This is a genomic window from Streptomyces sp. NPDC023541 (assembly GCF_055559995.1).
Map to the genome: position 1 here is coordinate 624158 of NZ_JBVHJO010000002.1, position 56589 is coordinate 680746.

At 71.8% G+C, this 56589-nt stretch carries 53 protein-coding genes and 1 riboswitch (2 of these 54 only partly in view); of the genes, 35 read left to right on the forward strand and 18 right to left on the reverse strand.

What is annotated here, in order from left to right; translation table 11 throughout:
• On the forward strand, nt 1-394 hold the 3' portion of the coding sequence (locus ACZ3X1_RS06875) for a spherulation-specific family 4 protein (protein WP_362631247.1). 320 nt of this gene lie to the left of the window's left edge; 394 of the gene's 714 nt are visible here — the last part of the coding sequence; the start codon falls outside the window, past its left edge; the stop codon is at nt 392-394.
• Nucleotides 391-1218 (forward strand): endo alpha-1,4 polygalactosaminidase, encoded by an 828-nt coding sequence (locus tag ACZ3X1_RS06880; RefSeq protein ID WP_467277352.1) that lies wholly within the window; start codon nt 391-393, stop codon nt 1216-1218. The genes ACZ3X1_RS06875 and ACZ3X1_RS06880 overlap by 4 nt, the downstream gene beginning before the upstream one ends.
• 225 nt (nt 1219-1443) lie before the next feature.
• On the opposite strand, the gene ACZ3X1_RS06885 is transcribed toward ACZ3X1_RS06880, so the two are convergent.
• From ACZ3X1_RS06885 to ACZ3X1_RS06905, 5 genes are all read right to left on the reverse strand, one after another.
• Nucleotides 1444-2610, reverse strand: a complete 1167-nt coding sequence (locus ACZ3X1_RS06885) for a sensor histidine kinase (protein ID WP_356815269.1) — start codon at nt 2608-2610, stop codon at nt 1444-1446.
• A 73-nt stretch (nt 2611-2683) separates the two neighbouring features.
• Complete coding sequence (locus ACZ3X1_RS06890) at nt 2684-3328, reverse strand: hypothetical protein (RefSeq protein WP_390075176.1); 645 nt, start codon at nt 3326-3328, stop codon at nt 2684-2686.
• A gap of 53 nt (nt 3329-3381) precedes the next feature.
• On the reverse strand, nt 3382-5247 hold the full coding sequence (locus ACZ3X1_RS06895; RefSeq protein ID WP_467277355.1) for a phosphatidylglycerol lysyltransferase domain-containing protein: 1866 nt from the start codon (nt 5245-5247) through the stop codon (nt 3382-3384).
• A gap of 82 nt (nt 5248-5329) precedes the next feature.
• Nucleotides 5330-6385: a nicotinate-nucleotide--dimethylbenzimidazole phosphoribosyltransferase gene (gene cobT / locus ACZ3X1_RS06900; protein WP_467277612.1), complete on the reverse strand. Its 1056-nt coding sequence runs from the start codon at nt 6383-6385 to the stop codon at nt 5330-5332.
• A 112-nt stretch (nt 6386-6497) separates the two neighbouring features.
• On the reverse strand, nt 6498-7703 hold the full coding sequence (locus ACZ3X1_RS06905) for a bifunctional adenosylcobinamide kinase/adenosylcobinamide-phosphate guanylyltransferase (protein ID WP_356815257.1): 1206 nt from the start codon (nt 7701-7703) through the stop codon (nt 6498-6500).
• Between the two features lie 104 nt (nt 7704-7807).
• On the opposite strand from ACZ3X1_RS06905, the gene ACZ3X1_RS06910 reads away from it, so the two are divergent.
• On the forward strand, nt 7808-8020 hold the full coding sequence (locus ACZ3X1_RS06910; RefSeq protein ID WP_030654877.1) for a hypothetical protein: 213 nt from the start codon (nt 7808-7810) through the stop codon (nt 8018-8020).
• A gap of 73 nt (nt 8021-8093) precedes the next feature.
• Here the strand turns inward: ACZ3X1_RS06910 and ACZ3X1_RS06915 are convergent, their stop codons facing one another.
• Nucleotides 8094-8846, reverse strand: coding sequence for a class I SAM-dependent methyltransferase (locus tag ACZ3X1_RS06915; protein WP_356815266.1), 753 nt, complete (start codon nt 8844-8846; stop codon nt 8094-8096).
• A gap of 56 nt (nt 8847-8902) precedes the next feature.
• Nucleotides 8903-9502 (reverse strand): DUF3043 domain-containing protein, encoded by a 600-nt coding sequence (locus tag ACZ3X1_RS06920; protein WP_356815255.1) that lies wholly within the window; start codon nt 9500-9502, stop codon nt 8903-8905.
• A 280-nt stretch (nt 9503-9782) separates the two neighbouring features.
• Between ACZ3X1_RS06920 and ACZ3X1_RS06925 the strand changes: the two genes are divergently transcribed.
• Complete coding sequence (locus ACZ3X1_RS06925) at nt 9783-10577, forward strand: PspA/IM30 family protein (protein ID WP_356815254.1); 795 nt, start codon at nt 9783-9785, stop codon at nt 10575-10577.
• Nucleotides 10578-10590: 13 nt separating this feature from the next.
• Nucleotides 10591-10869 carry a PspA-associated protein PspAA gene (gene pspAA, locus ACZ3X1_RS06930; protein WP_356815253.1) on the forward strand — a complete coding sequence of 93 codons (279 nt, stop codon included), beginning with the start codon at nt 10591-10593 and terminating at the stop codon, nt 10867-10869.
• Between the two features lie 128 nt (nt 10870-10997).
• Here the strand turns inward: pspAA and ACZ3X1_RS06935 are convergent, their stop codons facing one another.
• Nucleotides 10998-11795: a hypothetical protein gene (locus ACZ3X1_RS06935; protein WP_356815252.1), complete on the reverse strand. Its 798-nt coding sequence runs from the start codon at nt 11793-11795 to the stop codon at nt 10998-11000.
• A 70-nt stretch (nt 11796-11865) separates the two neighbouring features.
• On the opposite strand from ACZ3X1_RS06935, the gene cobS reads away from it, so the two are divergent.
• The 3 genes from cobS (at nt 11866) to ACZ3X1_RS06950 (ending at nt 16768) form a co-directional block, all read left to right on the forward strand.
• Nucleotides 11866-12687 (forward strand): adenosylcobinamide-GDP ribazoletransferase, encoded by an 822-nt coding sequence (gene cobS / locus ACZ3X1_RS06940; protein WP_467277360.1) that lies wholly within the window; start codon nt 11866-11868, stop codon nt 12685-12687.
• A 50-nt stretch (nt 12688-12737) separates the two neighbouring features.
• Nucleotides 12738-13484 (forward strand): response regulator transcription factor, encoded by a 747-nt coding sequence (locus ACZ3X1_RS06945; RefSeq protein WP_362631234.1) that lies wholly within the window; start codon nt 12738-12740, stop codon nt 13482-13484.
• Nucleotides 13485-13621: 137 nt separating this feature from the next.
• Nucleotides 13622-16768, forward strand: a complete 3147-nt coding sequence (locus ACZ3X1_RS06950; protein ID WP_362631232.1) for an efflux RND transporter permease subunit — start codon at nt 13622-13624, stop codon at nt 16766-16768.
• Nucleotides 16769-16902: 134 nt separating this feature from the next.
• On the opposite strand, the gene nadA is transcribed toward ACZ3X1_RS06950, so the two are convergent.
• Nucleotides 16903-18090: a quinolinate synthase NadA gene (gene nadA / locus ACZ3X1_RS06955; protein ID WP_362631230.1), complete on the reverse strand. Its 1188-nt coding sequence runs from the start codon at nt 18088-18090 to the stop codon at nt 16903-16905.
• Nucleotides 18091-18385: 295 nt separating this feature from the next.
• On the opposite strand from nadA, the gene ACZ3X1_RS06960 reads away from it, so the two are divergent.
• Nucleotides 18386-18742 carry a HesB/IscA family protein gene (locus tag ACZ3X1_RS06960; RefSeq protein ID WP_030029080.1) on the forward strand — a complete coding sequence of 119 codons (357 nt, stop codon included), beginning with the start codon at nt 18386-18388 and terminating at the stop codon, nt 18740-18742.
• Nucleotides 18743-18861: 119 nt separating this feature from the next.
• Here the strand turns inward: ACZ3X1_RS06960 and ACZ3X1_RS06965 are convergent, their stop codons facing one another.
• A complete protein-coding gene (locus ACZ3X1_RS06965) occupies nt 18862-20304 on the reverse strand; it encodes a hypothetical protein (RefSeq protein WP_467277368.1) in 1443 nt (480 codons plus the stop codon).
• Nucleotides 20305-20394: 90 nt separating this feature from the next.
• Nucleotides 20395-20634, reverse strand: a complete 240-nt coding sequence (locus tag ACZ3X1_RS06970) for a hypothetical protein (RefSeq protein WP_467277370.1) — start codon at nt 20632-20634, stop codon at nt 20395-20397.
• Between the two features lie 131 nt (nt 20635-20765).
• Between ACZ3X1_RS06970 and ACZ3X1_RS06975 the strand changes: the two genes are divergently transcribed.
• Nucleotides 20766-21740 carry a carbohydrate kinase family protein gene (locus tag ACZ3X1_RS06975; RefSeq protein ID WP_362631226.1) on the forward strand — a complete coding sequence of 325 codons (975 nt, stop codon included), beginning with the start codon at nt 20766-20768 and terminating at the stop codon, nt 21738-21740.
• Between the two features lie 155 nt (nt 21741-21895).
• Here the strand turns inward: ACZ3X1_RS06975 and ACZ3X1_RS06980 are convergent, their stop codons facing one another.
• Nucleotides 21896-23275, reverse strand: a complete 1380-nt coding sequence (locus ACZ3X1_RS06980) for an aminotransferase class V-fold PLP-dependent enzyme (RefSeq protein WP_467277373.1) — start codon at nt 23273-23275, stop codon at nt 21896-21898.
• A gap of 282 nt (nt 23276-23557) precedes the next feature.
• Here ACZ3X1_RS06980 and ctaC point away from each other — a divergent pair, with 282 nt between their 5' ends.
• From ctaC to ACZ3X1_RS07000, 4 genes are all read left to right on the forward strand, one after another.
• Nucleotides 23558-24532 carry an aa3-type cytochrome oxidase subunit II gene (ctaC, locus tag ACZ3X1_RS06985; protein ID WP_356812991.1) on the forward strand — a complete coding sequence of 325 codons (975 nt, stop codon included), beginning with the start codon at nt 23558-23560 and terminating at the stop codon, nt 24530-24532.
• Nucleotides 24529-26265, forward strand: coding sequence for an aa3-type cytochrome oxidase subunit I (gene ctaD, locus ACZ3X1_RS06990; RefSeq protein WP_356812990.1), 1737 nt, complete (start codon nt 24529-24531; stop codon nt 26263-26265). Before ctaC ends, ctaD begins: the two co-directional genes overlap by 4 nt.
• On the forward strand, nt 26262-26660 hold the full coding sequence (locus tag ACZ3X1_RS06995; RefSeq protein WP_356812989.1) for a cytochrome c oxidase subunit 4: 399 nt from the start codon (nt 26262-26264) through the stop codon (nt 26658-26660). The genes ctaD and ACZ3X1_RS06995 overlap by 4 nt, the downstream gene beginning before the upstream one ends.
• Before the next feature lie 129 nt (nt 26661-26789).
• Nucleotides 26790-28034, forward strand: coding sequence for a L,D-transpeptidase (locus ACZ3X1_RS07000; RefSeq protein ID WP_356812988.1), 1245 nt, complete (start codon nt 26790-26792; stop codon nt 28032-28034).
• Nucleotides 28035-28088: 54 nt separating this feature from the next.
• Here the strand turns inward: ACZ3X1_RS07000 and ACZ3X1_RS07005 are convergent, their stop codons facing one another.
• The gene (locus tag ACZ3X1_RS07005; RefSeq protein ID WP_362631218.1) at nt 28089-28493 is read right to left on the reverse strand and encodes a DNA-binding transcriptional response regulator; all 405 of its coding nucleotides are present in this window, start codon (nt 28491-28493) and stop codon (nt 28089-28091) included.
• A 199-nt stretch (nt 28494-28692) separates the two neighbouring features.
• Here ACZ3X1_RS07005 and ctaE point away from each other — a divergent pair, with 199 nt between their 5' ends.
• The 6 genes from ctaE to ACZ3X1_RS07035 all read left to right on the forward strand — a co-directional run bounded on the left by ctaE (nt 28693) and on the right by ACZ3X1_RS07035 (nt 35996).
• The gene (gene ctaE, locus ACZ3X1_RS07010; RefSeq protein WP_030036314.1) at nt 28693-29313 is read left to right on the forward strand and encodes an aa3-type cytochrome oxidase subunit III; all 621 of its coding nucleotides are present in this window, start codon (nt 28693-28695) and stop codon (nt 29311-29313) included.
• Between the two features lie 76 nt (nt 29314-29389).
• Complete coding sequence (qcrC, locus tag ACZ3X1_RS07015) at nt 29390-30199, forward strand: cytochrome bc1 complex diheme cytochrome c subunit (RefSeq protein ID WP_030036316.1); 810 nt, start codon at nt 29390-29392, stop codon at nt 30197-30199.
• On the forward strand, nt 30196-31254 hold the full coding sequence (gene qcrA, locus ACZ3X1_RS07020) for a cytochrome bc1 complex Rieske iron-sulfur subunit (RefSeq protein WP_390074920.1): 1059 nt from the start codon (nt 30196-30198) through the stop codon (nt 31252-31254). The genes qcrC and qcrA overlap by 4 nt, the downstream gene beginning before the upstream one ends.
• Complete coding sequence (qcrB, locus tag ACZ3X1_RS07025; RefSeq protein WP_356812985.1) at nt 31251-32879, forward strand: cytochrome bc1 complex cytochrome b subunit; 1629 nt, start codon at nt 31251-31253, stop codon at nt 32877-32879. The genes qcrA and qcrB overlap by 4 nt, the downstream gene beginning before the upstream one ends.
• Before the next feature lie 164 nt (nt 32880-33043).
• On the forward strand, nt 33044-34108 hold the full coding sequence (gene trpD, locus ACZ3X1_RS07030) for an anthranilate phosphoribosyltransferase (RefSeq protein ID WP_356812984.1): 1065 nt from the start codon (nt 33044-33046) through the stop codon (nt 34106-34108).
• Between the two features lie 86 nt (nt 34109-34194).
• Nucleotides 34195-34311: riboswitch (SAM riboswitch) on the forward strand.
• Nucleotides 34312-34532: 221 nt separating this feature from the next.
• Nucleotides 34533-35996, forward strand: coding sequence for an aminotransferase class V-fold PLP-dependent enzyme (locus tag ACZ3X1_RS07035; protein ID WP_362631215.1), 1464 nt, complete (start codon nt 34533-34535; stop codon nt 35994-35996).
• 915 nt (nt 35997-36911) lie between these two features.
• Here the strand turns inward: ACZ3X1_RS07035 and ACZ3X1_RS07040 are convergent.
• Together ACZ3X1_RS07040 and ACZ3X1_RS07045 are read right to left on the reverse strand one after the other, a co-directional pair.
• Nucleotides 36912-37193 (reverse strand): Lrp/AsnC family transcriptional regulator, encoded by a 282-nt coding sequence (locus ACZ3X1_RS07040; RefSeq protein WP_030036325.1) that lies wholly within the window; start codon nt 37191-37193, stop codon nt 36912-36914.
• Complete coding sequence (locus tag ACZ3X1_RS07045; RefSeq protein WP_467277387.1) at nt 37190-37912, reverse strand: rhomboid family intramembrane serine protease; 723 nt, start codon at nt 37910-37912, stop codon at nt 37190-37192. The genes ACZ3X1_RS07040 and ACZ3X1_RS07045 overlap by 4 nt, the downstream gene beginning before the upstream one ends.
• A 135-nt stretch (nt 37913-38047) precedes the next feature.
• Here ACZ3X1_RS07045 and ACZ3X1_RS07050 point away from each other — a divergent pair, with 135 nt between their 5' ends.
• The 7 genes from ACZ3X1_RS07050 (at nt 38048) to ACZ3X1_RS07080 (ending at nt 46431) form a co-directional block, all read left to right on the forward strand.
• Entirely contained in the window at nt 38048-38287 is a 240-nt protein-coding gene (locus ACZ3X1_RS07050; RefSeq protein ID WP_008738811.1) for a hypothetical protein, read from the forward strand.
• Nucleotides 38288-38330: 43 nt separating this feature from the next.
• Nucleotides 38331-39695, forward strand: coding sequence for an NYN domain-containing protein (locus tag ACZ3X1_RS07055; protein WP_356813091.1), 1365 nt, complete (start codon nt 38331-38333; stop codon nt 39693-39695).
• A 253-nt stretch (nt 39696-39948) separates the two neighbouring features.
• Nucleotides 39949-40977: a C40 family peptidase gene (locus ACZ3X1_RS07060; protein WP_356813049.1), complete on the forward strand. Its 1029-nt coding sequence runs from the start codon at nt 39949-39951 to the stop codon at nt 40975-40977.
• A 221-nt stretch (nt 40978-41198) separates the two neighbouring features.
• The gene (locus ACZ3X1_RS07065; protein ID WP_390074922.1) at nt 41199-42263 is read left to right on the forward strand and encodes a C40 family peptidase; all 1065 of its coding nucleotides are present in this window, start codon (nt 41199-41201) and stop codon (nt 42261-42263) included.
• A 64-nt stretch (nt 42264-42327) separates the two neighbouring features.
• Complete coding sequence (locus ACZ3X1_RS07070; protein WP_356813051.1) at nt 42328-43458, forward strand: hypothetical protein; 1131 nt, start codon at nt 42328-42330, stop codon at nt 43456-43458.
• Nucleotides 43459-43478: 20 nt separating this feature from the next.
• Nucleotides 43479-44621, forward strand: a complete 1143-nt coding sequence (locus ACZ3X1_RS07075) for a glycosyltransferase family 4 protein (RefSeq protein WP_356813052.1) — start codon at nt 43479-43481, stop codon at nt 44619-44621.
• A gap of 196 nt (nt 44622-44817) precedes the next feature.
• Nucleotides 44818-46431, forward strand: a complete 1614-nt coding sequence (locus ACZ3X1_RS07080; RefSeq protein WP_467277400.1) for a GMC oxidoreductase — start codon at nt 44818-44820, stop codon at nt 46429-46431.
• A gap of 36 nt (nt 46432-46467) precedes the next feature.
• On the opposite strand, the gene ACZ3X1_RS07085 is transcribed toward ACZ3X1_RS07080, so the two are convergent.
• Complete coding sequence (locus ACZ3X1_RS07085; RefSeq protein WP_356813054.1) at nt 46468-48264, reverse strand: AMP-dependent synthetase/ligase; 1797 nt, start codon at nt 48262-48264, stop codon at nt 46468-46470.
• Between the two features lie 243 nt (nt 48265-48507).
• On the opposite strand from ACZ3X1_RS07085, the gene ACZ3X1_RS07090 reads away from it, so the two are divergent.
• From ACZ3X1_RS07090 to ACZ3X1_RS07115, 6 genes are all read left to right on the forward strand, one after another.
• A complete protein-coding gene (locus ACZ3X1_RS07090) occupies nt 48508-49323 on the forward strand; it encodes a metallophosphoesterase family protein (protein ID WP_356813055.1) in 816 nt (271 codons plus the stop codon).
• Nucleotides 49324-49458: 135 nt separating this feature from the next.
• Nucleotides 49459-49899 (forward strand): SRPBCC family protein, encoded by a 441-nt coding sequence (locus ACZ3X1_RS07095; RefSeq protein ID WP_356813057.1) that lies wholly within the window; start codon nt 49459-49461, stop codon nt 49897-49899.
• 103 nt (nt 49900-50002) lie between these two features.
• Nucleotides 50003-51160, forward strand: coding sequence for an ArsA family ATPase (locus ACZ3X1_RS07100; protein WP_467277410.1), 1158 nt, complete (start codon nt 50003-50005; stop codon nt 51158-51160).
• A gap of 75 nt (nt 51161-51235) precedes the next feature.
• On the forward strand, nt 51236-51697 hold the full coding sequence (locus tag ACZ3X1_RS07105) for a DUF5304 domain-containing protein (RefSeq protein WP_467277412.1): 462 nt from the start codon (nt 51236-51238) through the stop codon (nt 51695-51697).
• 61 nt (nt 51698-51758) lie between these two features.
• Nucleotides 51759-52700 carry an ROK family glucokinase gene (locus ACZ3X1_RS07110; RefSeq protein ID WP_356813061.1) on the forward strand — a complete coding sequence of 314 codons (942 nt, stop codon included), beginning with the start codon at nt 51759-51761 and terminating at the stop codon, nt 52698-52700.
• 73 nt (nt 52701-52773) lie between these two features.
• Complete coding sequence (locus ACZ3X1_RS07115; protein WP_467277616.1) at nt 52774-53535, forward strand: endonuclease/exonuclease/phosphatase family protein; 762 nt, start codon at nt 52774-52776, stop codon at nt 53533-53535.
• 205 nt (nt 53536-53740) lie between these two features.
• Here ACZ3X1_RS07115 and ACZ3X1_RS07120 read toward each other — a convergent pair whose 3' ends face one another.
• On the reverse strand, nt 53741-54310 hold the full coding sequence (locus tag ACZ3X1_RS07120) for a hypothetical protein (RefSeq protein ID WP_356813062.1): 570 nt from the start codon (nt 54308-54310) through the stop codon (nt 53741-53743).
• Nucleotides 54303-55082 (reverse strand): alpha/beta hydrolase, encoded by a 780-nt coding sequence (locus ACZ3X1_RS07125; RefSeq protein WP_356813063.1) that lies wholly within the window; start codon nt 55080-55082, stop codon nt 54303-54305. Before ACZ3X1_RS07125 ends, ACZ3X1_RS07120 begins: the two co-directional genes overlap by 8 nt.
• A 170-nt stretch (nt 55083-55252) precedes the next feature.
• On the opposite strand from ACZ3X1_RS07125, the gene ACZ3X1_RS07130 reads away from it, so the two are divergent.
• Nucleotides 55253-56005 (forward strand): lysophospholipid acyltransferase family protein, encoded by a 753-nt coding sequence (locus ACZ3X1_RS07130; protein WP_356813093.1) that lies wholly within the window; start codon nt 55253-55255, stop codon nt 56003-56005.
• A gap of 35 nt (nt 56006-56040) precedes the next feature.
• Nucleotides 56041-56589, forward strand: the beginning of a protein-coding gene (gene macS, locus ACZ3X1_RS07135) for a MacS family sensor histidine kinase (protein WP_467277419.1). The gene runs 669 nt beyond the window's last position; the window shows 549 of its 1218 coding nt (coding positions 1-549); the start codon lies at nt 56041-56043; its stop codon lies off the right edge, out of view.

The following is a 56589-nucleotide window of genomic DNA, read 5'->3' on the forward strand; positions in this document are numbered from 1 at the left end:
CGGGGCCTTCCTCGACCAGGCCTCCGCCGACCCCGAACTCCTCCCGCACTACCGGCGGCTCACGGTCGCCGCCCGGGCCGCGGGCGCACACACCCTCGTCCTCAACCACGGGGCCCACCCGCATCCCGGCTACGTCGAACTCGCCGACCTGCTCGTCACCTTCGAGGGGCCCTGGGACGCCTACCGGGAGGCCGCGGCACCACCGCCCTGGACGGCCGACCACCCGGCCCAGCGGTTCTGCCACCTCGTCTACGCCGTCCCGCCCGGCGAGCTCGCCGCCCGGCTCGCAGGGGAACTGGCCGCGGAGCGGGGTGCGGGCGTGCACTGCGCCGTCCCCGGCAGCGGACCGCACCCGTGGGGTACCCTCCCGTACGCCCTGGAGGCGGCGGGATGAGGGCACCGCGGCTGCTACGGCTCCTGCTGGTCCTGCCCCTCCTGCTGCTCGCCGCCTGCACGGCCGGACCGGACGACGAGGGCGACGACGAACCGCACCGCTGGCCGGAACTCGCCCCCGGACAGCGCTGGCAGCCCCCGCCCGGCACCGGCTGGCAGTGGCAGCTCACCGGAAAGCTCGACACCTCGGTCAAGGCGCCCGTCTACGACGTCGACGGTTTCAACACCACCAAGGAGCAGGTGGCGGCCCTGAAGAAGGCCGGTCGCAAGACCATCTGCTACCTCTCCACCGGGGCCTGGGAGGACTTCCGGCCGGATGCAGAAGCGTTCCCGCGGGACCTGCTCGGCAAGGGCAACGGCTGGGAGGGCGAGCGCTGGCTGGACATCCGCCGGGTGGCGGAACTGGAACCGCTGATGGCCAAGCGGTTCGACATGTGCCGGGAGAAGGGCTTCGACGCCGTCGAGCCGGACAACATGGACGGCTACCAGAACACGTCCGGCTTCCCCCTCACCCCCGACGACCAGCTGCGCTACAACCGGCTGATCGCGAAGCTCGCCCACGACCGGGGCATGTCGGTCGGCCTGAAGAACGACCTCGACCAGATCCCGCAGCTCGTCGGGGACTTCGACTTCGCAGTCAACGAGCAGTGCGCGCAGTACGACGAGTGCGACCGGCTGACGCCCTTCGTCGAAGCGGGCAAGGCCGTCTTCCACGCGGAGTACGAACTGTCGACGTCGCGCTTCTGCAAGCGCTCGCGCGAACTGAAACTGAGCTCCTTGCGGAAGAAGTACGACCTCGACGCGTGGCGCAAAACCTGCCCCTAGCCCTGCGGGCCCGCTCGACCGACCCGGCCCGGACCCGCGCCTCGAACGCCGGCGAGGCTGGGTTTGCCCGGCACAAACCGGGTCGGGCCGTAAGGCTGAAAAGTGCCCGGCGCGGACAGGACGGGCCGGCGAAGCCGGAGAGCCGCCGGCGCAGCCGGGGTGAGGGGGCCGGGCGGAGCCCGGGAAGCGGAAGGAGGGGCGGGGCGGGGAGAGGCCGGTCGGCGGTCAGGCCCACGGCAACACGGCGTGGACGCGGTAGCCGCCGCCGAAGCGGGGGCCCGTGGAGCAGGTGCCGCCCAGGGCCGTGGCCCGTTCCCGCATGCCGAGGAGGCCGTGGCCTCCCCCCGGCTCGGTGTCGGCGGGCTCGGTGCCCCCGTCGTCCAGCACGGTCACCTCCACCGACGGGCCCACCCGGACCACGCTCACCTCCGCCCGCGCATCGGGCCCCGCGTGCTTGCGGACGTTGGTCAGCGCCTCCTGGATCACCCGGTACGCCGCCAGGTCCACCGCGGCCGGCAGCGGCCCCGTCCCGCAGTCCAGCTGGACGATCACCTCCACCGGCAGCCCGGCGTGCCGGAAGGTGTCCACCAGTTCGTCGAGGACGCCCAGCCCCGGCGCCGGCTCGGTCGGCGCCTCCGGGTCGCCGGACTGCCTCAGCAGGCCGACGGTCGCCCGCAGCTCGTTGAGCGCCGACCGGCTGGCGTCCCGCACGTGGGCCAGCGCCTCCTTGGCCTGGTCCGGCCGCTTGTCCATGACGTGCGCGGCCACCCCGGCCTGCACGTTGACGAGCGCGATGTGGTGGGCCACCACGTCGTGGAGGTCCCGGGCGATCCGCAGCCGCTCCTCCGCGACCCGCCGGCGGGCCTCCTCGTCGCGGGTCCGTTCGGCCCGTTCGGCCCGTTCCCGGATGGCGTCGACGAAGGCCCGCCGGCTGCGCACGGCGTCTCCGGCGGCCGCGGCCATGCCCGTCCAGGCGAAGATCCCGAGGTTCTCCTGCGCGTACCAGGGCAGCGGCCCGGCGAGCATCGCCACCCCGGTCAGGCCCGCCATGGTGAGCAGGCCGATCCGCCAGGTCGTGGGCCGGTCGGTGAGGGCAGCCACCGTGTACAGGGCGATCACCGTGCACATGGCGACGGGCGCCCGCGGCTCCCCGGTGGTCAGCTCCAGCAGCGAGAGCCCGCAGGTCACCGCCAGGACGGCCCGCGGATGCCGGCGCCGGAAGACCAGCGCGGCCGAGCCGAGGAGCATCAGGAGCAGGGAGGAGGGCTCGGGGGTGCGCGTGCCGAAGGTGGGCCCGTGGGGGCCGTGCGGATCGGCGAAGGAGCCGACGACCATGGCGACGAGCGCGCCGAACGCCAGCACGGCGTCGGTGGCCAGCGGATGGGCCCGCATCCACTGCCGGGTGGGGGCGAACCGCCCGAGGTCTGTCGTCACCCCGATACGGTACGGCCTGCCGGGACGGGCATCAGGGCGGAGGGCCCTGCCCCAGCGGGACGCGGGAGCGCACCGGACTCCACCGCGCCCGGACCACGCACACGGCCATGACGGCGGCGATGGCCGCCAGGTGCTCCTTGCCCGCGAGGTTGTTCTTGATCAACACCTCGCCGATCATGACGAGGATCACCAGGGCGCCGGTCAGGTACGCCCGGTAGCGCCAGCAGACGTAGATGGCGAGGCCGACCACCGCCGCCGAGGGCCCGGTGTCGTTGACGATGCGGTCGGACACCGGCAGGCCGAAGGGGTGCTCCGGCCCCAGCGCGAGGCCGATCCGCGCGTACGTGGTCCCGGCGAGGGTGGCGACGTAGCCGATCACCAGCGTGCGCCACCAGCCGATGCAGATCTCCGCGATGCCGAACACCAGCAGCATCTGCGCGAGCGCCCCCCACACCGGCAGGTCGAGGGCCGGGACGAACAGCGACAGGGGAGTGCGCAGGAGGGCCAGCCAGAACGGGTCGGCGGCCTTGACCGACCCGAGGTTCTGCACCGGCTGGAACCCCCACGAGGTGTTCTGGACGATCTGGAAGACCGATGTCAGGCAGACTGCGCCCAGGGTCATCGGGATCGCCCGCCACTTGTCGTGGACGAGCGCGTTCCGGACGGTCCAGAACATGGGGCCCCACTCGCGGCGGGCGAACCGCCGCAGTGAGGTGGTGTTCCGCGCTGTCAACGGCGGGTCTCCAGGTGTCTGCGGTGCAGCCACTTCGGAAGGCCGGGGGCCTCCAGGAAGCCCTCGGCCCGTCCGGCCGCGACACCGATCCGCAGCAGGTCCGAACTCTTCTCGAAGAGCATGAACCGCGGTTCCCAGATCGGCCGGTATTTGGCGTTGGCCCGGTAGAGGGACTCGATCTGCCACCAGCGGGAGAAGAAGCTCAGCAGCGAGCGCCACATCCGCAGCACCGGACCCGCTCCGAGCCTGGACCCGCGCTCGAAGACCGACCGGAACATCGCGAAGTTGAGGGAGACCTGGGTGATCCCGATCTCCTTGGAGCGTTCGAGGAGTTCGATGACCATGAACTCCATCAGGCCGTTCTCGGAGTCCCGGTCACGGCGCATCAGGTCCAGCGACAGGCCCTTGGGCCCCCACGGCACGAAGGACAGCACGGCACGCAGATCGCCGTTGCCGTCGGTGCACTCCAGCATCACGCACTGGCCGTCGGCGGGGTCGCCCAGCCGGCCCAGTGCCATGGAGAAGCCGCGTTCGGTCGCGCCGTCGCGCCAGTCGTCGGCGCGGCGCACCAGCTCGGCCATCTCCTCGGCCGGGATGTCGGCGTGGCGGCGGATGCGGACCGTGTACCCGGCCCGCTTGACACGGTTGTACGCCTGCCGGACGGTCCGCATGGCGCGGCCCTCCAGGGTGAACTCGGCGGTCTCGACGATCGCCTCGTCGCCGAGTTCGAGGGCGTCCAGGCCGTGCCGGGCGTAGATCTGCCCGGCCTCCTCGCTCGCCCCCATCACAGCCGGCACCCAGCCGTGCTCGCGGGCCTCGGCCAGCCACGGGTCGATGGCGCCGGGCCAGGCCTCCGGGTCGCCGATCGGGTCGCCGGAGGCGAGGGAGACCCCGCCGACGACGCGGTAGGTCACGGCGGCCTTGCCGGTGGGGGACCAGATGACGGACTTCTCGCGGCGCAGCGCGAAGTAGCCGAGCGAGTCGCGGTCGCCCTGCCGGGCCAGCAGCGCCCGCAGCCGCTCCTCGTCCTCCTCGCTGATCGGGTCGACGGCGCGGCGCGAGCGGAACGCGGCGAACAGCACGGCGAGCAGCAGCAGCATCGACATGACGTTGATGGAGACGTCCACCCAGCCGGGCGGGGTGATCGCCGCGGAGGCCCGGTCGTCGGGGGCCAGGGTGATCAGCCGCATCACGCCGTACTTCCAGCGCTCCGGGAAGGAGACGCCGGCGCTGTCCGGGGAGGTGTTGGCGGCGCCCACGAGCAGGGCCGCGACGAGCGAGGTGACGAGCAGCCCGACGGCGGCGACGGCGGCGGCGAACGCCGGGTTGGAGCGGTCGCCCTTGGCGTAGAACTCGCGGCGGCCCAGCAGCAGGGCGCCCGTGAAGGCCGCGGTCAGGGCCAGGGAGACCCAGTTCTGCGGGTGCTCGCGGATCTCCTCGTACGCGAAGAGCGCGTAGGCCAGCAGGAGTGCGAGCAGGCCGCTCAGGACGAGGTTCAAAATCCAGGAGGCCCGCTTGCGGCGGCCGAGGGTGACCGCCAGCAGCAGCGTGAACAGGCCGGAAGCGAAGCCCGCGGTGAGCATGTACGGGGTGTAGAAGTCCTCGATGTTGTGGCGCCGCAGGTCCTGCCCGAGCGAAACCCACACCGCGCTGAGGAAGTTGATGAAGGTGACGACGCGCAGGTACCAGACCGCGAACGCGGCTCCGCGCTGTGAGCGGGCGCTCCCCCGACCGGTCTCCCGGCCGCCCCCCGCCGCCTTGCCGGCGGGGTCTGCGCCGGTTTCTTTCCTGCCGGATGACGGACCGGTCGCCGGTGCGGCGGTGCGGTCGGTCTCTGCGCTGGTCAAACGGACCTCTCCCATAAAAAGCGATCATATGGGGCGTCGCTGTCCGTGATGGTGCGGTCGGGGTCCACGCCTGGTCAGGGCCGCGGCCCCCGGCGGCTCATTCCGTCGGCTCCTCCGCCGCCCGTTCAGGGAGCTCCGCCGCGAGTGCGGCGGCCGCCTGGACGAGGGGGAGAGCCAGCAATGCCCCGGTGCCTTCACCCACTGTGACGCCGTGATCGAGCACGGGGTTGAGCGCCATTCGGTCAAGTGCCTTCGCCTGACCCGGCTCGCCGCTCGCCTGACCCGCCAGCCACCAGTCAGGAGCCCGGAACGCGGCCCGCTGCGCGACCAGTCCGCACGCGGCCGAAACAACACCGTCGAGGATGACGGGCGTACGGCGCACGGCACACTGGAGCAGGAATCCGGTGATCGCCGCCACGTCCGCGCCGCCGACGGCGGCCAGCAGCGCGACCTGGTCGCCCAGGACCGGACGGGCCCGGCGCAGCGCGTCGCGGATCGCCGCGCACTTGCGCATCCAGGCCAGGTCGTCGATGGGCTGCCCGCCGCGGCCCGTGACCACCGACGAGTCCGTTCCGCACAGGGCGGCGACGAGGGTCGCGGCGACGGTCGTGCCGCCGACGCTCAGGTCGCCGAGGACCACCAGGTCGGTCCCGGAGTCGGCCTCCTCGTCGGCGATCCGCATACCGAGCCGCAGCGCGGCCTGCGCCTCCTCGACCGTCAGCGCGTCCTCGGTGTCGATCCGGCCGCTGCCGCGCCGCACGCGGTGCGCCACCACGTCGTCGGGCAGCAGCCCCGGATCGCAGTCGAGCCCGGCGTCGACGACCCGTACCGTCGCGCCGAACCGGCCGGCCAGGACCGCGACGGGGCTGGACCCGTCGAGCACGGAGCGCACCAGCTCGTGAGCGGTGGACGCGGCCCGGGCGGAGACCCCTTCGGCAGCGATCCCGTGGTCGGCGGCGAACAGCACCACGCGGGGCCGCTCGATGGCCCTGACCGGCACCCGCCCCTGCGCGGCGGCGAGCCACTCGGCGAGTTCGTCGAGCCGCCCCAGCGCGCCGGGCGGCACGGCGAGGCGCTCACGGCGTTCCTCGGCATCACGCCGGACGCCCCCGTCGGGGCGCTCGATCAGATCGGAGAAGTCGTCGAGATTCAGCGTGCTCATCTGCCAGAGAGTACAGCCGGTGAAGCCTTGCCTCAGGCCTTACCGGTCCGCCCGCGACCGGCCCTCCAGGGCGCGGGGAGCCGGGCGAAGTCCGCGACGGCGCCTACTCCTTCAGCACGCTCGCCTGCCCCGCGACGACGACCAGGACGTGCTCGCACTCGCCCGCCACGCGCGCGTTCAGCCGGCCCAGCTCGTCACGGAAACGCCGGCCCGAGGCGGTCGCCGGGACGACGCCCGAGCCGACCTCGTTGCTCACCAGCACCACGTGGCGGCGGGTCGCGCGCACGGCCGCCACCAGAGCGGCCGTCCGCTCACCCAGCCGCCGCCGCCCGCGCTCGGCCCACACCTCGTCGTCCCACGCCCCGGCCCGGTCCATGGCGTCGGTCAGCCAGAGCGCCAGACAGTCGATCAGCAGCGGCGGCCCGTCGGCGGCGAGCAGCGGCACCAGGTCGCACGTCTCCACCGTCCGCCACCTCGCCGGCCGGCGCTCCCGGTGCAGACCGACCCGCCGCGCCCATTCCGCGTCCCCGTCCCGGGTGCCCCCGGTGGCGACGTAGACCACCTCGGGGAAGGACTCCAGCCGGCGCTCCGCCTCCACCGACTTGCCCGAGCGGGCCCCGCCCAGCACCAGCGTGCGGCGGGGCAGGTCCGGCACCGCGTGGTACTCCCCGACGACCACGGTGGTCCCGTCCGGCACCGCCCGCGCCCCCGAGGCCGCCAGCCGGCGCTCCAGTTCACGGCCCGGCGGCACGTCGTGGTCGAGGTGTACGGCGATCACGTCCGTGGCCGGGCCGACGGCCCCGCCCGCCCGCAGCCGGGCCAGGGCCTCGGGCCGGCCCAGCACGTCGGTGAGCACCACGTCGTACGGGCGCTGCCCGCCCCGCCCGTCGGCCCCGGCCGGCGCCCCGCCGGGCGGCAGGTACAGCAGTCGGCCGCCGTCCGGGCCGGTCACCTCGTACCCGGTGCCCGGCGCGTCCATCGGTACCGCCCGCACCCGGTGCCCGGAGATCACCGCCAGCTCCTGCCCGTCCGGCACCCGCCCGGCGGTCGGCAGCCCCGGCGGCAGCTCCACCGCCGGCCCGTCGTGCGGGTGGGTCAGCAGGACCTGCCGCACACCGGTCAGCGAACGCCCGGCCCGGGCGCCGGCCAGCACCGCACCGGGGGTCAGGTCGAGCAGCAGTGCCCCGTCGACGAGGACCGCCGTGGCCGCGCGGGAGCGCGGGCCGACGGAGACGGCGCAGGCCGCACAGGGGCAGCCGGGGCGGGGCAGCCCCTCGGGGGTGCCGGTGCCGAGCAGAGTGAGTTCCACAGGATGATCCTCCCGCGTCGTGGAGACTGCTGCGCGCCCGGTTACTCTGCGGGCACACTCAAGGCGAGAAGCGTGTGAGCAGCGGACGAGCAACGGAGGCGGACATGGCGTGGACGTGGCGGTTCGAGACGGCCGACGGCGCGGAGACGAGCCCGTCGGTGGTACCCGAGGAGTTCACCACGCAGGGCGACGCGGAGTCGTGGATCGGCGAGTACTGGAAGGACCTGCTGGAAGGCGGTACCGAACAGGTGAAGCTGTCCGACGACAGCGGCACCGAGCTCTACACGATGAGCCTGCGCTCCGCGCTGGAGGCCTGACCCCGCCGGGGCGCGGCACAGCCCGGACGGCCCCCTCGGTCATGGTCCGAGGGGGCCGTCCGGTGCAGGGTGCTCAGCCCCGCACTCCGCAGAGGTGCAGCAGTGCGGCGACACCCCGGTAGGGGTCGGTGCGGCCCGCGCGGTCCTCGGCGGCCAGCAGCCGCTCCAGCTCCTCGTCGGGCGGCAGGGTCCCGCCCGCCTCGGTGCCGTCGGTGAAGACGCGTACGCCGTACCAGGACTGCAGCGGCGCACCGATCCCCGACAGCGTCGCGGTCAGCCCGGCCAGCCGGTCGGCGCGTACGTCCAGGCCCAGCCGGTTCGTGTAGTCGGTGCTGTCGAAGGCGGCCAGCGCGCCCTTCCAGTCGCCGTCCAGTCCGGGCCGCATGGCGAGCGCGTCGCCGTTGCGCACCAGCAGGGACAGCAGGCCGCCGGGGGCCAGCATCCGGGCCAGCCCGGCGAGCATGGCGTCCGGCTCGGGCACGTACATCAGCACCCCGTGGCACAGCACCACGTCGAAGCTGCCCGGAAGGAAGTGGGCGCCGGTCTCGCGCCCGTCCCCCTCCAGCAGCTCGACCCGGTCGCGGATCCCCGCGGGCTCCGCGGAGAGCGCCTCACGGGCAACGGCCAGCATGCCCGGGTCCTGCTCCAGGCCCGTCACCATGTGCCCGGCACGGGCGAGGCGCAGTGCCTGGGTTCCCTGGCCCATGCCGACGTCGAGAACGCGCAGCCGCTGCCCCACGGGGAAGCGCTGCGCGATCTGCTCGTCGACCTGCCGGCCCACGAGCTCCTGACGGACCGCGTTGCGCAGTCCGCCCAGGCCCTCCAGCCAGAGCCTTGCCCCCTCGGCGAAGCCTTCCCCCGACGCGCCGGGCGTCCCTCCGCTCAGGGCCGTTCCCCGCGCTTGACCTGCGGCTTCGGCAGGCGCAGCCGGCGCATCTGCAGGGTGCGCATCAGGCCGTACGCGACGGCGCCGCGGCGCGGCTCGTTCGGGAAGCGCTGGTTGAGGGCCTTGCGCAGGCGGAACACCAGGCCGACGGAGTCGAGGATGATCAGCGCGATCACACCGAGCCACAGCAGCAGCGCGATGTTCTGGATCGCCGGCTGCCGCACCATGCTGAGCACGAGGATGACCACGGCCAGCGGGAGGAACATCTCGGCGACCGAGAAGCGGGAGTCCACGAAGTCGCGGACGTACCTGCGGACGGGACCCTTGTCCCGGGCCGGCAGGTAGCGCTCGTCGCCGTTGGCCAGCGCCTCGCGCTGCTTGGCCATCTCCACACGGCGACGCTCACGGGCTCGCTTCGCGTCCTCCTTGCGGTTGCCGGTCGAGGCCACGACGGACTTGCGCTGCGACTGAGCCACGGCGCGCTTCGGCGTAGGGCGGCCCTTGGGGGCCTGCGGGTCACGGGGCTGCGAGAGGTCGGCGCTCACCTTGTCGGTGGCGGCGGCCTTCTCTTCCTTGGAGGAGCGGCTACCAAACACAAAACCCAAGCCTACGTGGTCGCGGGGACGGGCCCCACCCCGGCGGGGAACGATCCGGCAACGGCGGGCGTCCTTCCCTGTGCACGGTCCGTGCGGCGGCCGCCCCGCCGCACGGTCGGGGACCCACCTACTCCTCACGCCTGATACGGGGGAGGCGTAGTCGTCCTGGAGGAGGAGCGCATCCGTCCTCGAACAGTGCGGTAATGGAGACAGGGCCCGTACTGTGGGTTCTGTCGGTGACCTGGAGCACAGTCCGTCTAGAAGGGGGCGCGCGAAGCCCATGAGCGGTGTCATGAAGCGTATGGGGATGATCTTCCGCGCGAAGGCGAACAAGGCCCTTGACCGGGCCGAGGACCCGCGCGAAACCCTCGACTACTCGTACCAGAAGCAGCTCGAACTGCTGCAGAAGGTGCGCCGCGGGGTCGCCGACGTGGCGACCTCCCGCAAGCGCCTCGAACTGCAGCTGAACCAGCTGCAGGGCCAGTCCGCCAAGCTGGAGGACCAGGGCCGCAAGGCCCTCGCCCTGGGCCGTGAGGACCTGGCCCGCGAGGCCCTGTCCCGGCGCGCCTCGCTCCAGCAGCAGGTGAGCGACCTGGAGGTGCAGCACCAGACCCTCCAGGGCGAGGAGGAGAAGCTGACGCTGGCCGCCCAGCGGCTCCAGGCGAAGGTGGACGCCTTCCGCACGAAGAAGGAGACCATCAAGGCCACCTACACCGCCGCCCAGGCCCAGACCCGGATCGCGGAGTCCTTCTCCGGCATCTCCGAGGAGATGAGCGACGTCGGCGTGGCCATCCAGCGGGCCGAGGACAAGACCGCCCAGTTGCAGGCCCGTGCCGGCGCGATCGACGAGCTCCTGGCCTCCGGCGCGCTCGACGACCAGAGCGGCCTCGGCTCCAAGGACGACATCCAGGCCGAGCTGGACCGCCTGTCGGGCGGTACGGACGTCGAGCTGGAGCTGCAGCGGATGAAGGCGGAGCTGGCCGGCGGCTCGTCCGCGCAGCAGCAGGCCATCGAGGGCGGCGCCCAGGGCAACGCCCAGCAGCCGCAGAGCCAGCACCGCTTCGACAAGCAGTAGGACGGGGCCCGTCATGATCGTCCGCATCATGGGGGAAGGCCAGCTGGAAGTGGCCGACAGCCACTTCCCCGAGCTGAACAAGCTCGACGACGAGCTGCTCGCAGAGATGGAGTCCGGTGACGAGGCAGGCTTCCGGCGCACGCTGGGCGCTCTCCTCGACGCCGTACGACGGCTGGGCGCGCCGCTCCCGGACGACGCGCTGGAGCCGTCCGAGCTGATCTTGCCGGCGCCCGACGCGAGCCTCGACGAGGTCAGGGAGATGCTCAGTGACGACGGCCTGATCCCGGGCTGAGGACGGCCTGATCCCGGGCCGAGCACGAACGGGACGCACCGACACGACGGCGGGCCCTTCCCCGGGCAGGGGGAGGGCCCGCCGTCGCGTGTCCGGAAGCCGTGGCCCGTGGCTCCGTGGCCGGTGTCTCAGTCCCGCTGCTCGGGCGGTTCCTCCAGCGGTACCGGCGGCTTCTCCAAAGACACCGGCCGCGGGTCCGGGGCGCCGCCGATGAACTCCTCGAACCTGCGCCGCCGCCGCGTCCAGCGCCGGTCGTGGTGGAACGCCCGCAGCCCGGCCCTGGCCCGGGCCCGCGGCCGGTTCACGTAGAACCGCTTCGCGTACGGGGAGCCGGGCCGGGCCAGCCGGACCGCGCCGACCAGCGCCACGAACGGGATGACGACACCGAAGAGCGCGGTGCGGGCCTTGCCCTTCCACAGGGCGATCAGGGCCAGACAGAAGTTGCCGGCCGCGTTCATCACGACCAGCCCGCGGCTCTGGCGCTCCTCGGGCGACAGGTCGTTCACCCCGAACGGCACGAACCCGCCCAGGACCAGGGCCACCACCGCGGCCGTCACGACCACGATCTCCACGCTCTTGCGGCCCTGCTCGCTCCAGTAGACGTCGTCGAGGTGCAGGATCAGCGCGAACTCGTCCAGGACCAGGCCCGCGCCCAGCCCGAAGATCACGGCCGAGAGGGCGGCGCCGAAGCTGTGCCCGGCGCTGCCGATCGCACCGAATCCGCCGACGATCACGAGGATCACGCCCGGCACCACGTGGTGGATGTGCAGGCCGCCCGGCGTGACGTTCTTGAAGGGGCCGCGACCGGCCCGGATCGTGCGGGTGATCACACGGGTGACCAGGAACGACGTCACGAAGGAGACCAGGGCGAGCAGCATGGGCAGCTTCCCCGGCTCGAGGATGTTCCGATACCACCAGTGACCCATCCCACTGACTCCCTATTTGGAACGTAATGGGTAATTTACCGCCCGCTCCGAACCGGTAGCGTTCGCGCCGATGACAGATTCGTTCGACGATCCGCCCCCCACGCCGCCCGCGGAACGCGCCTCGTTCCCCGACGGCGTGCGCTTCGCCTTCGGCACCCTCACCGTGCTGCCCGCCCGCATCACCCGCTGGGACCGACCCGCGGCCCGCACCGGAATGGCCTGCGCCCCGCTCGCCGGACTGGCCGTCGGCGTGCTCGCGGCCGTCCCCGGAGTGCTGCTTCTGCTGCTCGGCGCCGAACCCCTGCTCGCGGCGGCCGTCACCGTCGCCGTACCGGCCGCCCTGACCCGCGGGCTCCACCTCGACGGACTGGCCGACACCGCCGACGGGCTGGGCAGCGCCAAACCGGCCGACGAGGCGCTGCGCATCATGAAGAAGTCCGACATCGGACCCTTCGGCGTGATCGCCCTGGTGATCGTCATGCTCGTGCAGACGGCCGCCCTCGGCGAGGTCTACGCCGACAGCTGGATCCGCGGCGCCCTCGCAGCCGTCACCGCCGCCGTCACGGCCCGCCTCGCCATGACCCTGGCCTCCCGCGAAGGCGTCCCGCCCGCCCGCCCCGAGGGGCTCGGCGCCGCGGTCGCCGGGGCCGTCCCGCGCGCCGCGGCCGCCGCCGTCGCCGTCCTCGTCACCGCCGCGGCCGCGGCCGCCGCCCTCCCGGCGGGCCCGCCCGCCGCGGTCCGGTCCGCGGCGGCGGTCCTCGTGGCCCTGCTCGCCGCGGAACTGCTCCTCCGCCGCTGCGTACGCCGCTTCGACGGGGTCACCGGCGACGTGTTCGGCGCCCTGGCCGAGGTGTCGGCGACCACCGCCCTCCTCGTCCTCGCCCTCGGCTGAGACCTGTCCTGCCCGACGGGACCGCCCTCGGGCCCGCGTACCCTCGCCCCGTGGACCACACTCCGACGGACCTGCCCTCCGCAACGCCCGGTGAGCCGGGCGCGCCCATCAAGGTGCTGCTCGCCGACGACCAGGCCCTGCTGCGCAGCGCCTTCCGGGTGCTCGTCGACTCCGAGCCCGACATGGAGGTCGTCGGGGAGGCCTCCGACGGGGCGCAGGCCTTCGCCGTCGCCCGGCAGGAGCGGCCCGACGTCGTGCTGATGGACATCCGGATGCCCGGCACCGACGGGCTCGCCGCCACCCGGATGATCAGCGCCGACCCGGAACTCGCCGCCGTGCGCGTGGTGATGCTGACCACCTTCGAGGTCGACGAGTACGTGGTCTCGGCCCTGCGGGCGGGCGCCTCCGGCTTCCTCGGCAAGGGCGCCGAGCCCGAGGAACTGCTCAACGCCATCCGCGTCGCCGCGGCCGGTGAGGCGTTGCTCTCCCCGGCCGCCACCAAAGGGCTCATCGCCACCTTCCTCGCCCAGGGCGGCGGCTCCGACCCGGCCGCCGCCGGCGCCTCGGCCGGGATCCACGCGGAGCGGCTCGCCGCGCTGACCGTCCGGGAGCGCGAGGTCCTCGTACACGTCGCCGCGGGGCTGTCCAACGACGGCATCGCAGCCCGGCTGGAGGTCAGCCCCCTCACCGTCAAGACGCACGTGAACCGGGCCATGGCCAAGCTCGGCGCCCGCGACAGGGCGCAATTGGTGGTCATCGCCTACGAATCGGGACTCGTCCGGCCCCGCGTGGAGTAGGAGCGGAGTAGTGCGGCGTACTACAGACGCGGTATGCCGTACATAAGGACGGCACCTGCGAGCGACGAAACGCCCCCGCCCGGTGGGACAGGGTGGGAGTGCCCTCGCGTTCGTCACTGCAGAGAGATCCCATACCCATGTCCTGGCTGTCCCGCTTCAGCCTTGCCCAAAGGGCGTTGGTCGGCCTCGTGTCGATCGTCGCGCTCCTCTTCGGCGCCATAGCCGTCCCGCAGCTCAAGCAGCAGCTGCTGCCCTCCATCGAACTCCCGATGGTGTCCGTGCTCGCGCCGTACCAGGGCGCCTCGCCCGACGTGGTGGAGAAGCAGGTCGTCGAACCCATCGAGGCCATGCTCAAGGGCGTCGACGGCATCACCGGCATCACCTCCACCGCCAGCGAGGGCAACGCCCTCATCATGGCCACCTTCGACTACGGCGACAGCGGCACCAAGCAGCTCGTCGCCGACGTCCAGCAGGCCGTCAACCGGGCCCGCGTCCGGCTGCCCGCCGACGTGGACCCGCAGGTGGTGGCCGGCTCCACCGACGACATCCCGACGGTCATCCTGGCCGTCACCTCCGACAAGGACCAGCAGGCGCTCGCCGACCAACTGGAGAAGTCCGTCGTGCCCGTCCTGTCGGACATCGAGGGCGTCGGCCAGGTCAGCGTCGACGGCGTCCAGGACCTCCAGGTCACCGTCACCCCCGACGACGCCGGGCTCGCCGCCGCCGGCCTCGACGGCGCGGCCCTCGCGCAGGGCCTCCAGGCGGGCGGCGCCGCCGTCCCCGCCGGCTCATTCGACGAGGCGGGCAAGAACCGCACCGTCCGCGTGGGCAACGGCTTCACCTCCCTCGCCCAGGTCGAGGACCTGCGGCTGAGCCCCGGCCCCGGCAAGCCCGCGGTCCGCCTCGGCGACGTCGCCGCCGTCAAGCAGGAGCCGGCCAAGGCCGTCTCCATCACCCGCACCAACGGCAAGCCCAGCCTCGCCCTCGTCCTCACCATGGACAAGGACGGCAGCGCCGTCGCCATCTCCGACGCCGTCAAGGACAAGCTGCCCGAGCTGCGCTCCACGCTCGGCGCCGGCGCCGACCTGACCGTAGTCAGCGACCAGGGCCCGGCGGTGGCCAAGTCCATCTCCAGCCTCACCACCGAGGGCATGCTCGGCCTGCTCTTCGCGGTGATCGTGATCCTGGTCTTCCTGGCCTCGCTGCGCTCGACGCTGGTCACCGCGGTCTCCATCCCGCTGTCCGTGGTCCTCGCGCTCATCGTGCTGTGGACCCGCGACCTGTCGCTCAACATGCTGACCCTGGGCGCGCTGACCATCGCCATCGGCCGGGTCGTCGACGACTCGATCGTGGTCCTGGAGAACATCAAGCGCCACCTCGGCTACGGCGAGGAGCGCGAGGCCGCGATCGTCACCGCGGTCAAGGAGGTGGCCGGCGCAGTCACCTCCTCCACGCTCACCACCGTGGCCGTGTTCCTGCCCATCGGCCTGACCGGCGGCATGATCGGCGAGCTCTTCGGGTCCTTCTCGCTCACCGTCACCGCGGCCCTGCTGGCCTCGCTGCTCGTCTCCCTGACGGTCGTTCCGGTCCTGTCGTACTGGTTCCTCAGCGCACCCGAGGGCATCACCGCCGGCGACGCCGAGAGCGCCGCGAAGGTCCGGCGCGAGGCCGAGGAGAAGGAGGCGCGCAGCCGCCTCCAGCGGTTCTACGTCCGCGTCCTGGGCTTCGCCACCCGGCGCCGCCTGACCAGTGTGGCCATCGCGGTGGTCGTCCTCCTCGGCACCTTCGGCATGACCCCCATGCTGAAGACCAACTTCTTCGACCAGGGCGAGCAGGACCTCCTGACCGTCAAGCAGGAACTCGCCCCGGGCACCTCGCTGGCCGCCGCGGACGAGGCGAGCCGCAAGATCGAGAAGGTGCTGGGCTCGGTCGACGGCGTCAAGAGCTACCAGGTGACCGTCGGCTCCTCCGGCTTCCTCGCGGCCTTCGGCGGCGGCACCGGCTCCAACCAGGCCTCCTATCAGGTCACCCTCGAGGACGCCGGCGACGGCGAGGCCGTGAAGAAGCGGATCGAGGACCAGCTGGCCGCCCTCGACGGCATCGGCGAGACGCGCATCGCCGCGGGCGACGCCTTCGGCAGCCAGAACCTCAGCGTGGTCGTCAAGGCCGGCGACGGCGAGGTCCTCGCCAAGGCCGCCGAGCAGGTCCGTGCCGAGGTGGCCGAGCTCGACAACGTCACCGACGTGCAGAGCGACCTGTCCCAGTCCGTGCCCCGGATCTCGGTGACCGCCACTCCCAAGGCGGCGGAGGCGGGCCTGAACCAGGCCGCGCTCGGCGCAGTCGTCGCCCAGGCCGTACGGGGCAACCCGGCGGGCAAGGCCGTACTGGACGACACCGAGCGGGACATCGTCATCAAGTCCGCGCAGCCGGCCACCACCCTGGCCGAACTGCAGGCGCTCCCGGTCGGCCCGGTCAAGCTCGGCGACATCGCCGAGGTCAAGGAGGTCCCCGGCCCGGTCGCGATGACCCGGATCGACGGCGCCCGCGCCGCGACCATCACCGCGCGCCCGCAGGGCGACAACACGGGCGCGGTCAGCGCCGAGCTCCAGACGAAGCTCAAGGCCCTGGACCTGCCCGAGGGCGCCACCGCCTCCATCGGCGGTGTCTCCGAGGACCAGGACGAGGCGTTCGGCTCGCTCGGCCTCGCCATGCTCGCGGCCATCGCGATCGTGTTCATGCTGCTGGTCGCGACCTTCCGTTCGCTGGTCCAGCCGCTGATCCTGCTGGTCTCCATCCCGTTCGCGGCGACCGGCGCCCTCGGCCTGCTCCTCGTCACCGGCACCCCGATGGGCGTCCCGGCGATGATCGGCATGCTGATGCTCATCGGCATCGTCGTGACCAACGCGATCGTCCTGATCGACCTGGTCAACCAGTACCGCGCCCAGGGCCTCGGCGTCGTCGAGGCGGTCGTCGAGGGCGGCCGGCACCGCCTGCGGCCGATCCTCATGACGGCCCTGGCGACGATCTTCGCGCTGCTGCCGATGGCGCTGGGCGTCACCGGCGAGGGCGGCTTCATCTCGCAGCCGCTCGCGGTCGTGGTGATCGGCGGCCTGGTCAGCTCGACCCTGCTGACGCTGCTCCTGGTGCCGACCCTCTACACGATGGTGGAGCTCCGCAAGGAACGCCGCCGCGCCAAGCGCTCCGCGAAGCGCGAGGCCCGCCTGACGGCGGTTCCGGCCGCTCCGCCCGCGACCGAGGACGACGGCGAGCCCGCCAAGGTCTGACCGGTGGCGCGGGCTCCACGGGGCCCGCGCCGTCCGGCGGCGGGAACACGAAGGGGCGCCCCCGGTCGGGGGCGCCCCTTCGGCGCGTGGCACGGGAGCCGCCGTGGCACGGGAGCCGCGGACGCGGCCTGCGGCTACGGGAGGGCGAGCATGCGCTCCAGCGCGAGCTTGGCGAAGCTCTCCGTCTCCTTGTCGACCTGGATCTGGTTGACGAGGGTGCCCTCGGCCAGGGACTCCAGCGTCCACACCAGGTGCGGGAGGTCGATGCGGTTCATCGTCGAGCAGAAGCAGACCGTCTTGTCGAGGAAGACGACTTCCTTGTCCTCTGCGGCGAATCGGTTCGCCAGGCGGCGGACCAGGTTCAGCTCGGTGCCGATGGCCCACTTGGAGCCGGCCGGGGCCGCCTCCAGCGCCTTGATGATGTACTCCGTCGAGCCGACGTAGTCCGCGGCCGCCACGACCTCGTGCTTGCACTCGGGGTGGACCAGGACGTTCACGCCGGGGATGCGGGCGCGGACGTCGTTGACCGAGTCGACCGAGAACCGGCCGTGGACCGAGCAGTGCCCGCGCCACAGGATCATCTTGGCGTTGCGCAGCTGCTCTGCGGTCAGGCCGCCGTTCGGCTTGTGCGGGTTGTAGAGCACGCAGTCGTCCAGGGACATGCCCATGTCGCGGACGGCCGTGTTGCGGCCCAGGTGCTGGTCCGGGAGGAAGAGCACTTTCTCGCCCTGCTCGAACGCCCACTCCAGGGCCTTCTTCGCGTTGGACGAGGTGCAGATCGTGCCGCCGTGCTTGCCCGTGAAGGCCTTGATGTCGGCGGAGGAGTTCATGTACGAGACGGGGACCGTCGAGCCGGCGACGCCCGCCTCGGTCAGCACGTCCCAGCACTCCGCGACCTGCTCGGCGGTGGCCATGTCGGCCATCGAGCAGCCGGCGGCCAGGTCCGGCAGGACCACCTTCTGGTCGTCCGAGGTCAGGATGTCCGCGGACTCGGCCATGAAGTGGACGCCGCAGAAGACGATGTACTCGGCCTCCGGCTTGGCGGCCGCGTCCTTGGCCAGCTTGAAGGAGTCACCGGTGACGTCGGCGAACTCGATGACCTCGTCACGCTGGTAGTGGTGGCCGAGGATGAAGACCTTGTCCCCGAGCTTCTCCTTGGCCGCGCGGGCGCGCTCCACGAGGTCCGGGTCCGACGGCGAGGGCAGGTCGCCGGGGCACTCCACCCCGCGCTCGCTCCTGGGGTCGGCCTCACGGCCGAGCAGGAGCAGGGCAAGGGGCGTCGGCTGGACGTCCAACGGCTGGGCGGTGGTCACGACACGCACCCTTTCTGTTCTGCGACGAGGGATTTCAGAATCATCGCTTCGACACTTCTCGTCTACTTGACGCTATCTATCATAACTGCTTCACGTCACTTTGACGATGCCGATAGTGTCAATGTGACGCATCAGCCCTCGATTCGCCGGGCCCGGGCCCGCGCGCGGTGTGCGAGCATGAATATCTGAAACAAGCGTCGGGTCCCGGAATGAATCCGCGGTCCCGCTCGTTGCCACCGACGGCAAGAGTCCGACGTTTCCCCGCCCCCCGGCGGGGAGCCGCCCACTTCGGGAGTGAATGCAGATGTCCGTACAGGACGACAAGACCACTGTGAGCGACGGCATCCTCCTGTCCGACGCCGCCGCCGAGAAGGTCAGGACCCTGCTGGAGCAGGAAGGCCGCGATGACCTGGCGCTCCGCGTCGCCGTCCAGCCCGGCGGCTGCTCCGGCCTGCGCTACCAGCTCTTCTTCGACGAGCGCTCCCTCGACGGGGACGTCGTGAAGGACTTCGACGGTGTGAAGGTCGTCACGGACCGCATGAGCGCCCCGTACCTGGGCGGCGCCTCCATCGACTTCGTCGACACCATCGAGAAGCAGGGCTTCACGATCGACAACCCGAACGCCACGGGCTCCTGCGCCTGCGGCGACTCGTTCAGCTAAGCCTGAACCGCCCCCCGCACGGGCGAGGGCCCGTCCCCGGTCGCATCCGACCGGGGACGGGCCCTCGCCCGTGTCCAGCGTGTCCAGGGGCGTATTCCGCTCCTGCCAGGGCGTGTCCGCTACTGCCGGGGCAGCGGCTTGCCCGTCGTGGCGTCCAGCACCTTCCGGTCGCCGAGCGGCTCCTTCAAGGTCACCGACAGGGACCTCTCCTCCGCCAGCATGATGCAGGCCTGACCCGGCTTGTTCGGCGTATCCGTGATCTTCACCAGCACCGACTCCGCCTGCTCCCGCGCCTCCACGGCGTAGGTGCTGCAGACGCTGCCCCAGAAGTTCACCGTCAACTTCCTGTCGTCCTCCTTGTACGAGAACCCTGGCACCGTACGGCCGTCCTTCGGCCCCGGCGTGCTCTGCTGCGCGGACGCCGGCTCGGCCACCGTGTGGCCGGGCGCGCCGTCCCGGCCCGCCACCTCGAACAGCCAGGCCGGCACCAGGCCGCGAGAGCCCTCGACCGTCCCCGGAGCCAGTCCGAGCACCGCGCCCTTGACCGTCTCCGTGCGCGGCGGCTTCATCGGCCGCGGCTCCGGATTGCACGGCACCGTGTCCGTGGCACCCCCCGCGGGGTCCGCCGCCAGCGGCGCCGCGCTCGCGCAGCCGCTGGGCTCCGGATTGCCGCCCCCGCCGCCCGACCTCGCGTTCAGCCGGGCCAGCGCCTCCACGGCTCCGACCACCGGCTGGTCGGCCGCCCGTACCGGCGCCTTCAGCTCGCCGTCGCCGCCGACCACCGAGCCGTCCGCGCCCACGCTCACCTTGGTGGACCAGCCCTGCGTGGGCAGCCCGCCGACCACCGGGTCCGCGCTCACCACCCGCACCGCTCCCTGGGTGAGCCGGGCGTCCAGCTTCGCGCCGCCCTGCCCCAGGGCGGCCAGCACCGGGCCCGCGGCGGCCTTGGCCGCCTCCTCGGAGACCGGCTTGCCGCTCCCGCCCGTACCGCCGGCGTCCCGCGGGAGGGTGGCGGGGCCGCAGGTGTCCTTGCCGCGCACGCAGTCGTCCGCGGCGCCGTTGCCCGCGCCGTCGCCGCCCGCCTGGAAGCGGTTGAAGTTCCAGGTGCCCGGAGCCGTACGGGCCACCGTGAGGCGCGGCCCGGAACCGTCGGCGGCCTCCCCGGCCAGCCAGACGTCCCCCTCCAGCCGGGGCGCGCCCGAGATGCCCAGGGCCGCCGCGAGCCGGGCCACCTCGGCCTGCGCGACCTCACCGGACACGCTGTAGGCGGGCGCCGTCGCAGGGGCCTCGGGCAGTTTCACGTCGGCCCGGTAGACCACGCCCGCGCCCGACGGATCCGGCTCCCCGGGTGCGATGCCCGGGCCCGAGGGATCTCCCGCGTCACGGGGCGCGGAGGCCGCGCTGTCACCCGTACGGCGGGCGGAACCGCCGTCACCCTGGGCCGCGGACGCCCAGTAGGCGGTACCGCCGCCCACGAGCAGGACGGCGGCCGCGATCGAGCCGACGACCCAGGCGGGCCGCCGTCGTGTGCCGCTTGTCGTACCGGGTTCTTCGCTGGTCACCGCATCGCTCCTTCACTGGTCCCGCAGTGTCTGATGCGGGTGTGACGGAGCAGGGGCGCAACCGGTTCCCCTCCGGTCTCCCAAGGTCCCCTACTGGTCCCCGTACGCGGCGGTGGAGGCGATCAGCCGGGCCGACGCGGCCGGCACCCGGACCCCGTGGATCTGCGTGGGCGCCACCCGGACCGGCGCGGGACCCTCCTCGACGCCCCAGTGCGGGGCCATCCGGGCGCAGTCCCCGAGCAGACGGGCGAAGCCGGGCCGTCCCGGGCCTTCCGCTGCGCGCCTGTCAGCGGTGTACTCGCAGGAGCCGTAACCGTCGGTATAGGTCATGGAGGCACCGTAGGCACCGGAGCTCCCGCGAAGAAAGACCTACTAAGGGGTAGTTTCTGGGGTTCGGCCAGGGGTCACTTACCGGGTAGTTTTGACTGTCCCTCGCCGTCCTCAGCAGGAGCGTCCACGCCGTGCGCATCGCAGTCACCGGCTCCATCGCCACCGACCACCTCATGACCTTCCCCGGCCGTTTCGCCGACCAGCTGGTCGCCGACCAGCTGCACACGGTCTCCCTCTCCTTCCTCGTCGACAACCTCGACGTCCGGCGGGGCGGTGTCGGCCCGAACATCTGTTTCGGCATGGGTCAGCTCGGCAGCCGCCCGATCCTGGTCGGCGCCGCCGGCTCGGACTTCGACGAGTACCGCGCCTGGCTGGAGCGCCACGGCGTCGACACCGACTCCGTCCGCATCTCAGAGGTGCTGCACACCGCGCGCTTCGTGTGCACCACGGACTCCGACCACAACCAGATCGGCTCCTTCTACACGGGCGCGATGAGCGAGGCCCGCCTGATCGAGCTGAAGTCCGTGGCAGACCGCGTGGGCGGGCTCGACCTCGTCCTCATCGGCGCGGACGACCCCGAGGCGATGCTGCGCCACACGGAGGAGTGCCGGACGCGGCAGATCCCCTTCGCCGCCGACTTCTCGCAGCAGATCGCCCGCATGGACGGCGACAACATCCGCACCCTGATGGAGGGCGCGACCTACCTCTTCTCGAACGAGTACGAGAAGGGCCTCATCGAGTCGAAGTCCGGCTGGACGGACGAGGAGATCCTCTCCAAGGTCGGCACCCGCGTGACCACGCTGGGCTCCAACGGCGTCAAGATCGAGCGGGTCGGCGAGGAAACGATCGTCGTCGGCTGCCCGGAGGAGAACGCGAAGGTCGACCCGACCGGCGTAGGCGACGCCTTCCGCGCCGGGTTCCTGACCGGCCTGGGCTGGGGCGTCGGCCTGGAGCGCGCGGCGCAGGTCGGCTGCATGCTCGCCACCCTCGTCATCGAGACGCTGGGCACCCAGGAGTACACCCTGGCCCGTGCCCACTTCATGGAGCGCTTCACCAAGGCCTACGGCGAGGACGCGGCGGCCGAGGTCCGAGCCCACCTGGCGTGACGCCGACCGGAGCAATGTCCCGGGGCATGCCGCCCCGGGCCGTTCCGGCCGCGGGTGGGGGTGAGCCCGTGCCGCCGCTGCGCGGAGCCCTCCCCGCCCCGCCCTTTCTCCGTTTCCCGGGCTGCGGCCGGGCCCGCGCCTCGGACGACGGCGGGCTACGACAGGCGGCGGACCGTGTAGGCCGTGCCGGCGGGGCGGGGGGATTCGCCCAGGTAGTCGTGGCCCCGCATGGCGCACCACGCCGGGATGTCCAGCCGGGCCACCTCGTCGTCCGACAGGACCGTCACCGTGCCGCCCACCGGGACCCGGGTGATGGCCCGGGCCAGCTCGATCACCGGCTGGGGGCACCGCAGGCCGAGCGCGTCGAGCTCCAGGGATTCCGCCTCCGGGGCCGTCACGGCCGGCTCCGTCACGCCGAGCCGCTCCCGTACGCCCGCCACCACACCCGGCAGCACCTCCAGGAACGCGTTGACCTCCTCCGCCGGGGTGCCCGGCGGCAGGGAGACCCGTACGTTCCCCTCCGACAGCACGCCCATCGCCCGCAGCACATGACTGGGGGTCAGCGTGGAGCTCGTGCAGGAGGAGCCCGAGGAGACCGAGAAGCCCGCCCGGTCCAGCTCGTGCAGCAGCGCCTCCCCGTCGACGTACAGACAGGAGAAGGTGACCAGGTGCGGCAGCCGCCGGTCCGCGTCGCCGACCACCTCCACGTCCGGGACCAGCCGCACCACCCTGCGCCGGATCCGGTCCACCAGGACGCGCAGCCGGGCCGCCTCCGCGTCCGCCTCCGCCCGTACGGCCCGCAGCGAGGCCGCCGCCGCCACGATCGCGGGAAGGTTCGCGAAGCCGGGGGAGCGCCCCGACTCCCTTTCGTCCGCGGCGCCTTGGGGCGAGAAACGCACCCCCTTGCGGACCGCCAGCAGGCCCACCCCGGGCGGGCCGCCCCATTTGTGCGCGCTCGCCGCCAGGACGGACCAGGCGCCCTCCACGGGACCCCAGGCCAGCGACTGCGCCGCGTCCACCAGCAGCGGTACCCCGGCCGCCCCGCAGACCTCGGCGACCTCGGCCACCGGCTGGACCGTGCCCACCTCGTGGTTGGCCGACTGCAGGCAGGCCAGGGCGGTCGCCGGGACCAGCGCGGCCGCGTACCCGGCGGCGGACACCGCACCCGACCGGTCCACCGGGACCTCTGAAACGCTTCCGCCGCGCGCCTCGTGCGCCGCCGCCGAATGAAGTACAGAACTGTGTTCGACCGCTGATACGACCAGATGATCGCCGACGCGCCGGCGGCCGGCCAGGACACCGGCGACCCCCGTGTGAACCGCGTGCGTCCCCGAAGGAGTGAACACGAGCTCGTCGGCGCGGCATCCCACCGCCTCCGCGGCCGCCTCCCGCGCCGCGTCCAGCAGCAGCCGCGCCCGCCTGCCCTCCCGGTACAGCCGGGCCGGATCGGCCCAGCCCTCGTCCAGGGAGGCCTGCAACGCCTGGCGGGCCACGGGGTGCAGGGGAGCGGCGGACGCGCTGTCGAAGTACGGCATCCGGCCACGCTAACTCCAGCCCCGAGCGTTCGAGGTCAGGGGGCGTCAGATGGTCCCCGGAGACCGCCATTCAGGGCCATTCGCACCGTCCCCCGTACGGCGGATCCATCCCTTCGGGGACAGTAGCGGCGCGTTGGGCACCCTCCCCGCGCGACCCCAAATAGCGTCCAGTAGGGTTTGGTCCGCATAAACATCCAAACCCCTGCCTGCGTCAGGGCCGGCGACCGACCCGAACACGGCCGCGGCCGGCCGCGCGGGCCGAGACTCTCGGGAAGGCGCTACGTGAGTCCCTACGGCTCCGACCGCTCGCCGCGGCGCCCGATGCGGCGGAAGCTGCTGCAGGCGCTGACTGCGGGCGTGGTCCTGGCGACCGCCACTGGTTGCTCGTATACATGGAAAGACTTCCCCCGCCTCGGAATGCCGACTCCGGTAACCGAGGAGGCGCCGCGCATCCTCTCCCTGTGGCAGGGATCCTGGGCGGCCGCGCTCGTCACGGGCATCCTGGTGTGGGGCCTGATCATCTGGAGCGTCATCTTCCACCGGCGCAGCCGGACGAAGATCGAGGTCCCCGCGCAGACCCGGTACAACATGCCCATCGAGGCGCTGTACACCGTGGTCCCGCTCATCATCGTCTCGGTGCTCTTCTACTTCACCGCGCGTGACGAGTCGAAGCTCCTCGCCCTCACCCCGAAGCCGCCGCACACGATCAACGTGATCGGCTTCCAGTGGAGCTGGGGCTTCAACTACATCGAGAACGTCGACGGCGACGCGGCGACCCCGAAGGCCGGTGCGGTTCCCAAGGAGCTCGCCGCCATCCCGGACCGCTTCACCAAGGACTTCCCGGCGGGCGCCGAGGGCGTCTACGAGAAGGGCGTCCCGGGCGACCGGAACCCGCAGACGGGCAACCCGGGTCCGACCCTGGTCCTCCCCAAGGGCGAGAAGGTCCGCTTCATCCTGTCGTCCAATGACGTCATCCACTCCTTCTGGGTGGTCCCCTTCCTGTTCAAGCAGGACGTCATCCCGGGCCACACCAACGTCTTCGAGGTCGTCCCGAGCCAAGAGGGCACCTTCATGGGCAAGTGCGCCGAGCTCTGCGGCGTCGACCACTCCCGGATGCTCTTCAACGTCAAGGTCGTCTCGCCCGAGGCGTACAAGACGTACCTGAAGGAGCTGGCGGAGAAGGGTCAGACCGGCTTCCTCCCCGCCGGTATCCAGCAGACCGACCCGGCCCGGAATGCGGAAGTGAACAAACTGTGAGCATCCTCAACGAATCCCAGGGTGCCGCCGCAGCTGACTCGTACGAGAACGAGCTGCCGGTGCGGCGCAAGCAGCCGGGCAACGTGGTCGTGAAGTGGCTCACCACCACCGACCACAAGACCATCGGCACGATGTACCTGGTCACCTCGTTCGTGTTCTTCCTCATCGGCGGTCTGCTCGCGCTCTTCATGCGCGCCGAGCTGGCCCGTCCGGGCACGCAGATCATGTCGAACGAGCAGTTCAACCAGGCGTTCACCATGCATGGCACGATCATGCTGCTGATGTTCGCCACCCCGCTGTTCGCGGGCTTCGCCAACTGGATCATGCCGCTGCAGATCGGCGCGCCCGACGTGGCGTTCCCGCGGCTGAACATGTTCGCGTACTGGCTGTACCTCTTCGGCTCGACCATCGCGGTGGCCGGCTTCGTGACGCCGAACGGCGCCGCCGACTTCGGCTGGTTCGCCTACTCCCCGCTGTCGGACGCGGTCCGCTCGCCGGGCATCGGCGCCGACATGTGGATCATGGGTCTGGCCTTCTCCGGCTTCGGCACGATCCTCGGCTCGGTCAACTTCATCACCACGATCATCTGCATGCGCGCTCCGGGCATGACGATGTTCCGCATGCCGATCTTCACCTGGAACGTGCTGCTGACCGGTGTCCTGGTCCTGCTCGCCTTCCCGGTACTGGCCGCCGCGCTCTTCGCGCTGGAGGCCGACCGCAAGTTCGGCTCGCACATCTTCGACGCCGCCAACGGTGGCGCCCTGCTGTGGCAGCACCTCTTCTGGTTCTTCGGACACCCAGAGGTGTACATCATCGCGCTGCCGTTCTTCGGCATCGTCTCCGAGATCATTCCGGTCTTCTCGCGCAAGCCGATGTTCGGTTACATCGGCCTGATCGCCGCGACGATCGCGATCGCCGGCCTCTCGGTGACCGTGTGGGCGCACCACATGTACGTCACCGGCGGTGTGCTGCTGCCGTTCTTCTCCTTCATGACCTTCCTCATCGCGGTACCGACCGGTGTGAAGTTCTTCAACTGGATCGGCACCATGTGGAAGGGCTCGCTGTCCTTCGAGACCCCGATGCTCTGGACGATCGGCTTCCTGGTCACCTTCACCTTCGGTGGTCTGACCGGCGTCATCCTGGCCTCGCCCCCGATGGACTTCCACGTCTCCGACTCGTACTTCGTCGTCGCGCACTTCCACTACGTCGTCTTCGGCACCGTGGTGTTCGCGATGTTCGCCGGCTTCCACTTCTGGTGGCCGAAGTTCACGGGCAAGATGCTGGACGAGCGCCTCGGCAAGATCACCTTCTGGACGCTGTTCATCGGCTTCCACGGCACCTTCCTGGTGCAGCACTGGCTGGGCGCCGAGGGCATGCCGCGTCGTTACGCGGACTACCTCGCCGCCGACGGCTTCACCGCGCTGAACACGATCTCGACGATCAGCTCGTTCGTGCTCGGCCTGTCGATGCTGCCGTTCATGTACAACGTCTGGAAGACGGCGAAGTACGGCAAGAAGATCGAGGTCGACGACCCGTGGGGCTACGGCCGTTCGCTGGAGTGGGCGACGTCCTGCCCGCCGCCGCGGCACAACTTCCTCACCCTGCCGCGCATCCGCTCCGAATCCCCGGCGTTCGACCTGCACCACCCGGAGATCGCGGCCCTCGACCACCTCGAGGACCACACCGCCGGCGCCACCAAGGCGCTCACCGGTGACAAGGAGGCCGGCAAGTGAAGATCCAGGGCAAGATGTTCCTCTGGCTCTCCTTCTTCATCCTGGTCATGGCCGTCGTGTACGGCGTGTGGTCGAAGGAGCCCGTCGGTACCACCGCGCTCTTCCTGGCCTTCGGCCTGAGCGTCATGATCGGCTACTACCTGGCCTTCACGGCCAAGCGAGTCGACGAGATGGCCCAGGACAACCTGGAGGCCGACGTCGCCGACGAGGCCGGCGAGCTGGGGTTCTTCTCCCCGCACAGCTGGCAGCCGCTCTCGCTGGGCATCGGTGGCGCGCTCGCCTTCATGGGCGTCATCTTCGGCTGGTGGCTCATGTACTTCTCGGCCCCGATCATCATGATCGGCCTGTGGGGCTGGGTGTACGAGTACTACCGCGGTGAGAACGCGAACCAGTAGACGAAAAGCGGTACGCGCGGCCCGGCCGCGCACCACGTGGGGCCCGGACACCTCTTCGGAGGAGTCCGGGCCCCTCGTTTGCAGTCACCCCGCGCGCCGTAATTGTCATATCTTCATAGCGTTGGCCCCATGAAGCACTCACCGCGTCTTTGGACGGTACTCAGCTGCTCCCTGCTGGTCGCGTCCCTCGGGGCCGGCGCCACCGCATGCGGGTCCGGCGACAACCCGCTCTCGGCCCGCCCGGTCGACGCGGGCGAGCAGGTCGCCTTCAACCAGACCGCAGGCAGGCGCCCCGTCGACCCCAACCGGCCCCTGGAGGTCACCGCCAAGGGCAAGGGCAGCCGGATCACGGACGTCACGGCCGTGGACACCCACGGCCGCCGGCTGGCGGGCGAACTCAGCGCCAAGGGGGACCGCTGGCACAGCACGGCCCCCATGGCCGCAGGCGTCCGCTACACCGTCACCGTGAGGACGGAGGACGAACGGGGCACCCCGGGCCAGCGCACGATGGCCTTCGACACCACGCCGTCCAAGGGGGTCCTGAAGGTCGAATTCGGCCCGGAGGAAGGCAAGTACGGCGTCGGTCAGCCCCTCACCGCCGAACTCAACGAGCCCGTCAAGGACAAGGCCGCACGCGCCGTCGTCGAACGCGGCCTGATCGTCGACGCCCCGGCCGGGGTCGAAGGCGCCTGGCACTGGGTCGACGACAAGAACCTGCACTACCGCCCGAAGGACTACTGGCCCGCCAACACCACCGTCTCCGTACGGAGCAACCTGGAGGGCATCAAGATCACCGACGAGCTCCACGGAGCCGCCGCCAAGCCGCTGAAGCTGGAGATCGGCGACCGCGTCGAGGTCACCACCGACGCCTCCTCGCACTGGCTCACCTTCAAGCGCAACGGAGAAGTGATCAATTCCATCCCGGTCACCACCGGCAAGCCCGGGTTCTCCACCCGCAACGGCATCAAGGTGGTGCTGGGCAAGCAGTACTACGTACAGATGCGCGGTGACACCGTCGGCATCGGCGGCAGCGAGTACTACAACCTGCCCGTCTACTACGCCACACGCGTCACCTGGAGTGGTGAATACGTCCACGCCGCCCCGTGGTCCGTCGGCTCCCACGGCTACGCGAACGTCAGCCACGGCTGCACCGGCATGAGCACCGGCAACGCCGCCTGGTTCTACGAGAACATCACCGAGGGCGACATCGTCCAGGTGATCAACAGCATCGGCGACGACATGGACATCTTCGGCAACGGGTTCGGAGACTGGAACATGGACTGGAAGGACTGGCGCGAGGGCAGCGCCCTCCTCAAGGGCACCCGGGAAGGCCGCAGCCACGTCGACCAGGCCCGCCTCAGGCCGACGGTCTGAGGCCGAGCGGGCAGGGCCCCCGGACCCGGTCCGGGGGCCGGCCGCAGGCGGGCGTCAGGCCGCCGTGGAGGACAGCCGGGAACGCAGCAGGGCCGCCAGGGCATCCGCGAACTCCACCGGATCCACCGGAAGGGTCACGGCGGCGTCGGCGCGGCTCCAGGTGGCCAGCCAGGCGTCCTGCGGGCGGCCCATCAGCAGCAGCACCGGGGGGCACCGGAAGATCTCGTCCTTGATCTGCCGGCACACACCCATGCCCCCGGCCGGAACCGCCTCGCCGTCCAGCACGCACACGTCGATGCCGCCCGCGTCCAGCTCCGACAGGACCGCCGGCAGGGTCGCGCACTCCAGGAACTCCACCGGCGGCAGATCCGCGGCCGGGCGGCGGCCCGCCGCCAGTCTCACCTGCTCCCGGGTGCCCGCGTCGTCGCTGTAGACCAGAACCCGCGCAGTCGCCCGCATTTCGATCCTCCACGTGTCCCATGAATCACGTTGCTGTTGCGCGGGATGCTACTCCTCCCGCCGCCCCGTCAACATCGGTTCGGACATGTGTACGGGGCCGTTCGGAGAGGTGATCTGATGGGCCGTTCGGGCCTTGCACACGCCCCTGACACTCCGAACGGCACCCCCCGGGGTGAGGGCGGGATAAGCGACCGACATAATGTCGGTCGTGGCGACAGCAACGACAGTAGATACCGGGCACGCGCACCCGACGGTCAACCGGCCGAACCTCGTCAGCGTCGGAACCATCATCTGGTTGAGTTCCGAGCTGATGTTCTTCGCGGCCCTCTTCGCGATGTACTTCACCCTGCGATCCGTGACAGGTCCCGAGTACTGGACAGAGCAGGCCTCGGCCTTGAATCTGCCCTTCTCGGCGACGAACACGACGATCCTGGTGCTTTCCTCCCTCACCTGCCAGCTCGGCGTATTCGCCGCGGAGCGCGGTGACGTGAAGAAGCTCCGGACGTGGTTCATCATCACGTTCGTCATGGGTGCGATCTTCATTGGCGGCCAGGTGTTCGAGTACACCGAGCTGGTCAAGCACGAGGGCATGAGCCTCTCGTCCGGTCCGTACGGCTCGGTCTTCTACCTGACCACCGGCTTCCACGGGCTGCACGTGACGGGCGGTCTCATCGCCTTCCTGCTGGTCCTCGGCCGGACGTACGCGGCCAAGAGGTTCACCCACGAACAGGCCACGTCGGCCATCGTCGTGTCCTACTACTGGCACTTCGTCGATGTCGTCTGGATCGGCCTCTTCGCCACGATCTACCTGATCAAGTAGCGAACACGTCACCGGGTCCGACCCGGCACTCCATCCAGACACACCGACGCAGAAGATCCTGACACCGGGGTAATCCGTGAAAAAGCTCTCCGCACGACGACGCCATCCGCTGGCGGCGGTCGTCGTTCTACTCCTCGCGCTGGCGGCCACTGGGGGGCTGTACGCCGCCTTTGCTCCCGCGGGCAAGGCGCAGGCCGATGAAACCGCCCAGTCCCTCGCCATCGAGGAGGGCAAGAAGCTCTACGCCGTGGGTTGCGCAAGCTGCCACGGAACCGGCGGTCAGGGTTCCTCTGACGGCCCGAGCCTGGTCGGCGTCGGCTCCGCGGCCGTCGACTTCCAGGTGAGCACGGGCCGCATGCCCGCCCAGCAGCCCGGCGCCCAGGTGCCGAAGAAGCCGGTCATCTACACCCAGGCGCAGATCGACCAGCTGGCCGCGTACATCGCCTCCCTCGGAGCCGGCCCGATCACGCCGACCGAGAAGCAGTACGACCCGGCTGACGCCGACATCGCCAACGGTGGTGAGCTGTTCCGCAACAACTGCGCGCAGTGCCACAACTTCACCGGTGAAGGCGGCGCGCTGACCAACGGCAAGTACGCCCCCAACCTTGAGGACGTCTCGCCGAAGCACATCTACGAGGCCATGCAGACCGGCCCGCAGAACATGCCCTCCTTCCCCGACAGCACCATGCCGGAGAAGCAGAAGAAGGACATCATCGCGTACCTCCAGAACGTGAACGGTGAGAAGTCGACCAACCCCGGTGGTCTCAAGCTCGGCGGCCTCGGCCCCGTCTCCGAGGGTCTGTTCGGCTGGATCTTCGCTCTGGGTGCGCTGATCGCTGTCGCCGTCTGGGTCGCGGCCCACACCGCTAAGGCCAAGAAGTCATGAGTAGCCAAGAGATTCCCGAAGAGAAGCACCTGCCGAGCGAGCAGGGCGACGCCCACCACGGTGGCGTAGCAGTGGCGGACGACCCGTTCGCCGACCCGGGCCTGCCGGTCCACAGGCCGCGCATCCAGGACATCGACGAGCGTGCGGCGAAGCGTTCCGAGCGCACCGTCGCCATGCTGTTCACGCTGTCGATGCTGGCCACGATCGGCTTCATCGCCTCGTACGTGATCTTCCCGGTCGACAAGATCGTCTTCATCTTCCCGCTCGGGAAGGTCAGCGCGCTCAACTTCGCCTTGGGTATGACGCTGGGCACGGCCCTCTTCTGCATCGGCGCGGGCGCGGTCCACTGGGCCCGCACCCTGATGTCCGACGTCGAGGTCGCCGACGACCGCCACGAGATCGCCGCTCCGCCGGAGGTCAAGGCGAAGGTCCTCCAGGACTTCGCCGACGGTGCGAACGAGTCCGGCATCGGCCGCCGTCCGCTGATCCGCAACACGATGCTGGGCGCGCTGGCCATGCTGCCGCTCTCCGCCGTCGTGATCATGCGCGACCTGGGCCCGCTGCCCGAGGACAAGCTGCGCCACACCATGTGGGCCAAGGGCAAGCTGCTCATCAACCAGAACACGATGGAGCCGCTGCGTCCCGAGGACGTGCTCGTCGGTTCGCTGACGTTCGCCATGCCCGAGGGCCTGGACGAGCACCAGCACGACTTCCAGACGCAGATCGCCAAGGCCGCCCTGATGATCGTCCGCATCCAGCCGGAGGACATCAAGGACAAGCAGGAACTCGAGTGGTCCCACGACGGGATCGTGGCCTACTCGAAGATCTGCACCCACGTCGGCTGCCCGATCAGCCTGTACGAGCAGCAGACGCACCACGTGCTCTGCCCGTGCCACCAGTCCACCTTCGACCTCTCCGACGGCGCCCGCGTCATCTTCGGCCCGGCCGGGCACGCCCTCCCGCAGCTGCGGATCGGCGTGAATGACGAAGGCTTCCTCGAAGCGCTCGGCGACTTCGAAGAGCCCGTCGGTCCTGCATTCTGGGAGCGCGGATGAGCACCGCCACTGACAACAAGGCGCGCAAAGCGCCGGCCGGAGAGCGCGTAGCGGACTGGGCGGACGGCCGCCTGGGCATCTACAGCCTCGCCAAGGCCAACATGCGCAAGATCTTCCCGGACCACTGGTCCTTCATGCTCGGTGAGATCTGCCTCTACAGCTTCATCATCATCATCCTCACGGGTGTGTACCTGACGCTGTTCTTCCACCCGAGCATGAACGAGGTGGAGTACCACGGCAGCTACGTCCCGATGCAGGGCGTGCTGATGTCCGAGGCCTTCGCCTCGACGCTCGACATCAGCTTCGACGTCCGCGGTGGCCTACTCATCCGCCAGATCCACCACTGGGCGGCGCTGATCTTCGTCGCGGCGATGATCGTGCACATGATGCGCGTCTTCTTCACCGGCGCGTTCCGCAAGCCCCGCGAGGTCAACTGGATCTTCGGCTTCCTGCTGCTGGTCCTCGGCATGTTCACCGGCTTCACCGGTTACTCGCTGCCGGACGACCTGCTCTCGGGTACGGGTGTCCGCTTCATGCAGGGCGCCATCCTGTCCGTCCCGGTCGTCGGCACGTACCTGTCGATGTTCCTGTTCGGCGGGGAGTTCCCGGGCGGCGACTTCGTCGCGCGCTTCTACTCGGTGCACATCCTGCTGCTGCCCGGCATCATGATGGGCCTCCTCGTGGCCCACCTGATCCTGGTCTTCTACCACAAGCACACCCAGTACGCGGGTCCCGGCAAGACGAACAACAACGTCGTCGGCATGCCGCTGCTGCCGGTCTACATGGCCAAGGCCGGAGGCTTCTTCTTCCTGGTCTTCGGTGTCATCGCGGTCGTCTCCGCCATCGCCTCGATCAACCCGATCTGGGCCCTCGGCCCGTACCGCCCGGACCACGTGTCCACCGGTGCGCAGCCCGACTGGTACATGGGTATGCCGGAAGGCCTGATCCGCGCCATGCCCGGCTGGGAGATCAACCTGTGGGGCCACACGCTCGTCCTGGGCGTGTTCATCCCGCTGGTGCTCTTCCCGCTGGTGCTCGGTTCGATCGCCGTCTGGCCGTTCATCGAGTCCTGGGTCACCGGCGACAAGCGCGAGCACCACATCCTGGACCGCCCGCGCAACGTCCCGACCCGCACGGCCTTCGGTGTCGCCTGGATCGCGGAGTACATCGTGCTCCTCATCGGCGGCGGCAACGACATGTTCGCCCAGTACTTCCACCTGTCGATCAACTCGATCACGTGGTTCGTCCGGATCGGCTTCTTCGTCGTCCCGGTCCTCGCCTTCATCGTCACCAAGCGGATCTGCCTCGGCCTCCAGCGCCGGGACCACGACAAGGTGCTGCACGGTCGCGAGACCGGCATCATCAAGCGTCTGCCGCACGGTGAGTTCGTCGAGGTCCACGAGCCGCTCCCGCAGGGCCAGCTGCACACCCTCACCGCGCACGAGCAGTACAAGCCGATCGAGATCGGCCCGACGGTCGACGAGAACGGTGTCGAGCGCAAGGTGAAGGCGAGCGAGAAGCTGCGCGCGAAGCTCAGCAAGGGCTTCTACGCCGAGGGCAACCAGATCGCGAAGCCCACGGTGGAGGAGTACAAGGAGATCCAGTCCGGCCACGGCCACCACTGATCCCCCGCACCACCGCATGAGGGACTGATTCCGGTCAGTCCTGGTGTCGCCACGGCGAGAGCCCCGTCCAGTGTCTGGACGGGGCTCTTTGCCGTAACCGGGGCTGGATAGGCTGATCTCCGACCCATCCGACGTGGAACCCCCATCAACAGCAGGAGCGGACCATGAACGTTGCGACCCCGACAGGCGGCGACAGCGTGGCGGCCCGTGGTTGGCCGGGCGTCCTCGACGCCCTGCTGACCGGCCAGGACCTCAGCGCCGACGACACCGCCTGGGCCATGGACCGCATCATGCGCGGGGAGGCCACCGACGCCCAGATCGCCGGCTTCGTGGTCGCCCTGCGCGCCAAGGGGGAGACGGTCGCGGAGATCAACGGCCTCGTCCGGGCCATGTACGGGCACGCCAACCTCATCGAGGTGCCCGGCCGCACCGTCGACATCGTCGGCACCGGCGGCGACGGGGCCAAGACGGTCAACATCTCCACGATGTCGGCGGTCGTGGTGGCCGGCACCGGCGCCAAGGTCGTCAAGCACGGCAACCGGGCCGCGTCCTCGGCGAGCGGCTCCTCGGACGTCCTGGAGAAGCTCGGCGTCAACCTCGACCTGAGCACCTCGCGGGTCGTGGAGGTCGCCGAGGAGGCCGGCATCACCTTCTGCTTCGCGGTGAAGTTCCACCCCTCCCTGCGGCACGTCGCCGGAGCCCGCCGAGAACTGGGCATCCGGACCACCTTCAACATCCTCGGCCCGCTGACGAACCCGGCCCGCGTCCGCGCCCAGGCCACGGGCGTGGCCGACCCCCGGATGGCCCCCATCGTGGCGGGCGTACTCGCCGAGCGCGGCTCCTCCGCGCTCGTCTTCCGCGGGGACGACGGCCTCGACGAACTGACCACCACGGGGACCTCGCGCGTCTGGTGGGTCCGCGACGGGAAGGTCACCGAGCAGTCCTTCGACCCGCGTGATGTCGGCATCCCCCTGGTCGACGTGTCCGCCCTGGCCGGCGGGGACCCCTCGTACAACGCGGACGTGGCCCGCCGCCTGCTGGCCGGCGAGACCGGACCCGTACGCGACGCCGTCCTCCTGAACTCGGCGGCCGCCCTCGTCGCCCTCGACCCGGGCACGGGCAGCCTGGAGGAGCAGATCACGGCCGGCATCACCCGTGCGGCCGAGTCCATCGACTCCGGTGCCGCCAGGTCCGCCCTGGAGCGCTGGGTGACGGCCAGCAACGCCTGACCCGGCACACGTTTCACGCCAGACCCCGGTCCGCCATTCGGACCGGGGTCTTGCGCGCGGCGGATCTTGTGGCAGGATGCTGACCAGGTCACGAGTGACAGCGTTTAGGCCCCGGCTCGCTGTCCGGCAACCCTCCTTCCGTGGCGGGGTGCCCCGGGTGATGACCAGGTCGTAGGCAGCAAGGCCTACGGCAAGCGCGGATCCCTCGACACCAGGGGTCCTGGTCTCTCGAGGAGCGTTTTCCGTGAGCAAGCGAATGCGATAGGGCGACTGACGCCCCCACTTCACCCCTCGGACCAGGGTCACTTCCGCGTACCCCGACAGTCCGGTCCGAGGACCCTCCCGTACCCCGGACGGCCGCACCGCCGTACCCGCGTACGGGCACACCGAAGCCATTCAGCCCTGCCTGCCGGGAGATACCGCCATGTCCGCGTCCCTGAACGCCGTCGCCACCGCCACCAACGCCACCATCGCCGCCGCCGCCCAGGGTCCCGCCTGTGCCGAGCCGCTCGCCGTCCTCGGCCGCGACGTCACCGTCCCGCTCGTCACCGGCGGCGAAGTCACCTACGCGGCCCTCGACTACGCCGCCAGCGCCCCCGCCCTCCAGCGGGTCTGGGACGACGTGGCCGCCTACGCCCCCTACTACGGCAGCGTCCACCGCGGCGCCGGCTACCTCTCGCAGCTCTCCACCGACCTCTTCGAGCAGAGCCGCGTCACGGTCGCCGAGTTCCTCGACTGCCGGCCCTCCGACCAGGTCGTCTTCACCCGCTCCACCACCGACTCCCTCAACCTGCTCGCCGCGGTGCTCCCCGCCGGCTGCCAGGTCTTCGTGTTCGAGACCGAGCACCACGCCTCGCTCCTGCCGTGGACGAACGCGCAGGTCAGCTACCTCGACGCGCCGCGCACCCCGGACGAGGCCGTCGCCATCCTGGAGCGGGCGCTCGCCGACCGCGACCCGTCCCCTGGCTCTTCGAGCTGGGGAGACCCCAAGGGCCCGGCGCTCGTATGCGTCACCGGCGCGTCCAACGTCACCGGCGAGCTGTGGCCGGTGAAGGAACTCACCGCCGCCGCGCACGCCCACGGCGCGCGGATCGTGCTGGACGCCGCCCAGCTGGCCCCGCACCACCCCGTTTCCGTGCGAGACCTCGACGTCGACTGGGTCGCCTTCTCCGGCCACAAGCTGTACGCACCGTTCGGCTCGGGCGTCCTCGCCGGCCGCGCCGACTGGCTCCAGGAGGCCGATCCGTACCTGGCCGGCGGCGGGGCCTCCCGCAAGGTCTCCCGCCGCGAGGACGGCGGAGTCGACGTCGAGTGGCACACCACGGCCGCCCGCCACGAGGCCGGCTCCCCGAACGTGATCGGCGTCTACTCCATCGCCTCCGCCTGCCGGGCCCTGACCGAAGCGGGCTTCGAGAACCTGGTGGCGCGCGAGCAGCGGCTCGTGGCCCGGGTCCGCGAGGGCCTCGCCTCGGTGCCGCAGGTCAAGGTCCTCTCCCTCTTCGGGGACGACGCCCCGCGGGTCGGCGTCATCTCCTTCGTCGTGGACGGCTGGAACAGCTCCCACTTCGCTGCCGCGCTCTCCGCCGAGTACGGGATCGGCGTACGGGACGGCCTGTTCTGCGCCCACCCGCTGGTGCGGACCCTGCTGGGCAGCGAGCCGCAGGCCCAGGGCGAGTGCGGGGCCCCCGAGGCCGCCCCGGGCGAGCGCTCGCTGAACGCCATCCGCGTCAGCTTCGGCGCCGGCACCCCGGACGAGCACGTGGACCGCTTCGTCCGCGCGGTCCGGGAACTCGTCGCGGACGGCGCGAAGTGGCAGTACCGCACGGAGGAAGGCCGCTGCGTCCCCCTCCGCGGGACGGCTGCCCTGCGGGCGGCTCGGCGGGCGTAGGGGCCAGCCGGGCCCCTGCGGGGTGCTCGGCGGATCCAGCGCGGGGCGGCTCGCGCGCGGGTGCTGGGCGGGGTCGGGGTGTGGGGCGGTGCCCCGTACCGGGCCCCTGCGGGGTGCTCGGCGGATCCAGCGCGGGTGCTTGGCGGTATGCGGGTGTGGGGCGGTGCCCCGTACCGCGCCCCTGCGGGGTGCTCGGCGGATCCAGCGCGGGGCGGCTCGCGCGCGGGTGCTGGGCGGGGTCTGGGTGTGGGGGCGGTGCCCCCGTACCGGTCCCCTGCGGGGGTGCTCGGCGGATCCAGCGCGGGTGCTTGGCGGGGTCGGGGTGTGGGGCGGTGCCCCGTACGAGGGTCTCCTCGGCTCGGCGCGTGCGGGCATTTCTCGGCCGTACCCGGTGGTCGCGCCTCGTCCTGCGGGGACCCTCCTACGTGTCCCCACCCCACCGCCGGCTCCGGCAGCGATCCGGGATCCCGTGAAGCGTCCCCGCCCACCGCCGGCTCCGGCAGTGCCGGGGATCCCATGGGGTGGCTCCGGCCTGCCCGCGGCCGGGTTGGCGGAGGGGAGGGGGGACGTGGCGGGGTGTCCCCGCAGGACGAGCGCGCAACCACCGGGTACAGCCGCGATGGCCCGCACGCGCCGAGCCGAGGAGACACCCCGCCACGGCACCCCGGACCGACCAGACCCACCCGGCTCCGCCGAAGCGATCCGCACCCCGGGCCCTGCACCGACCAGACCCACCCGGCTCCGCCGAAGCAAGCCACACCCCGGGCCCTGCACCGACCAGACCCACCCGGCTCCGCCGAAGCAAGCCACACACCACCGAGCCGCCCCCAGGGGCAACCGGAGCGACCGGGCCGACCCCGCCGCGCCGAAGGAGGCCGCTCACCGCCGAGCCGCCCGCAGGGCAGGCGGCCGGCGCTACGCGTCGAGGCCGATCGCGAACGCCGCCTCCAGGTCGTGCTGCGAGTACGTGCGGAACGCCACGTGCGTGTCCGTCGCCTCGACGCCCGGGATCTTGCTGATGCGGCCGGGGATGATGTCCGCCAGGTTCTCGTGGCGGTTCACGCGGACCAGCGCGATCAGGTCGTAGGTCCCCGTCACGGAGTAGACCTCGCTGACGCTGTCCAGCGCGGCGATGGACTCGGCGATCTCGGGGATCCGGTCCACGCTGGTCTTGATGAGCACGATCGCGGTGATCACGGCTGGCTGTCTCCCTCGGTGGCCGTCGCTGGTCGACTCACTCTAGTCGTACCCCGATACCGGGCCCACGCGTAGAGGAAGCCGAGCGAGAACCCCACCAGATGGGCCAGATAGGCCACCCCCGGCCCGCTCTCCGCGCGGTGCGCGGCCACCCACTGCAGGGCGAACCAGAACAGCAGCACGAGCCACGCCGGGAACCGCAGCGGCAGGAAGAACAGGAAGGGGAACAGGCTCGTCACCCGTGCCCGCGGCAGCAGATAGAGGAACGCGCCCAGGACGGCCGAGATCGCACCGGACGCACCCACCAGCGTCTGCGCGGACTCCGCGTTGGCCGCCGCGTACGCCGCCAGCGCCAGGTAGCCCGTACAGAGGTAGAAGACGAGGAACGCCGGACGGCCCATCCGCTCCTCGGCCAGCGCGCCGAAGACGAAGAGGAACAGCATGTTTCCGAGCAGGTGCAGCCAGCTGCCGTGGACGAACAGCGCGGTGAGCGGCGTCAGCCAGGCGCGCGGGGTGTCCGTGAAGAGTTCGTCAGGGACCACGCCCCAGCGCCGGAAGTACGCGGTGCCCGCGCTCAGCAGTTCGTCGCCGGTCCCGTAGACCGGATTGAGCCCCGAGGCGGGGCTCAGTACGAACACCACACCGCAGCCCGCGATCAGTGCGTGGGTGACCACCGGTCCCCGGGCGGCCTCGCGCACAGCCTGCCACCTTACGATCATGTGACAGAGCATGACGCAACGTGCCCCACCTGAAGGGGTGGCAGGCCGTAGGGTTACGAGCTGCGGTCCACAGGCCGACGCGGACGGCCGAACGACCGCTTTAATTGAATGAGCTACGAAGGAGTGAGCAGGCCGATGACGGTTCCCCTGCCGACCGACACCACCCGGTGGCGCTGCACCCTGTGCGGCAACCTCACGCGGTTCGACGTCACCCGTTCGTCGAAGGTCGTCGAGTACGTCCACCTGGACCTCGCCGGGGAGCCCAAGGTCGAGGAGCGAGAGGTGGTCAATGAGACCATCGAGTCGGTCCGATGTCGCTGGTGCAACGCGGTGGACCAGATCGAGCTCGTGGACAGGCCGGGCGCGGACTCCTGACGGAGCCCCGTCGGCAGGTAGACCATCACGGTAGGGGTGACGGATTGTGGAGCCAGCAAGCGGCGCTGGGCCGGCCGACGCGGCCGGCGACGCCGCGGAGGCGCTCGACCGCCCGCTGCCGGAAGGCGTGCGGCGCCGGGTCGTCGCGCTCGTCTCGGACGCCTTCGGCGCGCTGACGGTCGCGGACCTGCCGGCGCAGCTGCGCCAGTACGCGCGCTTCACCCCGACCCGGCGCGCCAAGTTCGCCGGCAACGCCATGGCCGCGGCGGTCGAGACCGACGCGGTGTTCCGCGGCCGGGTCGCCGACAAGCTGCGCGATGCGCAGGCGGACCTGGCCGCCGCGCTGGAGTCCGGCGCGCCGCCGGCCGCCGCGGATCCGCTGGACGTGGCGGCCGCCGCCTTCGTCCTGAGGCCCGCCGGCTGGGTCAAGCTCGTGGCCGCGGCGGGCGAGGAGGCCCAGCGGGCCGACGCCGAGCGGGTGGGCGAGGAGACCCGGCGCGAGCTGGACCGCCTGCGCGAGGAGTTGGAGCACGTACGGGAACTGCAGCGCACGGGCGGTGAGCAGGTACGGGTCGAGCTGGAGGCGGCGCGGAAGGAAGCGGAATCGCTTCAGCGCCGGCTGCGCAGCGCCCTGAGCGACGTCAAGCGCGGCGAGGCGGCCCTGCGCAAGGTGACCGCCGAGATCGACGCGATCCGCGGCGAGGCCGCGACCCGTGTGACGGCGGCCGAGAGCGAGACGCGGCGGCTCAAGTCCCGGCTCGCGGAGGTGGAGACGGCGCTGGAGACCTCCCGCCGGGCGACCCGTGAGGGGCGCAGCATCGAGGACATGCGGCTGCGGCTGCTGCTGGACACCGTGCTGGACGCGGCGCAGGGGCTGCGCCGTGAGCTGGCGCTGCCACCGGTGAACACCCGCCCGGCCGACACGGTGGATGCGGTGGAGCCGGGCCGGATGACGCCGAAGGACATCGCGGCGCGCGCCCTGTCGGAGACCGATCCGGCGCTGCTGGACCAGCTGTTGGCGCTGCCCCAGGCCCATCTGGTGGTCGACGGCTACAACGTGACCAAGACCGGCTATCCGACGATGCCGCTGGAGAAGCAGCGGCTGCGGCTGCTGGGCGGGCTGTCGATGCTGGCCGCACAGACGGGTGCGGAGATGACCTGTGTCTTCGACGGCGCGGAGCTGGCGGCCCCGGTGCTGCTCGCGCCGCCGCGGGGTGTGCGGGTGCTGTTCTCCAAGGCGGGGGTGACGGCCGACGAGCTGATCCGCCAGCTGGTGCGGGCGGAGCCGCCCGGCCGGCCGGTCGTCGTGGTCTCCACGGACCGGGAGGTCGCCGACGGGGTCGCCAAGGCCGGGGCGCGGCCCGTAACGTCCGCTTTGTTGCTGAAGCGGCTTTCGCGCGTTTCCTAACTCCCGGCCCGAATGCCGGAATTGGTAGGGCGTGTGGGGGACGCACCGTCAAGTGCTCGGCACGGAGCGTGCGGTGTAGGTAAAGAACCTGGTCGGCGGGCGAGTTTTTTCCCGGCAGGATTTGAACTGATCACAGCTGGGTCACTAGGGTCTGCTCAAACCTTCGTGCGGTAGATCACTCATTCGGGGTGGCGGCGAAGGGTGCTGCCGAGTTGCGTTCTTCGGCGGCTCTAGGAAGAAGGAGCTCGCCTTCGTGGCGTCCCACCGTCGACCCAAGCAGCCGACTCGCGCTCGTGTGACCGTGCTCACCTCGGTCGCGGCCGCGGCCGTCGCCCTCACCGCGCAGAGTGCCTCCGCCGCTCCGGCGAAGCCGAGCAAGGACGAGGTCAAGACCCAGGTCGACGCACTCTACGAAGAGGCGGAGCAGGCCACCGAGAAGTTCAACGGGGCCAAGGAGCGCCAGGAGACGCTCGAGAAGGAGATCGGGCAGATCCAGGACCAGGTCGCGCGCGGCCAGGGTGAGCTCAACGACCTTCGCAGCGCGCTCGGTTCGATGGCGAGCGCCCAGTACCGCAACGGCGGCATAGACCCCTCCCTCGCCCTCCTCCTCTCCGAGGACCCCGACAGCTACCTCGACAAGGCCTCCACCCTGGAGCACCTGAGCGGCAAGCAGGTCGAAGCGGTCCAGAAGATCCAGGCGAAGCAGCGCACCCTCGCGCAGCAGCGCCAGGAGGCGGCCGGCAAGCTCGCCGACCTCGACGCCACCCGCAAGGAGCTCGGCGAGAAGAAGAAGGCCTCGGCCGAGAAGCTCGCCGCGGCCCAGGCCCTCCTCAACACCCTTACGGCGCAGGAGCGTGCCGCGCTCAAGGACGAGGACACGCGCGCCAGCCGCGCCGACGGCCAGCGCGTCGACCTCGGCGACGTCAAGGCCTCCGGCCGTGCCGGAGCCGCCCTCGCGGCCGCCAAGACCAAGGTCGGCAGCGCGTACATATCGGGCAACGAGGGCCCCAACTCCTTCGACTGCTCCGGGCTGACCCAGTGGGCGTACAAGCAGGCAGGCGTCAACATCAGCCGTGTGACCTACACCCAGGCGAACGACGGCACCCGCATCAGCCGCAGCCAGCTGCAGCCCGGTGACCTGGTCTTCTTCTACGGGGATCTGCACCACGTCGGCCTGTACGCCGGCAACAACATGACGCTGCACGCCTCGAACCCGCGCGGCGGCGTCAAGTACGAGTCGATGGACAACATGCCGTTCCAGTTCGGCGTCCGCATCGGCTGACGCGAAGCACACCGCCCATCCGGGCGAATTCCACGGCCCCGCTCTGACCACTCGCCCCGCCGGTGACCTGCGTCTCCGGCGGGGCGTCGGTGTGTGCGCCCTCCGGCGGGCGTTGGGCGGTGCGCGATCGCACGGCTACTGTCTGCCAGCGCGGAACCCGGCACACGGCCGCCCACGGAGGGCGGACCCGGGCCGCGCTCAGCGGAAGGGAGCGGGTGCACGTGGCGTCACATCGCCGGCCCGGGCTCGGCAGCCTCGACCGGAACACGAAGGTCACCGTCCTCACCGCCGCCGCGGCAACCGCCGCGGTCGCCATGGTGGGCGCTCCCGCGAGCGCGGCCCCCGGCCTCCCGCACGAGCCCGGCGGCGGCGCGAGATCCGGTGTCAGCGCCCAGGTCGACCGGCTCTTCGAGGAGGCCGAGCAGGCCACCGAGCACTTCAACGAGGCCGGGGAGAAGGCCGCCGCGCTCCGTACCGAGGTCGACCGGGCCCAGGACGCGGTGGCCCGCGGCCAGGAGCGCATCAACACCATGCGCGGCATCCTCGGCACCTTCGCCGGGGCCCAGTACCGCAGCGGCGGCATCGACCCCGCCGTCGGACTGATGCTGGCCGAGGACCCCGACGCCTACCTCGCGCAGGCCGCCGCCCTGGACCGGCTGACCGAGCGTCAGGCCCGGCAGCTCCACGAACTGCACCAGGAGCAGCGCCGGCTCGGCCAGGTACGGGCGGAGGCCTCCCGTAAGCTCGCCGAACTCGACGCCCTGCGCTCCGACGTCGCCCGCCACAAGCGCTCCGTCACGGCGAAGCTCGCCGCCGCCAGGCGGCTCCTCAACTCCATGCCGTCCGAGGAGCGGGCCGACTTCGAGCGCTCCTCGCGCTCCGGGGGACGCCACGAGGCACTGCCCGACCTGGGCCCCGTGGGTGCCGACGGCCCCTCCTCGGGCCGCGCCGCGGCCGCCGTGATGGCGGCCCGGGCCGCCGTCGGACGCCCGTACGTGTGGGGCTCCACCGGCCCCTCCGGCTTCGACTGCTCCGGGCTGATGGTCTGGTCCTACCGGCAGGCCGGCGTCTCGCTGCCGCGCACCTCGCAGGCCCAGCGGCACGCGGGGCGCCAGGTGCCGCTGTCACAGGCCCGGCCGGGCGACCTGGTGACGTACCGCTCCGACGCCAGCCACGTCGGCATGTACGTCGGCAACGGCCAGGTCGTCCACGCCCCCTACCCCGGCGCCCGAGTGCGCTACGACCCGGTCGGGATGATGCCGGTCTCGGCGGTCACCCGCCCCTGACCCCGACCCCGACCCCGGCCCCGCCGCCCGCGCCGCCCCCCGGCGCCCTGCGTACGATCGGCGGATGTCTCGCCTCCGCCGTCCGTCGCGCCTCCGGCCGCTCGTGCCGGTCCTGCTGTGCGCGCTGCTCCCCGGGTGCGGTCCGCGGCCGGCCGGCAGCGCCGACGCCGCCGAGCGGGACGTCCGCGGGGCGGTCGCCGACTGGTCGCGGGCGACGCCCGAGGGGCTGGCCGGGATCCCGTTCGCCGACCGGGCGTACGAGGTCGCCTCGGTCCGGCGCGACGGCGAGCGGGCCCTCGTACGGGCCCGGCTGCGCTACCGGCTGGCCGGCCACGACACCGCCCCCGAGGAGTCGGCCCGCGAGATGGAGCTGGTCCGGAAGGGCGGGACGTGGCGGGTGAGCGCCGACCGGCCCGCGCCGGGCGCCCTGCCGCAGCTGTGGGACCAGGGAGCGGTCTCGGTGGCCGCCGGCAGGCACTCCCTGGTCCTCGGCGGGGCCGGGCAGAGCGCGGGCACGCTCCGGGAGATCGCCGCCGAGGCCGACCGGGCGGTGCCCGCCGCGGGCGCCGCCTGGCCCGGACCCTGGGCGGGGCGGGTGGTCGTCCTGGTCCCCGGTTCCCTCGACGCGATGGCGCGGCTGCTGGGACGGCCCGCCGACACCTACCGGGGCCTCGGCGCCGTCACCACCGGCCGGGTGGGCGCGGGCCCGGCCCCGGCGGACCGGGTCGTGGTCAATCCGGAGGGGTACGCGGGTCTGGGGGCGGAGGGCCGGCGGATCGTCCTGACCCATGAGGTCGCGCACGTGGCCACGCGTGCGGCGACGACCGCCACCACCCCGCTGTGGCTCTCCGAGGGCTTCGCGGACTGGGCGGCGTACCGGGGCGCGTCCACCAGCCCCGCGCAGGCCGCTCCGGCGCTCGCCCGGGCCGTCCGGCGCGGCGGGCTGCCGGGGGAGCTGCCCGGGACGGAGGACTTCGCCTTCGGCGGCGACCCCGAGGCGGCGGCGCGGGCGTACGAGGGCGCGTGGCTGGCCTGCCGGCTGATCGCGGCGAAGTGGGGCGAGAAGGCGCTGGTGGACCTGTACGGGCGGGCGGGCCGCGAGCCGCTGGAGACCGCGCTGCGGGAGAGCCTAGGCGTGGACCGGGCCGGGCTCACGCAGGCCTGGCGGGAGTCCCTTCGCGAGGAGCTGAGCTGAGCGGGTACTGTCGGCAGGCGATGCACAAGACCCTGATCGTGACCAACGACTTCCCGCCGCGACCGGGCGGCATCCAGGCCTTCCTCCACAACATGGCGCTGCGGCTGGATCCCGAGCGGGTCGTCGTCTACGCCTCCACGTGGAAGCACAGCGCGGAGGGCCGCGAGGCCACCGCGGCCTTCGACGCGGAACAGCCCTTCCAGGTCGTCCGCGACCGTACGACGATGCTGCTGCCGACCCCGCGCGTGACGCGGCGCGCCGTCGGCCTGCTGCGCGAACACGGCTGCGAGTCCGTGTGGTTCGGTGCCGCCGCCCCGCTCGGGCTGATGGGCCCGGCGCTGCGTCGGGCGGGCGCCCGGCGGATCGTGGCGACCACCCACGGGCACGAGGCGGGCTGGGCCCAGCTGCCGGCCGCGCGGCAGCTGCTGCGGCGGATCGGCGAGGGCACGGACACCCTGACGTACCTGGGGGAGTACACCCGCTCCCGGATCGCCTCGGCGGTCACGGACCGGGCGGCGGCGCGGATGGTCCAACTCCCGCCGGGCGTCGACGAGAAGACCTTCCACCCGGCGTCGGGCGGCGACGTGGTCCGGGCGCGGCTGGGCCTGTCGGACCGGCCCGTGGTGGTGTGCGTGTCGCGGCTGGTGCCGCGCAAGGGCCAGGACACGCTGATCGAGGCCATGCCGCGGATCCTGGCCGCCGTGCCCGACGCCGTGCTGCTGGTCGTCGGCGGCGGCCCGTACGAGGAGGACCTGCGCGCGCTGGCGGCGTCCACGGGCGTGGCCCGCTCGGTGGTCTTCACGGGCGCGGTCCCGTGGTCCGAACTCCCCGCGCACTACGGTGCGGGCGACGTCTTCGCCATGCCCTGCCGGACCCGGCGGGGCGGCCTCGACGTGGAGGGGCTCGGCATCGTCTACCTGGAGGCCTCGGCGACGGGTCTGCCGGTGGTCGCGGGCGACTCCGGCGGGGCGCCGGACGCGGTACTGGACGGTGAGACGGGCTGGGTCGTGCGGGGCGGCGTGCCCGAGGAGGCGGCGGACCGGATCGTGGCCCTGCTGCAGGATGCCGACCTGCGGGCCCGCATGGGCGAGCGCGGCCGCGCCTGGGTCGAGGAGAAGTGGCGCTGGGACCTTCTGGCGGACCGCCTGCGCGAGCTGCTGTAGCCGGGCGGCTCCCGCGGGTGCGGCGCCGTTGCGGGGGTTCTGCCCCCGAGCCCCCGCGCCTCGAACGCCAGTGGGGCTGGAGATCGGGGCTCGGTGAAGCGTCCGGGCCGAGCGCGTGCGCCATGTCTGACTGTCCCTCAGATGTCTGTCAACACCGCGTCTGGGCGGACGGCCGGAATCCGCTCATGATGCGGCCATGACACCCAACCTGACGCGCCGTCAAATGCTGGGGCTCGGCGCACTCTCGACCGCCGCCGCGCTCGGCTTCACACGGATCGGAGCGGCCTCCGCCGCCGCTGCCGAGCCCGCCGCCGCCCACTACGCCCCGGCCGTCGTCGTCGGGTCCGGTTACGGCTCCGCCGTGGCCGCCCTGCGGCTCGGGCAGGCGGGCGTGCGCACCGTCGTCCTCGAAATGGGCCGGCTGTGGAACACCCCCGGTCCCGACGGCAAGGTCTTCCCCTCCACGTCCGCCCCCGACCACCGCTCCATGTGGTTCCGCACCCGCACCGAGGCCCCGCTCGCGCAGTTCCTCTGGCTCGACGTGGTCAACCGCGACATCAGCCCCTACCCCGGCGTCCTGGACCGCGTGAACCACGGCGACATGTCCGTCTACGTGGGACGCGGAGTCGGCGGCGGGTCCCTCGTCAACGGCGGCATGGCGCCCACCCCCAGGCGCTCGTACTTCACCGAGGTCTTCCCGGGCGTCGACGCCGACGAGATGTACGGCACCTACTTCCCCCGCGCCCGCGCCATGCTCGGCGTGGGCGACATCGACCCGGGCTGGTTCGAGTCCACCGAGTGGTACCGCTTCGCCCGCATCTCCCGCAAGCACGCCCACAACACCGGTCTGAAGACCGTCTTCGTCCCCAACGTCTACGACTTCGAGCACATGAAGCGCGAGGCGGCCGGCACCGCACCCCGCTCGGCACTGGCCGGGGAGGTCATCTACGGCAACAACCACGGGAAGAAGAGCGTCGACAAGACCTACCTCGCCGCCGCCCTCGGAACCGGCAACGTCACCATCGAGACCATGCAGCGCGTGGTCGCCGTACGGCCCGACCCGGCCGGCGGGTACGTCCTGACCGTGCGGACCAGTGACGTGACCGGAAAGGTCACCCAGGTCCGCGAGATCGGCTGCCGGCAGCTCTTCCTCGGCGCCGGGAGCCTGGGCACCACCGAGATCCTGCTGCGTGCCCGGGAGACCGGCGCGCTGCCCGCGCTCAGCGGCGAGGTCGGGCGCGGCTGGGGCCCCAACGGCAATGTCATGACCGCGCGCGCCAACCACCTGTGGGACACCGTCGGCGCCAACCAGTCCACCATGCCCGCCCTGGGCATCGACGACTGGGACAACGCCGCGAACCCCGTCTTCGCGGAGGTCGCCCCGCTCCCCATGGGCCTCGAACACTGGATCTCGATGTACCTGGCCATCACCAAGAACCCGGAGCGCGGGCACTTCACCTACGACGCGGCGAGCGACTCCGCCCGCCTCAACTGGCGGCGGGACCAGAACGCGCCCGCGGTCAACGCGGCGAAGAACCTCTTCGACCGCATCAACCGGCGCAACTTCACCATCTACCGCTACGACCTCTTCGGCGGGAACAGGGCCTTCGCCGACGACTTCACCTACCACCCGCTCGGCGGCTGCGTCCTCGGGAAGGCGACCGACGCGTACGGGCGGGCCACGGGCTACCAGGGCCTCTACGTGGTGGACGGCTCCCTGGTGCCGGGGTCGCTCGGCGTGAACCCGTTCGTCACCATCACCGCCCTCGCCGAGCGGAACATGGCACGCATCCTCGCCGACCCCCGCTGACGACGGCCTGCGGCCGCGGGCCCCGCCGACACGGGGTCAGCCGCGGTAGAGCGCCTCGATCTCGTCCGCGTAGTCCTTCGCCACCACGTTGCGCTTGAGCTTCAGCGACGGCGTGATGTGCCCCGACTCCTCCGTGAACTGGGAGGGCAGAATGCGGAATTTCCGCACCGATTCCGCCTTGGAAACCGCCGCGTTGCCGTCGTCGATCGCCTTCTGGACGGCGGCGACGAGGTCGGCGTCCTCGCGCAGCTCCGCCGCCGTGACCCCGGCCGGCTTGCCGTTCTCCACGGCCCAGCGGCCGAGGAACTCCTCGTCGATGGTGACCAGCGCGGCCACGAACGGCCTCGCGTCACCGACCACCATGCACTCCGCGACCAGCGCGTGCGCCCGGATCCGGTCCTCGATCACCGCGGGGGCCACGTTCTTGCCGCCCGCCGTGACGATCAGCTCCTTCTTGCGGCCGGTGATGGTGAGGTAGCCGTCCTCGTCGAGGGTGCCGACGTCGCCGGTGTGGAACCAGCCGTCGGTCAGCGCCTCGGCGGTCGCCGCCTCGTTCTTCCAGTAGCCCGTGAAGATCTGCTCGCCGTGCAGCAGCACCTCGCCGTCGTCCGCGATGCGCACCACGGAGCCCGGCATGGGCTGGCCGACCGTACCGATCTTCTGCTTGTCCCACGGGTTGAAGGTGGTCGCCGCACAGGACTCGGTCAGGCCGTAGCCCTCCAGGACCGTGAAGCCGATGCCGCGGAAGAAGTGCCCGAGCCGCTCGCCCAGCGGCGCGCCGCCGGAGATCGCGTACTCGCCGCGGCCGCCGAGGACCGCGTGCAGCTTGCTGAAGACCAGCTTCGAGAAGACCTTGTGCTTGAGCTTGAGGCCGAACGACGGGCCGCGCGGGGTGTCCAGCGCACGGCTGTAGGCGATCGCGGTGTCCGCCGCCGCGTCGAAGATCCTGCCCTTGCCCTCGGCCTGCGCCTTGGCGCGCGCCGAGTTGTAGACCTTCTCGAACACCCGGGGGACGCCGAGGATCAGCGTGGGGCGGAAGGACTGCAGCTCGTCGGTGAGGTTCTTGATGTCCGGTACGCAGCCCAGGCGGATCGGCGCCAGCACGGCCGCCACCTCCACCAGGCGCCCGAAGACGTGCGCGGCCGGCAGGAACAGCAGCACCGAGCACTCGCCGGTCCTGAACAGCGGGCTCAGGCGCTCCACCGCGTTGCCGCACTCCGCGAAGAAGTTGCGGTGGCTCAGCACACAGCCCTTGGGGCGGCCGGTGGTGCCCGAGGTGTAGACGATGGTGGCCGGGTCGTCGGCGTTCGCGAGGCTGCTGCGCTCGTCGACCTCGGCGTCGGTGACGGCCGCGCCGGCGGCCTTCAGCGTGTCCAGCGCGCCCTGCTCGATCTCCCAGACGTCGCGCAGCTCCGGCAGGCGGTCGCGCAGCGAGGCCACCGCCTTGGAGTGCCCGGCGCTCTCCACGACGACGGCGACGGCGCCGGAGTCGCCGAGGATCCACTGGATCTGCTCGGGGGAGCTGGTCTCGTACACGGGGACGGTGACGCCGCCCGCGGTCCAGATCGCGAAGTCGATCAGCACCCACTCGTAGCGGGTGCGGGAGATCAGGGCGACCCGGTCGCCGGGGCGGACACCGGCCGCGATCAGGCCCTTGGCCGTGGCACGGACCTCGGCCAGGAACTCGGTCGCCGTCACGTCCTGCCACCGGCCGCCGACCTTGCGGCTCATGACGGCGGTGTCTGGGTGCTGGGCGGCGTTGCGGCGGATGAGATCCGTCAGGTTCCCGTCCGACGGGACCTCGTACAGGGCCGGAAGGCTGAACTCGCGCAAGACTGCTGCTCCTCTGGGCGCCATCGCCACCATGTGGACCGACCGGACGTTACCCACCGGTAGTGGGTTCCCGATAGAGGGAACCGGCCAGATGTTCCGTGCGTCACATTCTGCACTCACACGGTCCGGACCCAACGCGCCGACAGTAGTCGACCCCCTCGGCGACTCGGAAGTAACCGCAGGTAGGCCCGGCTTTCACAGTCCCACTACCAGGCCCTCACCAGCCCCCCTAGGGTTGTCCGCATGGCTGGCAGCATGCGGAGCGGGAAGAACGGCACGAGCGGATCGAGCCGCACACGGGTCCACGTCGTGAGCGACGTGCACGGCAACACCGAAGCCCTCGCGCGCGCCGGCGACGGCGCCGACGCCCTGATCTGCCTCGGCGACCTCGTCCTCTTCCTCGACTACGCCGACCACTCGCGCGGGATCTTCCCCGACCTGTTCGGCGTCGAGAACGCCGACCTCATCGTCGAGCTGCGCACCCAGCGCCGCTTCGGCGAGGCCCACGCCCTCGGCAGGCGGCTGTGGGCCGGCCTCGACCGCGAGCGGATGATCGAGGACGCGGTGCGCCGCCAGTACGCGGAGATGTTCGCCGCCTTCCCCCGCCCCACCTACGCGACCTACGGCAACGTCGACATCCCGGCGCTGTGGCCCGAGTACGCCGACCGCCACGGCCTCACCGTCCTGGACGGACAGCGGGTCGAGATCGCGGGCCGCGTCTTCGGCTTCGTCGGCGGCGGCCTGCCCTCGCCCATGCGCACCCCCTACGAAGTGGACGTGGAGGAGTACGCCGCCAAGGTCGAGGCACTCGGCGAGGTCGACGTGCTCTGCTCCCACATCCCGCCGGAAGTGCCCGAGCTCTGCTACGACACCGTCGCACGCCGCTTCGAACGCGGCAGCGAGGCCCTGCTCGCCGCCATCCGCCGCACCCGGCCGCGCTACGCCCTCTTCGGCCACGTCCACCAGCCCCTGGCCCGGCGGATGCGGATCGGCGCCACCGAGTGCGTGAACGTCGGCCACTTCGCCTCGACCGGCCGCCCCTGGGTCATGGAGTGGTGAGAACCAGCCGCTTCCGCACCCCCCGCCCCGGGCCCGGGGCGTCTCTGGAGTGGCGGCGTCCGCACGCGCGGTAGCCTTCACGCGGCGGCCGGAGGCCGTACACATCCTCGAACAATCTCCGGAGGAGCGACCGCGATGGCGGAACACACCAGCTCAAGCATCACGATCGACGCCGCGCCCGGCGACGTGATGGCCGTGATCGCCGACTTCGCGCGCTACCCCGAGTGGACCGGCGAGGTGAAGGAGGCCGAGGTCCTCGCCACCGACGTCGACGGCCGCGCCGAAAAGGTCCGGCTGCTGCTCGACGCGGGCGCGATCAAGGACGACCACACCCTGGCCTACACCTGGAAGGGCACCGACGAGGTCAGCTGGACCCTGGACAAGTCCCAGATGCTGCGCCAGCTCGACGGCTCCTACCGACTCGCCCCGGTGGACGGCGGCAAGCGCACCGAGGTCACCTACCAGCTGACCGTCGACGTCAAGATCCCCATGCTCGGCATGATCAAGCGCAAGGCCGAGAAGGTCATCATCGACCGCGCGCTGGCGGGCCTGAAGAAGCGCGTCGAGTCCGTCTGACCAGCACCCGGGGGTGCCGCACCGAACCGGGTACGGCACGCCCGCGGGGTCCCGCCACGGACCCCGCACGGCGGCGCACCCCACCGATCCGGAGCCCCCGCACATGCACACCCTGCTCATCACCGGCCCCGGCGGGGCCGGCCGGACCACCGTGGCGGCCGCCACCGCTCTCGCCGCGGCCCGCCGGGGCCGACAGGTGCTGCTGCTCACCGGCGACCCCGGCGACCCGCTCGCCGGACTGCTCGGCGACCCCCTCCCGCCCGGCCTGAGCGTCGCCCGGGTCGACTCCGGCCAGGAGTTCCGAGACGAACTCGTGGCCCTGCAGGAACGCGGATCCGCCCTGCTCTCCATGGTCGGCGCCCGCCCCCTCGCCGCCGAGGAACTCACCGAACTGCCCGGATCCGAACAGTTCGCTCTGCTCCGCGCCCTGCGGTGGGCCGCCACCACACCCGCCGCCGACCTCGTCGTCGTCGACCTGCCCCCGCTCCGCCAGGCCGTCGCGACCCTCGCGCTCCCCGCCCAGCTGCGCCGCTACCTCGCCCGCCTGCTCCCCGCCGAGAAGCAGGCCGCCCGCGCCCTGCGCCCCGTACTGGCCCAGCTGGCCGGCGTACCCATGCCCGCCCAGTGGCTCTACGAGGCCGCCGCGCGCTGGGACGAGGAGCTCGCCGCCGTCCAGGCCGTCATCGAGGCCGACACCACCGAAGTACGCCTCGTCGCCGAGCCCGGACCCGCCGCCGCGGACGCGCTCCGGCTCGGACGGCTCGGCCTCGCCCTCCAGCAGCTGCCCGTCCGCGACGTCGTCGCCAACCGGACGGTCCCCCACGGCTCCGCCGACCCCTGGCTCGCCGGCCTCGCCGCCCAGCAGGAGAAGTACGCCGCCGAGTGGGCCGGCGAGAGCCCGCTGGTGGCCCTCGCCCACCTCGGCCCCGACCCCCAGGGCCAGGACGACCTCGACCGGCTCGCCGCCCCCGGCGGACTCGTCCCGGACGTGCCCGCACCCCGCCGCGCCTGGACCGTCGAGGACCGGCTCGCCGACGACGGGGTCCTCGTCTGGGTGGTTCCGCTGCCGGGCGCGCACAAACGCGACCTCGACCTCGTCCGCCGCGGCGACGAGCTGCTGCTCACCGCCGGCCCGTACCGCAGGATCGTTCCCCTTCCCTCGGCACTGCGCCGGTGCACCGTCTCCGGCGCCGCCCTCACCGAAGGCGAACTCCGCATCCGCTTCACCCCGGACCCCGGCCTGTGGCCCCGTACGCGCTGAACGCGGTACCCCCGTTCGGGTACCGTCGAAGGTAGACAGCAAGCACGCCCAGCAGCCGCCGCAGGAGAGTCCGCCATGAGCGAGGCCACCGACCGCCCCACCGACGACGCCTGGGCCAAGGCCTGTGCCGAGGACCTCGCCGCCGAGAAGGAGCGCCTGCGCGGGCAGGGCCAGGCCGGCCCGGGAGCCCCCGGGACCGCGGCCGAGGAGCTCTTCAAGCTCTTCGAGGCCGTCGCCGACAAGGTCTCCGGCCTCAACAACCCGCTGTTCGGCGCCGCCGCACAGGGCGCCGTCCGCCAGATCGTCGACCAGGCGAAAACCGCCGCGAAGCCCGTCATCGAACGCAACCCCGAGGTCTTCGACCACCTCGCGGCCGCCGGCTCCGAGCTCCTCGCCGCCTACCGCTCCGCCGTCGAGGGCCACGAGGGCCGCTGGACCCGGGGCGAGACCCGGGCACCCCGCCAGGCATCCGACGACCGCGACCCGCGCGGGGACGGCCCCGACGACGGTCCCGCCGAGCGGATCGATCTCGACTGAACCCCCGGCGCCCTCGGGTACCGTTGGCCGTGGCGGGGTTTGACCGGAAACCGAGGGACTAATGGGACTCACCATCGGCGTCGACATCGGCGGCACGAAGATCGCGGCCGGCGTGGTCGACGAAGAGGGCACGATCCTTGAGACGTACAAGGTGCCCACCCCGCCGACGGCGGACGGAGTGACGGAGGCCATCTGCGCCGCCGTCTCCGAGGTCAGCAGCAACCACACCATCGAGGCCGTCGGCATCGGCGCCGCCGGATACGTGGACGACAAGCGTGCGACCGTACTCTTCGCGCCGAACATCAACTGGCGCCATGAGCCGCTCAAGGACAAGGTCGAGCAGCGCATCGGCCTGCCCGTCGTCGTCGAGAACGACGCGAACTGCGCGGCCTGGGGCGAATACCGCTTCGGTGCCGGCCAGGGCCACGACGACGTCATCTGCATCACGCTCGGCACCGGCCTGGGCGGCGGCATCATCATCGGCAACAAGCTGCGCCGCGGACGCTTCGGCGTCGCCGCCGAGTTCGGCCACATCCGGGTCGTCCCGGACGGCCTGCTGTGCGGCTGCGGCAGCCAGGGCTGCTGGGAGCAGTACGCCTCCGGCCGCGCCCTCGTCCGCTACGCCAGGCAGCGCGCCAACGCCACCCCCGAGAACGCGACGGTCCTGCTCGCGCTCGGCGACGGCACCCCCGAGGGCATCGAGGGCAAGCACATCAGCGAGGCCGCCCGGCAGGGCGACCTGGTGGCCGTCGACGCCTTCCGCGAGCTGGCCCGCTGGGCCGGCGCCGGCCTCGCCGACCTGGCCTCCCTCTTCGACCCGTCGGCGTTCATCGTCGGCGGCGGCGTCTCCGACGAGGGCGACCTCGTCCTCGACCCGATCCGCAAGTCCTTCAAGCGCTGGCTGGTGGGCGGCGCCTGGCGCCCGCACGCCCAGGTGCTCGCCGCGCAGCTCGGAGGCAGGGCCGGACTCGTCGGCGCGGCCGACCTGGCCCGCCAGGGCTGACCCTTCCGCCCGGACCGCCCGCCGCGCCCCTTGGGGGAGCGGCGGGCGGCTGCGTATCTTGCGGTGCATGGACATGGACCAGTTGCCGCCCCCGCTGCCGAAGTCCCGTACGGAGCCCGACGGTTCTGCCGTCATCCGGGTTCTCGGCTACAACATCCGCTCGCTGCGCGACGACGAGGAGGCGCTGGTCCGGGTCATCCGGGCCTGCGAGCCGGACCTGGTCTTCGTACAGGAGGCGCCGCGGTTCTTCCGCTGGCGCAAGCACGCCGCGCGACTGGCCAGGAAATGCGACCTGGTGGTGCTGGGCGGGGGCGCGACGGCGACCGGACCGCTGCTGCTGTGCTCGCTGCGGGTCTTCGTGGAGCGGACCGAGGACGTCCTGCTCCCGCACACGCCCGGGCTGCACCGGCGGGGCCTGGCCACCGCGGTCGTCCGCGTCGGCGGCGTACGCGTGGGCGTGGTCTCGGCGCACCTGTCGCTGGACCGGGCGCAGCGGCTGGCCCAGGCGGACCTCCTCCTGGACCGGGTCGCCGCGCTGGACACCCCGTACGGGATCGCCGCGGGCGACGTGAACGAGGGACCCGGCGGCCCCGCCTTCGCGCGGCTGGCCGCGGACCTGCAGGACTGCTGGGCCGTCGCGCCCTGGGGCGGGGAGCGGACCTTCCCGGCGGCGGCGCCGGACCGGCGGATCGACGCCGTCTTCGCCACGGCGGGGGTGGAAGTGCTGGCCTGCGGGGTCCCCGCGGGGCTGGCGGGGGTCTGCGACGGTGACCTGCGGTCCGCCACGGATCATCTGCCGGTGCTGGCGGCGCTGCGCCTGCCGGCTGCGCCGTAGCTTGGGCAGGCGGTACGGGTGCGGCGCCGTCGCGGGGGCGCTGCCCCGGGCCCCGCGCCTCAGACGCCGGCGGGGCTGGGGTGCGGCGGGGTCGGAAGGGCGGGACGTTGCCCCAGGGCCCCGGGCCCCGGGCCCCGTGCCTCGAACGTCGGCGGGGCCGGCGGCAGCCGGCGGGGCTGGTGGGCAGCCCCGCGGGCGTTTTCGGTCAGACCACCGCGCCGCGGCCCGGGTCGTCGTCCTCGTCCTCGCCGTGCTGCATGCGGGCGACCAGCGTCGCGAAGCCGCCCAGGAAGCCGCCGATGCCCAGCGTCGTCAGCCACCAGGTCATGTCCCACTGCAGCAGCACCGCCAGCAGCAGGAGCACCGGGCCGCCGACCACCGCGAGCCACGCGAACTTCGCCGTCGTGTCCGCCGGCGGCAGCTCCGGCTCGGGCTGGACGAAATGGCCCTCTTCCGCCGCGGCCGGGTCGTCGTCGTCAGGCTCCGCCGGCGAGTGGTCCCGGGGGCCCGCCATGCCCACGCCCGGGGCGAAGACCACCGAGCTGCCCAGTGCGGGCGCCGGCGCGGCCGGCGGCTCGGGCTCGGCGTCCGGAACCGGCTCCGGAGGCAGCGGCTTGACGTCCTCCTCCGGCAGCAGGAGGTTCTCGATCGGCCTGTACGGCCGGGACCCCGGCGGGTCCGGCGGCTCCTGCCCGTACCCGGCCACGATCGCGGCCCACGCCGCTTCCTCGTCCAGCGGCGGGATACCGCCCGACTGCTCCTCGTGCTCAGCCACCGGCCTCCGCCCCCTCCCTGCCCACGCTCTCCGCCAGTCGGCCGACGAACGCAAAACTGTCCGCGAAGATCCGCTCCGCATCATGGTCCAACGTCGCGACGTGGTAGCTCTGTTCCAGCAGGACCTCCGTGACGTCCGTCGACGAGACCCGGGCCAGCACACGCGCCGAGTCGACGGGCGGCACGACGTGGTCCTGAGGGCTGTGCAGCAGGAGCAGCGGCTGCGTCACCTGCGGCAGCTCGGCGTCCACCAGCTGCAGGAACTTCCGCAGCGAGTGCGCGGCCCGCGTCGGGACCCGGTCGTAGCCGACCTCCACCGACCCCGGCTTGGCGATGTCACTGGCGATACCCGGCGTCGACCGGATGAAGTGCTGCGCCACGGGAAGGGCGAAGGCCAGCGGGTCGTGCACCTTGTTCGCCGGGTTGACCAGGACGATGCCGCTGACGGCGTCCCCGTGCTTGGCCGCCAGCCGCAGGGTCAGCGCGCCGCCCATCGACAGCCCGAAGACGAACACCTGCGCGCAGCGGTCCAGCAGCTCCCGCAGGGCGCGGTCGACCTCGGCGTACCAGTCCTGCCAGCCCGTGAGCTGCATGTCCTGCCAGCGCGTCCCGTGTCCGGGCAGCAGCGGCAGCGACACCGTCAGGCCCCGCCCGGCGAGGTACTCGGCCCAGGGGCGCAGGGACTGCGGGGAACCGGTGAAGCCGTGGCAGAGGAGGACGCCGACCTCTCCGCCCTCGTGGCGGAACGGCTCGGCTCCAGGGAGGACGGGCACCAGGGACTCCTTGATCATGACGTACGTCGGGCGGGTGCGTTGCTCTGTGTGACTTCACCGTACGCGACCGGGGTGGCACCGGCCAGGGTCGTCGGGCCCCTGCCGACCGGGGCACGGGATAAGGTCTGTTCGACAGACACAGGAAGGCTTTCGAGTTGATCTACGGCGCAATGAAGTTCTCCATCGGCGGTTCACTGAAACTCGCTTTCAGGCCGTGGGTGGAGGGCATCGAGAACGTTCCCGCCGAGGGGCCGGCGATCCTCGCGAGCAACCACCTGTCCTTCTCCGACTCCCTCTTCCTCCCGGCCGTGCTGGACCGCAAGGTCACCTTCATCGCCAAGGCGGAGTACTTCACCTCCCCGGGCGTCAAGGGCAGGCTGACCGCCGCGTTCTTCAAGGGCGTCGGCCAGCTCCCGGTGGACCGCTCCGGCGCCCGCGGGGCCGGCGAGGCGGCCATCAGGAGCGGCATCGAGGTCATCGAACGCGGTGAGCTGTTCGGTATTTACCCCGAGGGCACGCGTTCACCCGACGGCCGCCTCTACCGCGGCAAGCCGGGTGGCCTGGCCCGGGTGGCGCTGGCCACCGGAGCCCCCGTGATCCCCGTCGCGATGATCAACACGGAGAAGATCCAGCCGCCCGGCAAGGTCATCCCCAAGCTCATGCGCCCGGGCATCCGCATCGGCAAGCCGCTGGACTTCAGCCGGTACCACGGCATGGACAACGACCGCTTCATCCTCCGCTCGGTGACCGACGAGGTCATGTACGAGATCATGAAGCTCTCCGGCCAGGAGTACGTCGACATCTACGCGACGGCGGCCAAGCGCCAGATCGCCGACGCCGAGAAGGCCGCCAAGGACGCCGAGAAGGCGGCCGAGAAGGCGGCCAAGGCGGACAGGGCCGACAAGGCCGACAAGAGCGAGTAGCGGCGGGCGGTACCGCCCGTCAGGGGGTGGGGGAGATGGCGAAACGCGAACGCGTCGTACGCATGTCGGTCGAGCAGCCGCTCTGGCGTGCCCTGACCGCGTACCGGTTGCTGACCATGGTCTACGCGGTGCTGCTGTTCGCCTCGGCGTACAAGCAGTTCCCGCACCCCTGGCCCGCGGCCGGCTACCTCGCCGTCCTCGCCGTGTGGACCCTCGCCACCTTCCGCAAGGTCTCGAACGCCGCCAGCTGCACCAAGGGCTTTCTCGTCGCCGACCTGACCGTGGCGATCGTCGGCGTCCTGCTCACGCCGATCGTCGACACCCAGGAGCGGATCGTCGCCGGCGGCCCCACCCTCCCCACCATCTGGACGGCCGGCGCCGTCCTCGGCTTCGCCATCAAGGGCGGCTGGCGCTGGGCCTGCTTCGCCTCCACCTTCGTGGCCATGGCCAACATGGTGATCCACGGCGGCCAGCCCACCGGGGACACCCTGCACAACGTCCTGCTCGTCTGGGTCGCCTCCGTGGCCATCGGCTACGTCGTCGAGGTCGCCCGGGCCAGTGAGAACACCCTCGCCCGCGCCCTG

Bases quoted from the DNA above. Each gene is read 5' to 3' on its own strand.
- ACZ3X1_RS06880 (WP_467277352.1), top strand. From the start codon at position 391: ATGAGGGCACCGCGGCTGCTACGGCTCCTGCTGGTCCTGCCCCTCCTG.
- ACZ3X1_RS06885 (WP_356815269.1), bottom strand. From the start codon at position 2,610: ATGCGGGCCCATCCGCTGGCCACCGACGCCGTGCTGGCGTTCGGCGCG.
- ACZ3X1_RS06890 (WP_390075176.1), bottom strand. From the start codon at position 3,328: ATGTTCTGGACCGTCCGGAACGCGCTCGTCCACGACAAGTGGCGGGCG.
- ACZ3X1_RS06895 (WP_467277355.1), bottom strand. From the start codon at position 5,247: ATGGGAGAGGTCCGTTTGACCAGCGCAGAGACCGACCGCACCGCCGCA.
- ACZ3X1_RS06910 (WP_030654877.1), top strand. From the start codon at position 7,808: ATGGCGTGGACGTGGCGGTTCGAGACGGCCGACGGCGCGGAGACGAGC.
- ACZ3X1_RS06925 (WP_356815254.1), top strand. From the start codon at position 9,783: ATGAGCGGTGTCATGAAGCGTATGGGGATGATCTTCCGCGCGAAGGCG.
- pspAA (WP_356815253.1), top strand. From the start codon at position 10,591: ATGATCGTCCGCATCATGGGGGAAGGCCAGCTGGAAGTGGCCGACAGC.
- ACZ3X1_RS06935 (WP_356815252.1), bottom strand. From the start codon at position 11,795: ATGGGTCACTGGTGGTATCGGAACATCCTCGAGCCGGGGAAGCTGCCC.
- cobS (WP_467277360.1), top strand. From the start codon at position 11,866: ATGACAGATTCGTTCGACGATCCGCCCCCCACGCCGCCCGCGGAACGC.
- ACZ3X1_RS06950 (WP_362631232.1), top strand. From the start codon at position 13,622: ATGTCCTGGCTGTCCCGCTTCAGCCTTGCCCAAAGGGCGTTGGTCGGC.
- ACZ3X1_RS06960 (WP_030029080.1), top strand. From the start codon at position 18,386: ATGTCCGTACAGGACGACAAGACCACTGTGAGCGACGGCATCCTCCTG.
- ACZ3X1_RS06970 (WP_467277370.1), bottom strand. From the start codon at position 20,634: ATGACCTATACCGACGGTTACGGCTCCTGCGAGTACACCGCTGACAGG.
- ACZ3X1_RS06980 (WP_467277373.1), bottom strand. From the start codon at position 23,275: ATGCCGTACTTCGACAGCGCGTCCGCCGCTCCCCTGCACCCCGTGGCC.
- ACZ3X1_RS07000 (WP_356812988.1), top strand. From the start codon at position 26,790: ATGAAGCACTCACCGCGTCTTTGGACGGTACTCAGCTGCTCCCTGCTG.
- ACZ3X1_RS07005 (WP_362631218.1), bottom strand. From the start codon at position 28,493: ATGCGGGCGACTGCGCGGGTTCTGGTCTACAGCGACGACGCGGGCACC.
- ctaE (WP_030036314.1), top strand. From the start codon at position 28,693: ATGTCGGTCGTGGCGACAGCAACGACAGTAGATACCGGGCACGCGCAC.
- qcrA (WP_390074920.1), top strand. From the start codon at position 30,196: ATGAGTAGCCAAGAGATTCCCGAAGAGAAGCACCTGCCGAGCGAGCAG.
- qcrB (WP_356812985.1), top strand. From the start codon at position 31,251: ATGAGCACCGCCACTGACAACAAGGCGCGCAAAGCGCCGGCCGGAGAG.
- trpD (WP_356812984.1), top strand. From the start codon at position 33,044: ATGAACGTTGCGACCCCGACAGGCGGCGACAGCGTGGCGGCCCGTGGT.
- ACZ3X1_RS07035 (WP_362631215.1), top strand. From the start codon at position 34,533: ATGTCCGCGTCCCTGAACGCCGTCGCCACCGCCACCAACGCCACCATC.
- ACZ3X1_RS07045 (WP_467277387.1), bottom strand. From the start codon at position 37,912: ATGATCGTAAGGTGGCAGGCTGTGCGCGAGGCCGCCCGGGGACCGGTG.
- ACZ3X1_RS07050 (WP_008738811.1), top strand. From the start codon at position 38,048: ATGACGGTTCCCCTGCCGACCGACACCACCCGGTGGCGCTGCACCCTG.
- ACZ3X1_RS07070 (WP_356813051.1), top strand. From the start codon at position 42,328: ATGTCTCGCCTCCGCCGTCCGTCGCGCCTCCGGCCGCTCGTGCCGGTC.
- ACZ3X1_RS07075 (WP_356813052.1), top strand. From the start codon at position 43,479: ATGCACAAGACCCTGATCGTGACCAACGACTTCCCGCCGCGACCGGGC.
- ACZ3X1_RS07080 (WP_467277400.1), top strand. From the start codon at position 44,818: ATGACACCCAACCTGACGCGCCGTCAAATGCTGGGGCTCGGCGCACTC.
- ACZ3X1_RS07090 (WP_356813055.1), top strand. From the start codon at position 48,508: ATGGCTGGCAGCATGCGGAGCGGGAAGAACGGCACGAGCGGATCGAGC.
- ACZ3X1_RS07095 (WP_356813057.1), top strand. From the start codon at position 49,459: ATGGCGGAACACACCAGCTCAAGCATCACGATCGACGCCGCGCCCGGC.
- ACZ3X1_RS07100 (WP_467277410.1), top strand. From the start codon at position 50,003: ATGCACACCCTGCTCATCACCGGCCCCGGCGGGGCCGGCCGGACCACC.
- ACZ3X1_RS07105 (WP_467277412.1), top strand. From the start codon at position 51,236: ATGAGCGAGGCCACCGACCGCCCCACCGACGACGCCTGGGCCAAGGCC.
- ACZ3X1_RS07110 (WP_356813061.1), top strand. From the start codon at position 51,759: ATGGGACTCACCATCGGCGTCGACATCGGCGGCACGAAGATCGCGGCC.
- ACZ3X1_RS07115 (WP_467277616.1), top strand. From the start codon at position 52,774: ATGGACCAGTTGCCGCCCCCGCTGCCGAAGTCCCGTACGGAGCCCGAC.
- ACZ3X1_RS07130 (WP_356813093.1), top strand. From the start codon at position 55,253: ATGAAGTTCTCCATCGGCGGTTCACTGAAACTCGCTTTCAGGCCGTGG.